Consider the following 53,030-nt stretch of genomic DNA (forward strand, 5'->3'; position numbering starts at 1 on the left):
ACCCAACACCCGCCGCCGCTTGACATAGGAGCTATGAGCCGGCACCGAGCGGAGCGAGGCGCCGAGTCGAAGCCACTCGGCGACCCGAGCACACAAGGTGACCTCGACGGACGCGGCAACCTCGCCACGCCCGATAGACGCTGCTCGGCCGGTCGACGACCCAACTGCGATCAGCGGTAGTGGATGTCGACCGTGGCTCGGCTCAGCAGGACGTCGTCGTAGGAGGTCATCGTCGCCTCGAAGGACGAGATGCGGCGGCCGAGTTTGATCGGCGTCACCTCGACCACCACTTCACTGCCGTCGACAGCAGGTGAACGGTAGAAACCGATCGCCATGTCCCCGATCGAGTGCTCCTGCCCGGCACCGGCATGCAGATGCCCGGCGAACGATGCCGCCTGGCCGGCGATGGTGGCGATGACGCCGCCGTGCATGGTGCCGAACATGTTGCCCATCCACGGTTCGGTGGCGCTGCGAAAGCGGATGCCGGACTCACGGTCGGTGGTGCCGTCGATCACCTCGACGCGGCCGTTGAGCATGTCGGTGAGCGGGCCGGGTTCCCGCATCTTCGACGCGATCTCCTCGACCACGGCCCGCCCGGACAGCGCGGCGGGTATGGGCTCGGGCAGGACGGACCCGTCATCGTCGCTGCATCGCGGTGTCGCGACACCGATCTCGGCGGACGGGGTGGCGCCGGTCGGGGCACGGCCGACCCGGACGTTGCGCGCGGTCCCGACGCAGCACAGGTCCCCGGTACCGGTGCGGATCTCGACCGACGTCGAACCCCAGGCGTCGTCGTGCATGACCACCTCGGCCCGTGCGGCGACCAGGTCGCCCACTTCTGCGCGACCGTGCGTGGACATCGTCAGGCGTGCCTGGAGGGTCGCCGCGGCGGGGTCGTCGTGGATGCGATGGAACGGGATACCGCCGCTGTGATCGAACAGCACGGCGAGCGCCGGCAACTCGATCACGCCGCGATGGTCGGCGAACCGCGCGCACAGCCGCTGCGAGGACCGCACCCCCGACTCCGACACCGAGATGTCGCCGAGGTGGAACGCGGACAGGGGATCGTGCGGCTGGCTCATGAAATCCCTTCTATCAGCGATGTACCGCCGATCTAGCATTGGAGAGTCCAATCTCACTCCCGTAGTCTGGCTGCGTACGTGTCCAAAGTGACGGGAGAGACAGATGCGACGCACAACTGTGGCGACGATCGGGGCGATTGCGGCAGTGGGAGCGTTCGGCGCAGGAGCAGGCACCGCCTCCGCCGCACCCGCGGAACGACCCCTCAGCGTGGAGCAGGTCCCCAACGCCGGAGTCACCGTCGGCGCCAACGGCATCACGGGCGGTTTCGTGGCGAGCATCCTCGCCTCGGCCACCGAACCCGGGGTCACGCTGATCACGCTCAACACGACGCCCACCGAGTCCTGCGCCACCAATCTGAAGGATGCGCGCGTCGGGATCACCTGGAAGAACACCTCGACCGGCGCATCCGGCGACGAGGTCTTCGCCGCATGTGCGGACGGACGTCCGTCCGACGGGGTCGCCGTTGCGACCGGAGCGGGATCGGTCGAGTTCACCACGACGATCCTCGGCCAGGGCGACCAGACCTTCACGGTCGTCCCGGGCAGCGGATCGTTCACGCGCTGACGCCGAGCCGACCACAATACACTCCGCTGAGCGGGAGGGCGCGAGCCACCCACCCTGCTCCCTGATCTGAAAGAAGCCCGTAACCCGTGCTCCCTGAGGTGTGAGGAGCGCAAGCGACGAGCCTCGAAGGGCCGGCGAGACACGTTGTTACACCCTTCGTGGCTCGCTTCGCTCGCACCTCAGGGAGCATGGAGATCAGACGCTCACGAGTGTTCTTTCAAAGGTCACGGCGACCCCCTCCGGTACCGCAGTAGACAATCTCGCAAATCTGTATACACGTCCGGTGAACACGTTCTAGATTTGCCGCATGGCCGAGACAGTCACCCAGCTCCTGCAGGCACGCGCCGACGACGACAACCTCGCGATCACCTACGAGGGTCGGCAATGGACGTGGCGCGAGTACATTCGCGACGCCGAACGCGCCGCGTCGGCGATTCTCGGCATCGCCGACACCGAGCGTCCGCTACATGTGGGCGTGCTGCTCGGAAACACGCCGGACATGCTGATCGCCCTGGCCGCCGGCGCGCTGGGCGGTTACGTGACGGCGGGGATCAACAACACTCGCCGCGGTGAGGGTCTGGCGGCCGACATCGTGCGCGCGGACTGTCAGATCCTGCTCACCGACGCCGAGCACCGCCCTCTCCTCGATGGCTTGGAGCTACCCGGCGTGACGGTGCTGGACACCTCTACTCCGCAGTGGGCCGAGATGCTCTCCGGCGCCGCGGAGTTGACCCCGCATTCGGTACCCGGGGCGATGGACACGTTCATGCTGATCTTCACCTCGGGGACCAGTGGAAACCCCAAGCCGGTCCAGTTCGCGCACATGATGATGCCGTTCGCGGGTCCGGTGCTCGCCGACAAATACGACATCGGCCCCGGCGACGTCTGCTACCTGTCGATGCCCCTGTTCCACAGTGCCGCGCTCATGGGGGGTTACTGCGTCGCACTGTGCGGCGGTGCCGCGATCGCGCCCGCCAAGTTCTCCGCCTCGACCTTCCTGGCCGACATCCGCCGCTACAACGCGACGTACATGAACTACGTGGGCAAACCGCTCGCCTACATCCTGGCCACCGAGGAGAGGCCCGACGACGCCGACAATCCGCTCCGGGTGGCGTTCGGCAACGAGGCCACCGACCGCGACATCGACGATTTCTCGCGCCGGTTCGGTTGCACCGTCTGGGACGGCTTCGGTTCCACCGAGCTGGCGATCATCATCACCCGTGAGCCCGGCACGCCGCACGGTTCGATCGGCAAGGGTTTCCCGAACGTCGCCGTGTACAACTCGTCGACGCTGACCGAATGCCCGCGTGCCGAATTCGACTCCAGCGGAGCGCTTATCAATGCCGACGACGCGATCGGCGAGCTGGTGAACATCGAGGGCGGCGGGATGTTCATGGGCTACTACAACGATTCCGACGCCACCAGCGAGCGTCTCCGCCACGGGATGTACTGGTCGGGCGACCTCGCGTACAAGGACGCCGACGACTGGATCTACCTCGCCGGCCGGACCGGCGACTGGATGCGCGTCGACGGCGAGAACCTCGCCGCCGGACCGATCGAACGGGTGCTGTTGCGCGTTCCCGAGATCAATCGCGTTGCCGTGTATGCCGTTCCGGACGACCACGTCGGCGATGCGGTGATGGCCGCCGTTGTCCTGCAGGACGGCGTCGAGCTGACCCCGGAGTCCTTCGCCGAACAGCTTGCCGCACAGGCCGACCTGTCGCCGAAAGCGTGGCCGACGTATGTCCGGATCGAGGACGACCTGCCCACGACCGCAACGAACAAGATCCTCAAGCGCACCCTGAAATCCGAGGGAGCCGTCCCCGGCACGGGCACACTCTGGGTGCGCGAGCCGCGGTCCCGCGTGTACCGACAAGCCGTCGCCGCACAGGCATGACCTCGACCGCGGCCACCATACCGACACCGGAATCCGTCCCTCAGCAAACGCTTCCGGAGATCGGCTACTACGCACTCTCGCGCCATCCGGTCGATCCCGCCGAACTCGCCGACGAAGCGGGGCTCGCCGACCGCGCGGGCTTCGGTGCCGCCTTCGTCTCCGAGCGGTTCAACGTGAAGGACGCGGCCGTACTCGCGGGCGGTCTCGCGGCGGCGAGTCGCCGGATGGGCGTCGCCACGGCCGCGACCAACCACAACACCCGTCACCCCATCATCACCGCGTCCATGGCCGCCACGTTGTCGACCATGACGGGTGGTCGCTTCGCGCTCGGCCTCGGTCGTGGATTCGCCGCACAGTGGCAGGTTCTCGGAGTTCCCGATGTCACGAGCGCCCAGCTCACCGACGCCGCCTCGGTGTTGCGCACCCTTTGGCGCGGCGAGATGATCCTGGGCCACGACGGCCCGCTCGGCACCTACGACTACCTCAACCTCGGTGTCGCGGTTCCACCGGTCCCCATCCTGCTCGTGACGATGTCGCCCAACACCTTACGTCTTGCCGGGCGCATCGCCGACGGTGTCGTCCTGCACACGTTCTTCTCCGACGAGGCCACCATCGCCGCGGTCGAGACCGTCCGGGCGGCGGCCGCCGAGGCCGGTCGGGACCCCGCTTCGGTGCGCATCTGGTCGGTACTGGCCACCGTGCCCGACCATCTCGGTGATGACGACCGGTTGCGACGTCTGTACGGCCGGCTCGCGACCTATCTCCAGGGGTATCCGGACGTCCTGATGCGTGCCAACGGATGGCGTGGGGATGATCTCGAACGAATCAGAGACAGTCCGGCTTTCGCCGGCGCCCGCGGGCCGATCGACGCCACTGCCACCGCCGACGAACTCACCCGGCTCGCCGAGGTCATCCCGGCGTCGTGGGTCGCCGACAGCGCGGTCGGCAGTGCCGAACAGTGCGCGGCCGCCGTGGCGCGCCAGTTCGACCTGGGAGTCGACTCGGTCATCATGCACGGCGCCGCGCCGTCGGAACTGTTGTCGGTGCTGACGGCGTACCGGTCGATACGACCCGCCTTGCCGGCTCTGCCAGTGAACCCGGGTTCGGTTGCGGGACCACCGGTTCAGTGACCGTCAGTCGGGCACGCCGGGTGGCACCGAGTTCAGCAACGCGCCCGCCTCGACCCGGAGCTGTTGACCGGTCACGTACCGGGCAGCATCGGACACCAGGTAGAGGACCGCCTCGGTGACATCCTCCGGCGCGAGCAGGTCCACCGGCATCGCGTGCAACGACGCGAAGACGTCCTTGACGTCGTCGTAGACCGGCTTCTCGAGATCGGGTCTGAACAGCCGGTAGATCTCGTCGTGATGCACCATCGCGGTGTCGACGTTGCCGGGATGAATCGCGTTGACGCGAATACCTTTCGGCGCCAGGTGCCGGGCGAGGTCGTTGACGAGTCGCGCCACCGCTCGTTTCGAGTGGCCGTAACCGCCTGCACCCGGCCCGGCCTGCGCGGACTCGAACGACGGCATGAACGCGGCCATCGAACCGATGCAGACGATCGATGCACCCGCTTCGAGGTGCGGCAGAGACAACTCGAGGGTGTTGATCACCCCACCGAGATTCACCGACACCGTGTTCAGCCAGGTGACCGAGGGACTCTCGGGCCCGAGCGGGCTGATACCGGCGTTGGCCACGACGATGTCGAGTCTGCCGAACTGCGCCACCGCGTCGTCGATCGCGGCCTGCAGGGCGTCCCGGCTGCGGACGTCGGCGATCTTCGCGATCACCCGACTGTCCGTCGCGTCGACCATCTTCGCGGTCTGCTGCAGGTCGTCCGGCGTGCTCATGGCGTAATTGACCGTCGTGATCTGATCGCAGATGTCGATGGCGATGATGTCGGCGCCCTGCTCGGCCATCCGCACGGCGTGGCTGCGCCCCTGACCCCGTGCCGCGCCCGTCACGAGTGCGACCTTCCCGTCGAGTCTGGTACTCACTCGCGCTCTCCTCGTCCCGGCGGCCACGAGTCCGGCCGCCGCGTCTCCGCGCAGCCTAGCCGACGGCCATCCTTCGTGTGGCGGAATGGATTTGCTGTTCGCAAGGTCGCCCGGCGTGGCCGGCCTGCACAGCTGCACACCGCCGCGCCGGTTCCCTGGACACCAGTCCAATTCCTCGGTAGTGTCCGATCAGCGGCCTGGGTGAGCCCGGTCACATCGGCCCGGCCCGCGCAGCTCGATCGAAAGGGCGTGCCCGTGCCGGACACCGTCGGAATCCCGACTTGCATAGACGAACTCACCCCGACGTGGTTGACCTCATTCCTCCGCTCTCACGGTCACGACGTCAGCGTAGAGTCGGTCGGTGCCGAACCGGTGGGAACCGGGCAGATGGCGGGTTCCTATCGCCTCCACCTCGGGCACGACAGCCCAGCGACATTGCCCGACACCATGATCGCGAAGCTCGCGACCGGGTCACCGGACCAGCGCGAGTTCGGATCGGGGGTGTTCCGCAACGAGGTGCGCTTCTACCGCGACCTCGCCGGGTCGTTCACGGTGCCGATGCCAGACTGCTTCGCCGCGACCATCTCCGACCGCGGCACCGAGTTCGTACTTCTGCTGGAGGACATGGGCGCGGCCGTGCAGGGCGATCAGATCGCCGGCTGCACACCCGCGCAGGCCGAGGCGGTAGCCGTGGCGACTGCCGGTCTGCACGCTCCCCGGTGGAACGATCCGACCCTGCTGGCCGAGATGCCGTTGCCCACCGACGCCGACCGGGAAGTGATGGAGTCGATCCTCGCGCCGATGGCTGAGGTCTATCGCGAACGTTTCGCCCCTGCCGGTCCGTCGTCGGCGGCGGTCGACTGGCTCGTCCGTGAGGCCGGCCAGTGGCTGGTCGCCCCGCTGGACAATGCCACCCTGATCCACGGCGACCTCCGGGTCGACAACGTCCTGTTCGGCCCGTCCGGTGAGGTCACGGTGATCGACTGGCAGACCATCACCACCGGTAACCCGCTGCGCGACATCGCGTTCCTGCTGAGTACCAGCCTGACCACCGATGATCGGCGCCGGCACGAGCGTGGCATCGTCGCCTCGTATCATCGGGCGCTGGTCACCGCGGGCGTCGGCGACTACACGCTCGACAACTGCTGGGACGACTACGTCGGCAACCTGATCCAGGCGCCGCTGATCATCGTGTTCGGCTCCGCCGCTGCACAACCCACCGAGCGCGGCAACGCGATGTTCGATGCGATGCTGTCCCGCAGCGCAGCCGCGATCGACGATCTCGCACCCGGAGGGCTGTGAACCGTGCCGTCACTGGTCATCGGGGGCAACGGGTTTCTCGGTTCTCATCTCGTTCGGCAGCTCGTGGACGCGGGCGACGAGGTGCGGGTGTTCACCCGGCCCACCAGTGACCTCCGGACCCTGGCCGGTCTCGGCGTCGATTACGTGACCGGCGATCTCTTCGACGCCGACGCCGTCGCGCGGGCGATGACCGGTTGCGACGTGGTGTTCCACTGCGCGGTCGACACGCGCGCGTGGCTGCGCGATCCGGCACCGCTGTACCGGACGAACGTCGAGGCCATGCGTTCAGTACTCGACGTCGCAGCCCGGATGTCACTGCGGAAGTTCGTGTTCACGAGCACCGCGGCGACCATCGGGCGGGTGGACGGCCGTCGGGCGACGGAGGACGATGTGTTCAACTGGGCCGCGCGGGCTCCCGAGTATGTGCGCAGTCGCGTGGCCGCCGAGGACCTGGTGCGGCGTCGAGCGCAGGACGACGCGGTACCCGCCCTCGCGATGTGCGTCGCCAACACCTACGGACCCGGCGACTGGCAACCAACTCCCCACGGCGCATTCGTTGCCGGTGCGGCGCTGGGCAAGTTACCGTTCACCGTCCGCGGCTGTCGCGCCGAGTCGGTCGGCATCGACGACGCCGCGCAGGCGCTGCTCCTCGCGGCGGACCGCGGCGAGGTCGGCGAACGCTACATCGTCTCCGAGCGGTCCATCGACACCGGTGAGATCGTGGCCATCGCCGCCGCGACCGCCGGTCGTCAGCCCCCGCGCGTCGTTCTCAACCGCGCTGCGCTGTACACCTTCGGGGCGGTGGGTTCCGCCCGAGCGACGCTGACGCGCAAGCCGGTGCAGTTGACGATCCCCTCGGTCCGGTTGATGCACTTCATGTCCGAGATGGACCACGGCAAGGCCGAACGCGACCTCGGATGGCATCCACGCCCGGTGACCGAGGCCATCGCCGACGGTGCCCGCTTCTGGCTCGAACGACGCGCCGTCCGCCGCGTTGGTTGATCCGGCACCGAACCACTCCCGCCCCCGCCAATTGAGCCGGTACCGAACCACCCCCGCTGGTCGAGCCGCCACCGAACCACTCCCGCTCGTTGAGCCCGCTCCGAGCGCAGCAAGACCGACGATCAACCCCACCCCCGCTGGTTGAGCCGGCACCGAGCGCAGCGAGGCGCCGAGTCGAAGCCACCTGGTGACCTCGACAGGCTCGGCCGGCGCGGGGAGACGCACCCCGGTATGCGCGGCATGGCGGGCGATGCGAGTGGCTGAATTCTCTGAACTCAGGGAGCCGCCGGCCCGGCCAGGATGTCGGCGAGTTCGTCAAGGCTGTAGGGCGAGGTGCCCTTGTGGTCGCGGTAAGCGACGAAACTCGCCTGCTGCGACTCGAACCGGCCGATGAATCCACCGGCAGCGCTGAAGATCTCGCCGGTGATGTGCTCGGCCGCGTCACTGGCCAGGAACACGTACAGCGGGGCGACGTACTCGGGCGGGGCGGGATCGAGCGCCGCGTCGCGCGTGGGGTCGTCGAGGATTCCGCGACGATGGAGTCCTTCGATGTGGGCGACGTAGTCGTCGCCGGAGGACAACCTCGACTTCGCTCCCGGCATCACCACGTTGACGCGTACGTGATGATCCCGGAGGTCCGCGGCCGCGGCGAGGGCGAGTGCGTTGACGCCGCCCTTCGCCGCGGGATAGCCGCTGCCACCGAACATTCCGAGCGAGGCCGCCGAACCCGTGAGCACGACCGACCCCGATCCTTGTTCGACGAACACCCTCCCCGCGGCCTGTAGGAGATGGAAGGCGCTCATCAGGTGGGCGTCGATCTGCTCGCGGAACTCGTCGGAAGCGATCGTCAGCACCGTCGAACCGGGAGGTTCGGCGATGCCGGCGCAGTTGATGGCGATGTCGAGGGCACCGAACTCCGCCAGCGCCGCCTCGACCATCGCCTGCGCCACTCCGTCGTCACCCGCGGACCCGCGAACGCCCACGGCATATCCGCCGCCGCCGCGGATCTCGGCGACGGTGTCGTCGACGGCCTGTCCGTCGCGACCGTTGACGACGACCGAGACTCCCTGTCCGGCCAGCGCATACGAGACGGCCAGTCCGATACCGCGGGTCGCGCCTGCGACAACGGCGACCCGGCCCCCCAGTCCCGCGCCGCCAGGTGACCAACCGCCGCCCGACGTCACGCCGAGCTGCCCACCGGCGTGATCGGGATCGACCGCCCGCGGTCGACGAATTCGAAACTCGCGCCCCCGCTGAAGCGTGCGACGGCCACCTCACCGTACTCCTTCTGCGGCGTGTCCGCCTTGGTGATCCGGACGACGAGATCGCCGTCGGCCTCGGTCGCGTCCGCGACGACGAGATACGGATCGACGGCGGTCGCCGCCGCCTGCAACGGTTCGACGTGGTCGACATCGAGGATCGACGTCCAACCGCCGTCGGTCATCGCATCGGACTCCCGGGGGATTCGGACGGTGACCGTGTCCCCGTCGGCCTCTGCGGTGAGTCCCGTGTACTGGGTCGGACCGAAACACGGATGCAGTGCCAGTACCTGGGCGAGACCTGCGGCGTCGGCGGACAGATCGAGCGCGACGCGAATCCGGTCGGCAGCGAGTCCGGCGATGCCGATCAGCTGCTTGCGGAAGATCTCGGTGGTCTGCGCCTCGCTCTCGGCATACCTGCGCAGGCTGACGAGGAAGCCCAGCGACAGCAACTGGTGTTGCAGCGCAACCTCCTCGGCGACCCGCACCAGAGCCGACGTCGACCACTCCGCGAACTGCAGATCCTCGACGAGCGGGCCGCGGTAGTCGACCCAGCCGTCGGTCTCCGTGGTGTCGATGGCCGACAGGACGAGTTGACCGGCCCTCGTCTCGAACATGTCGACCGAATCCGGTGGGAGCGGCAGCTCGTCTCGATCCGGTTCGATCGTGACCGTCCACTCACAGTGCGGCGTGCGATCGACCGGTCGACGCGGGGGGCGATGAACCGGACGGATTCGTGCGCGCCGGTTGGTCGCGATTGCCGTCGCATCGAAGGTGGGGTCCTCGATGTCGTGGCACATGGTGGTCACGTAGTCGTCGCCGAGGGGTTCGACGTCGAGCAGCGCGCCGCAGTGATCGAGCACGAACGACCCGTGGTACTCGTCGTCGATGCGGTATCGGAAGTCCATGAACTGGGGTGGCGCACCGATGTCGAGTTGCAGACACTTGAACATGTCCTCGACACCGTCGCCGTCGATACCCAGGGCCGTGCGCATGCGATGCGTGTAGACCGGACTCGCGGCCATCCACTCCTCGATGGCGACCTTGCCCATCACGTCCCTGCCGAAGGCGCTGATGAGATGCGCCATGCCGCTGCGGTCGATCATCTGACCCGACAGCAGCAGTTCCGGTACGAGCACGGCGAGCTGATCCTGACTCAGACCTTGGTAGGTCGGGGCTGTGGAAGTCATGTCAGTTCACCAGAACGCGACCGGGGCCTTGCCGAAGTCGTACCAACCCGGCAGATCACCCGGCGCCGACTTCTCCACACGCTTGAGCATCGGCTCACTCATCGCGTTGTTCTTCATCATCTCGATGAAGAGAGCCGAGACGTTGCCGTAGTCGAAGAAGTCACGCTGCCAACGGAACTGGAAGTTTCCTCCGTACTTGAACCAGCTACCCTGGATGCCCTCGAGGGCGTAGTGGCTGCCGTCGTCGCGTGTGCCCTCGTAGATCTGCTTCCACAGTCCGATCATGTCGCCGGTCTGGTCATCGATGACCCAGGCCTGGTACGGGTACTCCCACCCCTGCAGACCCTCCATCTCCTGTCCGAGGGCGAGCTCGCGGATCTCCTCGCGGCCGACGGCCATGAAATCCTTGTTGGGGCCGTAGTTCCACCCGTAGGTGGCATCCTCGGTGTAGAAGTCGGCCAGGGGCTTCCAGTCCCCCGCCTTTTCGGCCTCGATGTTGGCGGCGAGCCACCGCTCCTTCATCTCGTCGAGTTCGGCACGGTCAAAAGACATGTGTTCCACCTTTATTCGATCGTTCGGGTCTTGCGTGGGCGACGTGGTCGGAGCTCAGTCCTCGATGATCCGAAGGGCCTGAGTCGGGCAGTAGTGCACGCCGGCCTCGACCTCGGCGCGCTGGGATTCGTCGGGGGTCGCGTCGAGGATCTCCACATGATCGGTGTGCGCGGCGAAGACCTCGGGCGCCTCGAGCTCACACATCCCATGTCCCTGGCAGAGGTCCAGGTCCACCTCGACGCGCATCACGCGTCCTGACGCTTGCGGTAGGCGACGCGGCAGGGTTGCTGCAGCTGGACCACCATCTTCGAGTGGTCGTTGCGGTAACTCTCCGGCGGCTGCAACATCTCGAACTCGTAGTTCTGGAACAGCACCGAGAAGATGGCCTTCAGTTGCATGATCGCGAATTGCGCACCGACGCAACGGTGACGACCGGCGCCGAAGGGGATCCAGGTCCAGCGATTGACCAGATCCTCCTGCCGCGGTTTGTCGTAACGGTCGGGGTCGAAGGTGTCCGCCTCGGGGAAGTCCTCGGGCAGCCGGTTGGAGATCGCCGGCGAGACGGCGATCGACTGCCCGGCCTTCACCTCGAAGTCCTCGACGTGGAAGTCGTTCTGCACCACTCGCATGAGGATGATCAGCGGGGGGTGCAGCCGCAGCGCTTCTTTGAGGGCGTTCTCGAGCTGCGGCATCTGACGGGTGTGGGCGAAGGTGTACTCCGGACGTTCGCCGGGCGGGGTCTCGCCGTAGATGTCGTCGAGTTCCTCGTACACGCGCCGCATGTAGTCGGGATTGCGCAGCAGTTCGATGAGGGTCCACGCGGCGGTACCCGACGTCGTGTGGTGGCCTGCGAACATCATCGAGATGAACATGCCGGTGATGGTGTTGGCGTCGAATCCGACCTGGACGAGGACGTCCATCAGGTCGCGATCTTCCTTGTCCTCGGTCGGATTCGCGATCCGTTCGTCCATCACGCCCTGGATGAACTCGACCAGTTCGGCCCGGGCCTCGTCGCGCTTGCGGAAGCTCTCGATGTCGGCGTTGTAGTCAACGTAGGCGATCGGGTCCGTGCCCTTCTCGAGATCGTGGAACAGGTGGGCGATGTGCCCGTTGAGCCGCTCCCGGAACTTCCGCCCGATGAGGCACGACGACGACGTGTAGAGGGTCAGCTCGGCGAAGAAGTCCAGCAGATCGATCTCGCCCTCGTCGCCCCACTCGGCGATGATCCGTTCGACCTCGTTGGGAATGGTCACCGCGTGCTGCTTCATGTGTGCGCCCTTGAGCGCCGAGTTGCGGATCGCCTTGGATCGTTCCTCGGGACTGGTGTCGAACACGACGCCCTCGCCGAAGACCGGTGTCATGAACGGGTAGGCGGCGGCCTGGTCGAGGTCCTCCTCCGGGGCGCGGAAGAACTCCTCGTTCGCGGCCGATCCGGAGACGAGAACAACCTCACGGTCGGCGAGTTGGAACATGCCGACGTCCCCGCATTCCTCCCGCACGCGCCAGAACAGTGCGAGCGGATCGGTGGCGAGTTCGTCGAGATGTCCGTGTTCGCCCTCGCCACCCGAGACGCGATTCGGTTGTTTCAGGCCTGATTCGGTGATGGCGGTCATCCATCCGTCCCCTTCTCCTGTGCTGCCTGTCGTTTCTTGTCGCTGACTGCGCCTTCGGCCTCCACCTCGACCGACCGCATGTGCGCACCGCGAGGCATGGTCACCATGGCGGCGACGGCCTGCGCGATGTGTTCGGGCGAGAGGAAGTTGCCATGACGGGCCAGACCGTGTGTGATCCAGTCGTTCAGCATGTTCTCGGTCGTCTTCGGGTCGAGGTTCATCCCCATGCCGGTGAGGGTCTGCCCGGGCCGCACGACTCCCGCACGGACACCGGTTCCCTCGAGCTCGAGCTGAATGGTCGCCACCAGCCCATCGATGCCGGACTTGGCTGCGACATACGCCGACGACCAGGGCCGCGGATGAATCGCCACATCGGAACCGATGAACACGAAATCACCGCGGGCTCGGTCGATCATGCCGCCGATCACCGCGCGGTAGATCCGGTAGGCGCCGGTGAGATGGATGTTGATCTGATCCGCGAAATGGCCGGTATCGGTCTTATAAGATAGTCCGACTGCGAGATCGCCCGCACCGGCGACGACGATCTCCAACGGTCCGAGAGCAGCTTCGGCCTTCGCCACGCAGTCGAGCACGGATTGCTCGTCGGTGACGTCCAACGGTACCGCGACGGCTTCGCCGCCGGCGGCCGCGATCTTGTCGGCGAGTTCCTGTAGCTTCTCCACCCGGCGGGCGGCCAGGGCGACGGGATGGCCCGCAGCGGAGAGGAATTCGGCCGTGGCGGCGCCGATTCCCGACGACGCACCCGCGACGAGGACCGGTCGGCGCTCGGGATGAGGACGGAAAGCCATCAGCGCACCGTCACCTTCACCGGGAGCTCGGCGAAGCCGCGCACATTCACCGAGTGGACCCGTACCGCCTTGTCGGCATCGATCTCCACTGCCCGGATCGACTTGATCACCTCGGTCAGGCCGATGTTGGCCTCGAGGCGCGCGAGGTGCGCCCCGAGGCAGAAGTGGGCGCCCAGGCCGAAACTCATCAGGGACTGGGCGCAGTCGCGGCCGATCTCGTACCGGTCGGCGTCGGCGCCGAACACCTCGACGTCGCGGTTCGCCGAACCGACGAGCAGGAGTACGCGCTCGCCCGCCGGGATCACGAAGTCGCCATAAGGGGCATCCTCGATCACCCGCCGCACGACGATCTGCGTCGAGTTGTCGTAGCGCAGCGTCTCCTCGGTCCAGTCCGGGACGACGACTTCCGGGTCGGCGAAGACCTTGGCGAGCTCGTCCGGATTGCGCCAGCCCCAATACAGGGCGTTGGCAAGCAGTTTGGTGGTGGTCTCGTTGCCCGCCACCACCATCAGGACCATGAACCCGACGATCTCGTCCTCGGTGAGCTTCGTCTTCTCACCGGTCTCGTCGTCGTCGATCTCGGCCGCGATGAGGGCCGAGACCAGATCCTCGCCGGGGTTCTTGCGCCGGTCGGCGATGAGCTCCGAATAGTACTTGTGCAGTTCGATGTACGCGTACACCGCCGCCTCGGGAAGGTCGAGGTCGCCGTCCTCGCGATGCAACAGCAGGTCGGACTGGTGGCGCAGCCGGGTGCGATCGGCTTCGGGCACTCCCAGCAGTTCGGACACGACGTCCATCGGGAGCAGGGCGGCGAAGTCGTGCACGAAGTCGAACTCGCCCTTGTCGAGACATCTGCTCCAATGCTGATGGGTGAGGGCGGTGATCCGGCCGGTGAGTTCGTTGACGCGGCGAGGCGTGAAGCCCTTGGAGACGAGTTTGCGGATACGCATGTGCTTGGGGTCGTCCATGGCGAGGAACGACATCGACTTGTGCGCGTCGGGACCGTACGCCGAGGGGTCCATCGACACGCCCCAGCTGTTCGAGAGTCGTTGTGTGTCACGGAATGCGGCACGGACGTCGGCGTGTCCGGCGAGCGCCCAGAAGTTCATCCCGCCGTGGTAGTAGACCGGCGCCTCCGCGCGGAGACGGGAATAGGTCGGGTAGGGATCCTCGTGGAAACCATAGGCATACGGGTCGAAGGGGAGCTCGTGCTCCATCCCCGACACCGCCGTCGTTTCGGTCATCACTTCTCCATCAGTAGATGTGCGGCTGCGACAAGACGTTCGGAGGTCTGCTCGTAGGTCATGTGCCCCATACCGGCGTAGACCAGGCCGCCGGAGTAGATCATCTCCAGGGCGTCGAGCAGCGGGCCCGGGTTCTCCGGGTCCTCTTCGAGGGCGGCGGCGAGACGACGCCGGATGAATGCGCCGATCCGCACGCGCAGGTGTTCGACGTCGGGGTCACTGCCCAGCAGGGCCACCGTCACCGCACCACCCAGCTGCCCCTCGCCGGCCACGACCAGCGCGACCTCGCGGAGCACCTGCGCGACGCGCTCACTCCGCGGTGCACCGGGATCTGGTTCGAGCACCCCGGCCGAGAGGCGACGCCAGAACACCTCGGCGACGAGGTGACTCTTCGACGAGAAGTAGGTGTAGGCGGTAGCCGGCGCGACCCCGGCGATCTTGGCCACCGACCGCACGGTCAGACCGTCGAAACCCTCGGCGTTCAGCACGTCGACCGCGGCATCGGTGAGGCGTGTGACCGTCTCCGCCTGCTGCTGGGTCAGCCTGCGACGAGTGGATTCCTGGGACACGGGGCTGGACATGTGAGCCACGCTACACTAGGTTTGAACGCGAGTCCAGACACCTGTCCAGATGGAGTTCCAGCTCATGTCTCTTCGCCCCGAATCCGCGTCGGATCTGTTGATCGACGGCAAGCTCACCCCCGGGAGCGGTGGCGTCTTCGACGTCGTCAATCCCGCGACCGAGGAGGTCATCGGGCAGGCGGCCGACGCCACCGCGGCCGACATGGATGCCGCCATCGCGGCCGCGCGCACCGCCTTCGACACCACCGACTGGTCGCGCGATCACGCCTTGCGCGCACGCTGTCTGCGTCAACTGCGCGACGCACTGCTCGCCCACGGCGATGAGCTCCGCGAGCTCACCATCGCCGAGGTCGGGTGCCCGTCGTTCCTCACCCACGGCCCGCAGTTCGAGGGACCGGTCACCGATCTGGGCTACTTCGCCGACCTCGCCGAGAGCTATGAGTGGACTCGCGACCTCGGCACCGCGAAACCCATGGGACTGAAGAACCACCGTGAGCTGCGCTCGGAGGCGGTCGGCGTCGTCGGCGCGATCACCCCGTGGAACTTCCCGCACCAGATCAACTTCGCCAAGATCGGACCCGCCCTCGCCGCCGGGTGCACGGTGGTGCTCAAGCCCGCGCCCGACACCCCGTGGTGTGCGGCGCTCGTCGGCAAGGTGGTCGCCGAGGAGACGGACTTCCCGCCGGGCGTCCTCAACATCGTCACCTCGACCGACCATCAGCTCGGCGCCCAGCTCAGCACCGACCCTCGCGTCGACCTGGTCTCGTTCACCGGCTCCACCGCGACGGGCAAGAAGGTGATGGCGGCCGCCTCCGAGTCGCTGAAGAAGGTGTTCCTGGAGCTGGGCGGCAAGTCGGCCTTCATCGTCCTCGACGACGCCGACATCGGATCCGCCTGCGCCATGGCCGCGTTCAACGTCGTCACCCATGCCGGCCAGGGGTGCGCGATCACGACGCGTCTCGTGGTGCCGCGCGGCAGCCTCGATGAGGCGATCACGGCCACCCGCGACGCGATGGCCGGCCTGCCCGCCGGGGACCCGACCGACGGCGGCACCATCTGCGGACCGGTCATCTCGGCCCGGCAGCGCCAGCGCATCGAGTCCTACATCGAACTCGCCACCAGTGAGGGCGGCACGATCGAGATCGGCGGCGGCCGTCCCGCCGACAGGCCCGCCGGATTCTTCGTCGAACCGACCCTGATCTCGGGTCTGGACAACTCGGCGCGAGTGGCGCAGGAAGAGATCTTCGGCCCGGTGCTCGTGATCATCCCCCACGACGGCGACGACGACGCGATCCGCATCGCCAACGACTCGCCGTACGGGTTGTCCGGCATGGTCTACGGGACCGATGAGGACCGGATCAACAAGGTCGTCAACGGAGTTCGTACCGGGACGATGGGCGTCAACGGCGGCATCTGGTATTCCGCCGACGTCCCGTTCGGCGGTTTCAAACAGTCGGGCATCGGCCGCGAGATGGGTGTCGCCGGTTTCGAGGAGTACCTGGAGACCAAGGCCGTCGCCCGCCCGGCGTGACCCTTCGAGGCTCGTCGCTATCGCTCCTCGCACCTCAGGGAGCAAAAGCCTCGCGTTATCGCTCCTCGCACCTCAGGGAGCAAAAGCCTCGCGCTATCGCTCCTCGCACCTCAGGGAGCAAAAGCCTCGCGCTATCGCTCCTCGCACCTCAGGGAGCAGATTCGACCGCCCCCTGAGGTGCGACAAACCGAGCCGTTGCCCCCGCCCCCTGAGGTGCGAGCGAAGCGAGCCACGAAGGGCCAGCACATCATCCACACAGAAAGCAGGACAATGAGTTCTAAGCGTTTCGAGAACAAGACCATCATCGTCACCGGCGCCGCCGGCGGGATCGGCGAGGCCTATGCGCGTGCCCTCGCCGCGGAGGGCGCGAACGTCGTGGTCGCCGACCTCGCCGACGAGAAGGGCAAGCAGGTCGCGGCCGACATCGGCGGACTGTACGTCAGCACCGATGTCGCAGACGAGGATTCGGCGAAGGCGCTCGCCGCCGCCACCGTCGACGCCTACGGTTCGATCGACGGTCTGGTGAACAACGCCGCGATCTACGGCGGGATGAAACTCGACTTCCTCATCACGGTGCCCTGGGACTATTACAAGAAGTTCATGAGCGTGAACCTCGATGGTGCACTCAACGTGACCCGGGCGGTCTACCCGCACATGACCAACGGCGGCGGCGCCATCGTCAACCAGTCCTCGACCGCCGCATGGCTGTACAGCGGCTTCTACGGGCTGGCCAAGGTCGGCGTCAACGGCCTGACCCAGCAGCTCGCCACCGAACTCGGCGGGCAGAACATCCGCGTCAATGCGATCGCCCCGGGACCCATCGACACGGAGGCGACCCGGAGCACGACGCCCAAGGAGATGGTCGCCGACATCGTGAACCGGTTGCCGCTGAAGCGTTTCGGCACTCCCGAGGATCTCGTCGGAATGTGCCTGTTCCTGCTGTCCGACGAGGCCGGGTGGATCACCGGTCAGATCTTCAACGTCGACGGCGGCCAGGTCATCCGCTCATGAGCGAGTCGTCCCCCATCCGTCTGGGGTATGTCGGACTCGGCAACATCGGTGGGCCGATGGCCGGGAGCCTGGCCGCCTGGGCGGGTGGGCTGACGGTGTTCGACCTGTCGTCCGACGCCGTCGCGAAGGTCGTGGAGAAGGGCGCCACCGCTGCGGAATCGCTCGCCGATCTCGCCGCGTCGGCCGACATCATCGGCATCTGCGTGCTCGACGACGCGCAGGTCCGAACCGTGGTCGCGGGTCCGGACGGCCTGCTGTCGGCAGCTCGCCCGGGCACCGTCATCACCGTCCACTCGACCATCGCGCCGGAGACCGCCGTCGAACTGGCGGATCTGTGCGCGGCGCGCGAGGTGACACTGCTCGACGCACCGATCTCCGGTGGTGCTATGGGTGCGGCGTCGGGCCGCCTCGCGATCATGGTCGGTGGACCGCGGGACGCGTACGAGAAGCTGAAGGAGCCGTTCGCGCTCACCGCCGACATGCTGGTCCACGCGGGTCCCGAGGTCGGCGCGGGTACTCGGATGAAGCTGGCGCGAAACCTGCTCCACTTCATCTCGTTCACCGCGACCACCGAGGCCGCTCGACTGGCCGAGGCCGCCGGCATCGACATCACCAAGCTCGGCAAGGTGGTCCGGCACTCCGACGCCGTGACCGGTGGGGCCGGGGCGATCATGTTGCGCGACACCACCGCTCCCGTCGAGCGCGACGATCCCTGGTACGGAATCCTTGCCGGCGTCCGTACCCTGGGCGAGAAGGACCTGACGCTCGCACTCGCACTCGGTGAGGAACTCGGCGTCGACCTGCCCCTCGGGCAGCTCGCGTTGCGGAACCTGGCCACCGGGCTCGGTGTCCCCCACCTCGAAGGAGAACCAGCATGACCCGTTCCCACATCTCCGACGACGCACCCGACGAGGCGCGCAGGCGCGGCCTCGCCAAGATGTCGGAGGTCTACGGCTGGGAGGTGAGCGACGGTCCGGGCGACTACTTCGCGCACACCGCCGACCAGGTGTTCGGCAACGTCTGGGCCCGGGAGGGTCTGTCCAACCGTGACCGCCGGCTGCTCCTGCTCGGCGCGCTCGCCGCGAGCAACAACATCGACGTCGCCGAGATCCAGGCCGGTGCCGCACTCGGGAACGGAGAGCTCACCCCAGAGCAGCTCGAGGAGATCAGCCTCTTCCTCTGCTACTACGTAGGCTGGCCGCAGGGCACCAAGATGCACTTCATGTTCGGTGAGGTGATCAAGCAGCACCGGAAGAAGAAGTGAGTCGACTTATGCGGTTTCGAGTCCTACAGGGCGGCGACGGGTGTTCGTTGCTCAGCGCCTCTCCCCTCCCCGACCTCGCCGCGGCCGGATACACCGACATCGAGTACGCGGCGTCGGGGGTGGCCGAGAAGATCGTCGGGGACCCGCCCGCACCCGCCGCCGAGTTCACGACCCGGGTCGTCGTCCGACGCCCAGCGGAGCCCGCGACGTTCAGCGGCTGCGTTGTCGTCGAGTGGCTGAACGTCAGCAGTGGCGCCGACGCCGCCCCCGAATACTCCTATGTGGCTGCTGAACTGGTCCGTTCCGGGCACGCCTGGATCGGGGTCTCGGCCCAGTTCGTCGGAGTGGAGGGCGGCACGGGCTCGGTCGGCGTCGCGACCGGTGCGCCGCAGAGTCTCGCCGCCAAGGACCCGGAACGGTATGCCGGACTCCACCATCCGGGCGACGCCTACTGCTACGACATCTTCAGCTCGATCGGACGCGCCGCCCGGGACACCGCTGGGGCCGACCATCCCCTCGCGGGCCTGACGGTCGCCACCGTGCTCGCGATCGGCGAATCACAGTCGGCGATGGCCCTGACGACCTACGTGAACGCCATCGGCCCGGATGCGGCGCCGTTCGACGGATACCTCATCCACAGCCGCGCGGCCGCCGGGTTGCCCGCAGCCGAGGTCGGTTCGGGCATCGACGTGGCGACCGTCTTCGGGCGCGAGCCCACCACGATCCGCACCGACCTCGACGCACCGGTGTTCGTGGTGCAGACCGAGACCGACGTCCTGACCAACTTCCGTTATCACACTGCGCGGCAACCGGATTCCGACCGGTTACGCGTGTGGGAAATGGCGGGCACGTCCCACGCCGACCTGCACCAGGTCGGCGACTTCGAGGAGTTCCTCGGCTGCCCCGACCCCGTCAACCGGGGTCAGCAGCGTTTCGTCCTGCGGGCTGCGTTGCGGCACCTGCGATCCTGGGCCGACGGTGGCGATCCGCCGCCGGCAGCCGACCCGCTGACCCTCCGGGACATCGACGGCGCCGACCCCGTGTTCGAGCTGGACGACATCGGCAACGTCCGGGGCGGGGTCCGGACGCCGTGCGTCGACGCACCGACCCAGGTCCTCAGCGGAATCGTCGCCGACCCCGTCTCCCGCATCTGCCTGCTGTTCGGCACGACATTCCCGGTCCCCGCCGACGCGTTGGCGGCCCGGTACGGAACGCGCGACGAATACGAGAAGCACTACCGGAACGCTGCTGACGCCGCCATCGCCGGCGGATTCGTCCTCGCCGAGGACCGTGACGAGCTGCTCGCCGACGCCAATCCGGACCTGATCCCGAACTGACCGTCCGCCGATTCGTCTCGGCGCGCGGCGGTTTGAAAATCACCATGACTCCAACGGTGCCGGTGGAGTCGAGTTCTCAGTAGCGTCCCAGAAGTCCTGCCAGCCCTCTCCCAGGCGGATTTCGATGACTCTAGAACTCACGACACCGGTCGGTGTCACCCCCGCCCCGTCCGCGGCCGGGCCCGTCGACGTGCCGTCCGACGGCCCGGCGGCCCGAGTACGTCGGCGACGGTTCTCCCGTCACGCCGCGACACGCACGCTCCGTCAGTCCATCGGCCTGATCCTGGTCGTCGTCATCTGGCAGCTCGGCGCTCGGGGATGGCTCGGCGCGACCACCCCCGCACCCACCGAGGTGGTCGAGGCGGGCTGGGAACTGATCAGCACCGGTGAACTCTGGACGCATCTGGCCGCGTCGGGGCGGCGCGTCGCGATCGGACTGGCGATCGGGATCGCCATCGGCGCGGTGCTCGGCGCGGCCGCCGGCCTCTTCAAGGTCGCCGAAGACCTGGTCAACGCACCGGTCCAGGTGCTGCGCATGATGCCCGCCGTGGCCCTCGTCCCGGTCTTCATCATCTGGTTCGGGATCGGCGACTCGTTCAAGATCGCCCTGATCATCGTCGCCCCGATCTTCCCCATCTATCTCAACTTCCTCGCCGGCATCCGGGGCGTGGACCAGAAGCTCATCGAAGCCGCCGAATCGCTGGAGCTGACGCGTTTCGAACTCGTGCGATATGTGGTCCTGCCGGGCGCACTACCGCAGATCTTCGTCGGGCTACGACAGGCGCTGGGCATCGGTTGGCTCGTCCTGGTCGTCGCGGAGATGCAGACCACCCCGGTCGGTCTGGGCTTCCTGATGAACGACGCCAAGGAGTACCTACGCACCGATCAGATCTTCCTGGTCCTGGTGATCTACGCGGTACTCGGACTGCTCACCGACATCGGCGTGCGAATATTCGAGCGTCGGTTCCTGTCGTGGCGCAACGGATTCGAAGGTAGGTGAGTGGAATGTCCGCAGATCGAATCGACGGTGTCCGCGTCCTCGGGGCCGGGCGCGAATTCGACGGCCGGCGGGTTCTCGACCGGGTGGATCTGACCATCGCCCGGGGCGAGTTCGTCGCTTTGCTCGGGGCGAGCGGTTCCGGGAAGAGCACCCTCCTCCGGGGGATCGGCGGGCTCGACCGCGGTTTCACCGGCACGATCGAGGCACCCTCGGTCAAGGCGATCGTGTTCCAGGAGCACCGGCTCATGCCCTGGATGTCGGTGTGGCGCAACGTCGCGCTCGGGCTGCGCGGCGGTGACACCGAGGCCCGCGCGCTCCGCGCACTCGACGAGGTGGGGCTGGCGGCCAAGTCCGGCGCCTGGCCGTCCACGCTCTCGGGTGGCGAGGCCCAGCGCACCGCGCTGGCACGCGCACTCGTCCGGGAGCCCGACCTGCTGTTGCTCGACGAACCGTTCGGCGCGCTCGACGCCCTGACCCGGATCAATGCCCAACGCCTGGTGGCCCGGTTGTGGGAAGCGCACCGTCCGGCAACACTGCTGGTGACGCACGACGTCGAGGAAGCCCTTCTCCTCGCGGATCGCGCGCTGATCCTGCGGGCCGGCCGGATCGCACAGGAGATCGTCGTCGATCTACCTCGCCCACGCCAGGTCACCGATCCCGAATTCGTCGCCCTCCGTTCACAACTGCTCGCCGGGCTCGGCGTCGGCGGAACCGACGCCGAATCCACCGGCCCCACAACGACACCGACAACGACACCCCGGGAGTTCACCCATGCCTGACGTACTGACCCTGTCCACGGACGTGCTGGTGATCGGCGGTGGTCCCGCCGCGACCTGGGCCGCCGTCCACGCTCGCGACGCCGGAGCCGAGGTGATCATCGTGGACAAGGGTTACTGCGGCTCGTCGGGTACGACGGCCCCGGCCGGGACCGGGGTCTGGTACGTCGTCCCGGACCCGGACAAGCGCTCGGCGGCGAAGGCGAGTCGCGAAGCGCTCGGTGGGTATCTCGCGGACCACGCCTGGATGGACCGGGTTCTCGACAGGACCTACACGAACATGCACCGGCTGGGCACCGAGGGTCGCTACCCGTTCCCGATCGACGAGCACACCGGGGAGCCCATCCGCACCGGTGTCCAGGGCCCGGAGTACATGCGTCGCATGCGCGCGTGGGTCCGACGCCGCGGTGTGCAGATCCTCGATCACTCCCCCGTCCTAGAACTCCTCACCGACAGCGAGGGCGCTGTGCGGGGCGCCGCCGGATACCAGCGGCAGACCGGCCGGGACTTCCGGATCTCGGCCGGCGCGGTCGTCGTGGCGACGGGCGGATGTGCGTTCCTGTCCAAGGCACTGGGCAGCAACGTCGACACCGGCGACGGCGCACTGATGGCGGCGGAGGTGGGTGCCTCGTTCTCCGGGATGGAGTTCGCCAACGCGTACGCGATCGTGCCGAAAGGCTCCACGGTGACCAAGACCGCGTACTACGGCTACGCCACCTTCTTCCACGCCGACGGACGCATCGTCGAGGGTGCGGGATCGACGAAGGGGCGGTCGGTGATCGCGCGGACTCTGCTGCAGGAGAAGGTCTACGCACAGCTGGACCGGGCCGATGAGCGGGTGGCGGCACAGATGCGCCAGGGTCAACCCAACTTCTTCCTCCAGTTCGACCGCCGGGGCATCAACCCGTTCACCGACCGGTTCGAGGTCGATCTCCTCGCCGAGGGCACCGTTCGCGGAACCGGCGGCATCGACATCGTCGACGCGGACTGCTGGACCGGCGTCCCGGGTCTCTACGCGGCCGGCGACGCCGCCACCCGCGAGCGGATCTGCGGTGGCTTCACCGGCGGCGGCAGCCACAACTCCGCCTGGGCGATGTCGTCGGGCAGTTTCGCAGGCGCTGCAGCGGCACGAGCGGCCCGCGACGCGGGCGGGGCATCCCCTCTCGATCGGCTCTCGGGCGCCGGCACCGTCGGATTGGGCTCCGCCCGGAGCGGGATCACACCCGACGACGTGGTGACCGCCGCACAGGGCGAACTGATCCCCTTCGAGAAGAACTACCTGCGTCACGGCGACCGTATGGCACCGGCGCTGAACGCCCTGGACTCGCTGTGGGACGAGGTCTCCGGCCCGGCCTACGGCGCCCGCACACCGGCGGGGCGCGTCCGCGCGCGGGAGGCGGCTGCGATCACCGCGGTCGGACGGTGGATCTACCGATCCGCACTCGCCCGCACCGAATCCCGCGGGATGAGCAAGCGCGCCGACCACCCCGAGCTCGACCCGGCACTGGGCGATCACGTCCGCACCGGCGGACTCGGCGATGTCTGGGTCGCCGCACCCGGATCGGCTGTCCGCCGGCCAGACCCGGCCCCTCGGCTCGCCGTCAGGATTCCCGCGTGATCGAGCTCGTCGTCGCGTCGGCGTGTATCGCCTGCGACAAATGCGTGAATGCCTGTCCCACCAACGTCTTCGACACCGGACCCGACGGCGTACCGGTCATCGCACGGCAGTCCGACTGCCAGACCTGCTTCATGTGCGAGGCGTACTGCCCCACCGACGCTCTCTACGTCAGCCCGGAGTCGTCCCCACTCGGCACCCGAGAATCGTTACCGCTAGAGCTGATCGGCAGCTACCGGGAACGGCTCGGCTGGGGCAAGGGGCGCGCACCAGGAAGCCTAACCGCGGTCGGGCCCCCGATCCCGCATGGAGACCCGCCACCACGGCTCGTCGAGCAGCGAACCGACGAAACACAATCCGCCTGAACACCGACTGACCCACCCACCCCAGAGATCTCCAGAACAGAGAAACAATGTCCACCAGAACACCTCTCGGATCACCGCTGCGCCGCATCAGACGCGCCGTGGCACTGCTGTCGGCGGGCGTCGCACTGGCGGCGGTTGCCGCGTGCGGGTCCGACGACGCGTCGTCGGCGCAGCGCGAAGTCATCGACACACTCCGGATCGGCGTCATCGGCTCGAGCAACGTGATCGCCGGTCCGGTCGGCTTCGCCCACAGTCGCGGGGAACTGCTCGAGGCCTTCGCCCCGCTCGGTGTCAACAACGTCGAGGTCTTCAACTTCCCGAACGGGCCCGATCTCAACCAGGCTCTCATCGGCGGACGCCTCGACGTCGCGAGCTACGGTGACACCCCCGCCCTCGTCGCCCGCGGCTCGGGACTACAGACCCGCCTGCTGTCGATCAACCAGTTCGACAACGATGCCGGCGTGGTGGCCAAAGACCCGTCGATCCGCTCGCTGGCCGACCTGGCGGGCAAGAACATCGGCGTGCCGAAGGGGTCCTACATCGACCGCTATCTGCAAGGCGCGCTGGCCGAACAGGGCATCACCGCCAACCTGATCCACCTGTATCCGGCCGATCAGGAGGCACCGTTGAACTCCGGTGAGATCGACGGAGCGGCGCTGCCCGGCGTCATCCCGTCGGTGGCGCTGCAGACCTTCGAAGGCAAGGGATTTCACCTGGTCGACTCGGTCTACCGGGACCATCCCGATCTGGCCGGCACCAGCGTGACGGTCAGCAGTGACCAGTTCCTGGAGAAGAACCCGGACTTCGCCACGACGTGGCAGCAACTGCACGCGTCGTCGGTCCGCTATGCGAAGGCGAACTGGGAGGAGTACCTCCAGTTCGAGCTCGGCAACTCCAAGGCACCCGAAGCCGCCGTCCGTGCCGCCGCCAACCCCGAGGGTTACTCCGAGGAGCCGTTCCCGGCCCGGGCCGTCGAATTGCTCACCGGCACCAAGGCATTCCTGGTCGAGCAGGGCAGCATCGAAGACGACTTCGAACTCGACTCCTGGCTGCAGCGTCCCGCGACGGGAGCCAACTCATGACCGGGCCCCGGTTCGGGGTGTGGGCCAATGTCTACGGCACGTGGGCCTCGGCACACCATCCCGACGACCCGGTCGACGCATCCTGGGAACGCAATCTCGCACTGGTTCGACGCGCGGAGGAACTGGGGTATCACAGCACCCAGTGAGGTGCGAGCGAAACGAACCCACCCCGGCCCTGAGGTGCGAGCCCTAACTACTGCTCCCTGAGGAGGCCGGAGCTTGCGGAGGCCGTCACGAAGGGTCCTGGTGAGATGCGGGTCGCACTCACGCAACCTGATTCGTGACCGACAGACTTCAACTCGACTCCCAGACTTCGATCGAAGTCTGGGAGTCGAGATGAGGTCTGTCGGTCGGGCGGGCCAATGGGTCTGTCCTCTTTCTGCTCCGGGAACAGCGCTGCCCTCACATCAGCGAACGGAGGCCCGGTTCGCTGTCTGACCGCGGGGGCGGGGCGGCGCGGAGAAATTCGTCGGTGGCCTGTCGGATGCTGCCCGAGATGGCATGTCCGACATGGCTACCGGAGTACCAGTGGACTTTCCCACCCCAGTGATTGTGTAGCTGCTGGGCGGCGGTCACGGAGGTCACGCGGTCGTTGAGCGCCGCGACCACCATGCGGCGTTCTGGTGTCGGAACCGGCTCCACGGACAGTGGATTGATGACCGACGAGACCGCGCGAACCGGTTCGCTGCGCATCAACGACGCTAGATGGCGTCCCTTGGACCCGCCGCGCTCCATGTGATGAGCCAGGGTGGCATGCATCTCCAGCATCGGCACGACGGCTAGCACCGAGCTGATACGGGGGTCCATCGAGGCGACCATCGCGGCGATCGGTCCGCCGAGCGACGTCCCCGCGATCGCGATGTCGGCGGGTTCCTGACTCTCGATCCACGTGATGAGCGAGCGGATCTCGGCAATCGCCCGGATGGTGATGACAGTGTTGACCAATGGGTCGAACCCCGGATAGGCCACCTTCTCGACTCGCCGGGAACCGTGGGCGGGCAGGACGGGGAAGACCACGTCGTAACCGAGCTTGTTGTACAGGTTGGCCGCGCGGAACGCGTAGAGATCGTCGGCCCGACCCTGAGCCGCCCCATGGACCCAGATCAACCAGCGGCGACCGGCGCGTCGTCGTGACAGCACCCGCACCGAGGCGATCCCGTCGGCGTAGGGGTCGGCCGCGGCGATCGATTCCGGGAGCGGCACCGCCACCGAGTAGTCGATGTGATCGAACGAGGTGGTCCCGAAGGTCTTCCGGTTGCGGGAGACGATGCCGGGTGGGCCGGGGTCGAGGTGGACTCGCGACGGACCGAGGGCAGCCAGTTCATCTGCGACACCGACACATCGGTCGACGCAGTCTTCCACGAAGTCGATCGGCGGGATGTCCCGGATCACCGAGTTGACCGCGATGAACAGCTCGTCGACGGCGGTCTCCCCGACCATCCGCGGACCGCAGTCCGCCGGCGGGACGCCCGTCGCGGGATCCCCGCGGCCGGCCGCACGCGAACTGCCGATCGCACGGGGCAGCACTTTCGCGAACAACCCCAGTCGTGCTGCTCCCGACTCCCAGTCGATCAACTCGCCTCCTGCGCCATCGCGGTACTGTTCTCGTCCTCGTCGGCGGTCGTCCGTCCGAGCGCATCGGCGGCCTCTGCGACCGCGTCGGCCACCCGCCGCAAGAAGCCGGCCGGGTCGGGCATCGACTCCGGTGTCGCGATGAGGCCCATGCTGAGCCTGCCGGCGTAGCTGTAGGTGGTGAGGTTGACGTCGGCGGGTGCGATGGCCAGCGCGAACGAGATCCAGTCGACGACCTCGATGTCCCCGACCCACCGCGTGGTGCGCGGACCCGGCATGTTGGCGGTGGTGATGTTGTTCATCACCAGCGGTGCGCGATTCGCGGCCAGACCGCGGAAGGTCGGGCCGAGCCGTCCGGTGTAGGTGGCCAGCGCGTCGGTGAGATCGAAGCCGACCTCGCGCCGGCATCGAACAGTCGCCGCGCAGCTCTCACCGGTGGCCGCGATCCGCTCGATCGGGTCGGCCAGATCCGACCTGAGATAGGCCATCGCGGTGGCGATCTCGTTGCCGTGCACACGGGTGGAGGCCAGGTCTTTGCATACCCCGAAGATCGAGACCGACACTCCCGGCTCCTCGCCGCGGGCGATGAGTTCCGCCCGGATCGCACCGGCGATGACACCGTGCAGAGCCCCGTTCACGGTGGTTCCGGTGGCCAGCGCGAGTCGCTGGACGGCGGCGAGCGGGATGTCGCCGGACGCACACACGCGTTCGGCGCCGCTGCGGGCGTTGAAACTCGTCCGACGGACCGTCAGGGGTTTCGGGATGAGTTCGGCATCGCCGGCCCGGCGTTTCGCGACAACCGCACGCGCCAGTGCCGACGCTGCCGACGGCAGGCGACGAACCATACGCCAGGATTCCGAACGCGCTGCGCGCGTGAGCTCGTCGTCGTCGTGCTCGATGCGGGTCGCGCCGATCGGCGCCTGCTCGACCCGCTCATCCGGACCGGCGGTCGCGGCCATGAACGTGTTGAGTGCGGCGAGACCGTCGGCGACGGCGTGATGGACGCGGACGACGACCGCCTGCCGCCCACCGGCGAGACCGTGCACGAGGGTCAGTCCCCAGAGCGGCCGACTCCGATCGAGTTGCCGGACGGCGAGCTCGGACAGGATCGCGTCCAGCTCGGCACGTCCCCCCGGTGCGGCGGCGGAACGCTCGTCCAGGTGCCGGCGCACGTCGAAGTCGTTGTCGTGCACCCAGAAGGGGCGGGCGCCGTGTCCGCGAGCCCACGCAAGCCGCTGGGTCGCGCGCGGGAACATGCCGAGGTAGTCGGGCAGGACGTCGGCGATCTCGGTGAGATCGAGGGGCCGGCCACGACGGGAGGTGTCGAGCACCGCGACCTTCAGTGTGTGCATCGGGGTCGACGCCGATTCCATGTTCAGCATCAGCGCGTCGGGACCGGACATCCGTTCGGCGTCCAGAACTTCGGCGGAGCGGTCGATCTGCTTGACAGCGTGCATGATTCAGCTCACCTTTCGTTCGGTCGACGGGGCGGACGGGAGTTCGCGTTTGAGGATCTTGCCGGTGGCATTGCGCGGCAGTTCGTCGAGAAAGTGGACGTCGCGGGGGACCTTGAACCCGGCGAGCTGTTCTCGCACGTGCCGCTGGATGTCCTCTTCGCCGATCTGGGCCTCCGGTGCTCGCACCACATGGGCGACGAGACGCTGGCCGAACCTGTCGTCGTCGACCCCGGTCACCGCGACCTCGACCACCTCGTCGAGAGCCCCGATGACCAACTCGACCTCGAGGGGATACACGTTCTCCCCGCCGGAGACGATCATCTCGTCGTCGCGGCCGACGACGAACAGCAGCCCGTTCTCGTCGAAGCGGCCGACATCGCCCGACACCATGTGTCCGTCGCTGAATGCCTTGGTGTCCGAGCTGGTGTAACCGTCGAACCCGGAGTTGTTCGCGACCACGATGCGCCCGACCTCGCCGACGGGGACCTCGCGGTCGTCGTCGTCGAGGATGCGAACACTCGTACCGGCGAGCGGCCGCCCGGCGGTCTCCGGCGCGGTGCGCAGATCGGTTGGGGTGGCGGTGGTGATGAGACCCGCCTCGGTGGCGTTGTAGCTGTTGTAGACCACGTCGCCGTACCGGTCCAGGAATGCGACGAGAGCATCGGAGCGCATCCGCGATCCGCTCGCGGTGGCGAAGCGCAGCGTCGGCATCGGGCGGTCGTCGAGGACGTCGTCGGGGAGGTCCGTGATGCGTTCGAGCATCACCGGAACCACGGCGAGGCCGGTGGCCCCGTGGTCGCGGACCATGTCGAGCGTCGCCACGGGATCGAAGCGACGGCGCATGATCATCGTGCACGTCATCGTCGCCGCGATGGCCACCTGCCCGAAACCCCATGCGTGGAAGACCGGGGCCGCGATGACGATGGACTCGCCTGCGCGCCAGGGAATCCGGTCGAGCATCGCGGCGAGGGACGCCACGTCGGTGCTTCCGCCTCGGCGCGCACCCTTGGGCGTTCCGGTGGTTCCCGAGGTCAGCAACACGATCCGGCCGGCACGATCGGGCCGCGCGGGTCGCGCGCCGCGATTCGCGCCGATCAGTCCGTTGACGGTGACACCTTGCGACGACTCGTACTCCGTCCATGCACGGATGCGCCGCAGTTCCGGAAGTCGTTGCGCCGCGGCCTCGACGACGGTGTCGAACTCGTCGTCGGCGATGAGCACGTCTGCCTGTTCACGTTCGAGGACGTCGGCGAGCTGGGGTCCGGCGAACCCGGTGTTGAGGAGTACCGCGTCGGCACCGAGCCGGGACGTCGCGGCGAGCGCCTCGATGAGACCGCGGTGGTTGCGGCATAGGATGGCGACGGTGCCGACCGCCGTGCCGGGAAGATCGCGCAGACCGACGGCGAGCGCGTCACAGCGGGCATCGAGCTCGCGCCAGGTGAGTTGTCCCGCCTCGTCGATGAGGGCGAGTCCGTCGGGATCGCGCGCCGCGGCGAGGCCGATCCCGCTCACCGGCGAGGCGCCACCGTGCCGACGGAGGTTGAGCCCCATGCGGACATAGCGATCGACCCGAAGCGAACCGAGAAAGCCGCTGCGGACGAGGGTGCGAACGAGCCACATCTGCGTGGTGACGCGATCGCGGAGTTGCGAGATCATCGTCGTCTCCTGGTGATCAGCCGATGACCGGGAATCGGCGCTTGCGGGCGAGGTCGTCCAGTGCGTGCTGCATGCGTTTGCGGACCATCTGGTCCACCTCGTCGTGTTCGGGGTTGTTGCCGAACTCGGCGGTGATGTCGATCGGGTCGAGGACCTCGGTGACCAGCTTCGACGGCAACGGGATGTTCGGCGGGAGGTGCGCGGTCAGACCGAACGGGAAGCCGAGCGCGAACGGAGCGGTGTCGGTGCGGATCAGCTTGTCGAGCCGCAGTATCCGGGCCAGCGTGTCACCGCGGTTGAGGAACAGCTGCGTCTCCTGGCCCCCGATGGTGACGATCGGGACGATCGGCACGCCCGCCTCGAGTGCGGTGCGGATGTACCCGGTCCGACCGTGGAAGTCGATCGTCGCGCTCTGGCTGCTCGGCCGCAACGCCTCCCACTCTCCGCCGGGGAACACGATGGTGGCCGCGCCGGACCGCAGGGCGGCGACCGCGTTCTTCGGGTGAGCCGGCAGGAACCCGACCTTTCCGAAGATCTGTTTGCCCGATCCGGTGAAGATGAGGTCGTGGGCCAGGGTGTACAACGGCCGGTCCGCCCCGAACTCGTCGGCGAAGGCCACGCTGATCACCGGGACGTCGAAGGCCATCAGACCGCCCGAGTGGTTGGACACGAGGAGGGCACCGCCGTCGGGCACCTTGTCCATGCCCCGGACCTCGGAGCGGAAGTAGGTCTTGGCCACGAGCTTGAGCACGGGCAGCACCCGCTTCACCCAGGTCTCGTCGCGTGCGGTGAGGTCGAAGGTCTCGGCACTCATCGGTCCATCTCCTGTGGGATCGATTTCGCGGTTCGCGCGGATCACCGCTGGATCGGTCGGAGCCAGATGTCCGACCGGGGTCGATGTCCTCCGAACCGCAAAATGAGAACACGTTCTAGTGGTTAAATTAGAACACGTTCTACTTTGCGTCGCCACACTTCGTTACCTATGCCACAACTGACTGATCGGTAGCCTTATGGACTTCATCCTGGAGGACATCTCCGAAGCGGAGGTCGCGCGTCGCCGCGCGGTCTACACCCCTCTCACCGACACCGTCCGGGACCTTGTCGACGCGGTGATCCGCACCGAGGTCGCCGAGGAGGACCTCGACGAAGCGCGCCGACGGATCGCCGACGGATCGCCGACGTGGTGGCCGATTTGCGGAGAAGCCAGATGGACGGGGCCTTCGGGGTGCGACACACCCGCGAGAACACCGGGATGGCCTGGGGAAATGCGGTCATCGGCGTGCGCAATGCGCTCGCGCCACCGCTCGACGTGGTGCATGTCGCCGACGGGGTTCGCAGTGAGTTCACGCTGGGAGCGGCCTACGAGGGCCCTCCCGGTCAGGTGCACGGCGGGGTGTGCGCGATGGTCCTCGATCACGTCCTCGGCAATGCGGCCAGTGTCGAGGGGCCGTGCTACACCGGCACCCTCACCGTCCGGTACGGGCGACCGACGCCCCTGGGCGCACTGGTCGCGCAGGCGTCGGTGACCGAGCACAGCGGACGCAAACGCATCGTCCGCGGCACGATCTCCGACGCCGACGGGGTGACCTGCGAGGCCGAAGGGGTGTTCATCGTGCCCCGCTCCGCGGTCGACGTCCCGTCGGTGCGCTGGTCGGCGGGCTGATGCGAGCCGCGGTGACCGCCCCAGGAGAGTTCGGCCCAGGCGGATTCGTCGTCGAGCATCGTCCGGATCCGACGCCTGGACCCGGCGAACTCGTTCTGCGGGTCGCGGCGAACGGGATCTGCGGTTCAGACCTGTCGATCGCGCCGCTGCTCCCGGCCGGCACGATCATGGGCCACGAGTTCGCCGGCGAGGTCGTCGGCATCGGGCCCGCGGACCCGGACGTCCCCCACGCCTTCCGGGTCGGCGACGCCGTGGCCGCCATGCCGGTCATCGGGTGCCATCGGTGCCGCGCCTGTCTTACCGGTGACGTCGCCCGCTGCCCGTCTGCGCGCACCCTCGGACTCGGCGTCCTACCCGGCGGACTCGCCGAGTTCGCGGTGGTCGGTGCCGCCGAGAGTGTCCTGCTCGACGACATCGACCCGGTCGACGGCGCGCTGGTCGAGCCGCTGGCGGTGGGTCTGCACGCCGTCACCCGCGCGTCCGTCCGGCCCGGCGACCGGGTGCTGGTCCTCGGCGCCGGTCCCGTCGGCCTCGCGGCGTTGCACTGGCTCTCCCGCGGCGTGGCCACCGAACTCGTGTGTTCGGACCCGTCGCCGGGCAGGCGCGCGGCCGCACTCGATCTCGGCGCGTCCGCGGTGTGCGCTCCGGACGAACTCCCCGCCCAGGTCGAATCGGGCTTCGACGTGGTCGTCGAGTGCGTGGGCAAGCCGGGGATGATCGCGTCCGCCCTCGACGCGGTCGCGACCCACGGCACAGTGGTCATCGCGGGCGTCTGCTTGAGCCCGGACACGTTCATGCCGGTGGCCGGAGTCGTCAAGGAGATCACCATGCACTTCGTCTCCTACTACACCAAGCGCGAGTTCGACACCGCCGCAGCGGAGTTGAACAAGGGCGCGATCGGGTCGTCGACGCTGGTCAGCGGGATCGTGGGGCTCGACGAGACCGATCGCGTCGTCCGCGAGCTCTCGGCGCCCAACGACCACCGCAAGGTGCTGATCGCGCCCGGGGTGTCCACGGTCGGCTGATCGGCACTCGCGGCCGCCCGCGCAACCGGCGTACGGTCACTCGGGTGAACAGTGCCGTCCCCGAAGCCCCCGAGCCGTTCAGCACCGACGAGGCGCGGCAGGTGCGCGCGATCTCTGCCGAGCTGGGCCTGCCGGGCATCGTCGACGTCCACACCCACTTCATGCCGCGACCGGTGATGGACAAGGTGTGGGCCTATTTCGATTCCGTCGGGCCGTTGGTCGGACGGGAGTGGCCGATCACCTACCGCGCCGACGAGGACGTCCGCGTCGCCACCCTGCGCGACTTCGGGGTGCGGGCCTACTCGTCCCTGGTCTATCCACACAAACCGAACATGGCCGAGTGGCTGAACGGCTGGGCGCACGACTTCGCCGCCAACCACGACGACTGCCTGCACACGGCGACGTTCTATCCCGAGGAGTCCGCCCACACCTACGTCTCCCGCGCCATCCAAGCCGGCACGCAGGTCTTCAAATGCCACATCCAGGTCGGCGACTTCGCCCCGACGGATTCGCTGCTCGACGGGGTGTGGTCGCAGATCGCCGACTCCCAGGTTCCGGTCATCATCCACTGCGGTTCCGGGCCCGCCCCGGGGACGTACACCGGACCCGACCCCATCCGCGAACTGCTGCACCGGTTTCCGTCGTTGCCACTGATCGTCGCGCACATGGGGATGCCCGAGTACACCGCGTTCCTCGACCTCGCGTTGGAGTACCCCAACGTGCGCCTGGACACCACGATGGCGTTCACCGACTTCGCCGAAGAGGACGCCCCGTTCCCGTCGGACTACCTGCCGCGACTGGCCGACGCCGGCGACAAGATCCTGTTCGGCAGCGACTTCCCGAACATCCCCTACGGCTACACCCACGCCCTCGAGGCGATCATCCGCCTCGACCTCGGGGACGAGTGGCTCCGAGACGTGTTCTACCGCAACGGCTCCAGACTCATAGGGATCGGCTGACCGGGGCGAGCGCCTACAGCACCTGGGACAGGAAGGCCCGCAGCCGATCCGACGTCGCGTCGTCGAAGACCTGTTCCGGACGCCCGGTCTCCACGACGGCACCGTGATCCATGAACAGCACGTTGTCGGAGACGTTGCGCGCGAAGCCCATCTCGTGGGTGACGACCACCATGGTCATCCCCTCGGTGGCGAGGTCGGCCATGAGCGCGAGGATGCCCTTGACCAGTTCCGGGTCGAGGGCGGAGGTCGCCTCGTCGAAGAACATGACCTCGGGGGTCATGGCGAGCGCACGGGCGATGGCCACCCGCTGCTGCTGGCCGCCGGAGAGGCGTGCCGGGCGCACATCGGCCTTGTTGGTCAGCCCGACGATCTCGAGCTGACGGAGCGCGACCTCGCGGGCCTCGTCCTTGCTCAGCCCCTTCAGCTTGCGCGGTCCGAGCGCGACGTTGTCGACGACGCTCTTGTGCGGGAACAGGTTGAAGTGCTGGAACACCATGCCGATCCGGCGTCGGAGTTCGTCCGGGTTGTCCTTCAGGACCGACCGGCCGTCGAGCAGGATGTCACCCTGGTCGGGTTCGTGCAGCCGGTTCAGCACGCGCAGGAGAGTCGACTTGCCCGATCCCGACGGTCCGATGACCGTCGTCGTGGTGCCGGCGTCGACCTGGATGTCGACGCCCCGCAACACGTGGTGCTTGCCGAATGACAGGTGCAGGTCGGTGCCGGTGAGCGAGACGGCCGTCCGGGTGGCGGTCGTACTCGGCGTCCGGGAGCCCGGCGTCTGGGAGCCCTCGGTGTCGGTCTCGGACTTGTTGAGATCAGGCATGGGCCTATCCCTTCTCGACAACGGTCGGGGGCAGCGGGTCGTCCTGGACGTCGGTGGGACGTCCGGTGCGCAGGCGCCGGTCGATGTAGTTGACCAGGTGCGTCAGCGGGATCGTGAGGATCAGGTACATGATTCCCGCGGCGACGAGGGGCGAGAGGTTGCCCGTCTGCGCGTTCAGGTCGCGGCCGACCGCGAACAGCTCCCGCTGGCTGGCCAACAACCCGAGGAAGTACACCAGCGAGCTGTCCTTGATCAGGCTGATGAACTGGTTCATCAGCGCCGGGAGCACCCGCCGCACGCCCTGCGGCACCACCACCAGACGCATCGACTGCCGATAGCTGAACCCGATGGCCCGCGAGGCCTCGAGCTGCCCGTCGTCGACGCTCTGGATTCCGGACCGGAAGATCTCGCCGATGTAGGCCGCGGCGAGCAGGGCCAGGGCGACCGCCCCGAGCCAGTACGGGTTGTTGCCGGTGATGCCCTTGACCACCGGGCCCACACCGAGTCCGACGATCAGGATGACGACGACGGCGGGCAGTCCGCGGAAGATGTCGGTGTACACACGCGCCGGCCAGCGCAACCACCGCGACCGGGAGATGCCGCAGAGCGCCAGGATCATGCCCAGGATGGTGCCGAGCACCCCGGACACCACGGACAGGATCAAGGTGTTCACGAGCCCGGTCTTGATCAGCTCCGGGAACGACTCCTTGTAGAGATCCCAGTTGAAGAAGGTGTCGCCGAGCTGTTCCAGGGTGCTCTTGGGCGCGGTCTCCTCGGCCGGGCCCGCCTTCTCCGCGTTCTCGGCGGCGATGGCGGCGATGTCGGGGAGTTCGGGCGCGGGCGCCGCCTTGCTGCCCGGCTTCCACCCCTCGGGTAGCTCGCGCGGCACCCAGTCGACGTAGAGGTCGGCATACGTGCCGTCGGCGATGATGGCGTCGAGTCCGGAGTTCAGGGCCTCGGTGAGCCGCGGCTTGTTCTTGCCGACGGCCCACGCGACGAAGTTGTTGACGCTGAAGGTGTTCTCGACGATCGCGGTGCCGTCGCCCTCTCGGACCGCACCCTCCGCCTGCTGCGACGGTGCGACCCAGGCGTCGACCTGACCGCTCCGGAGGTTGGCGTAGGCGGTGGCGTAGTCCGGAAACTTCACCGGGTCGAGGCCCAGGGTGTTGACGACGTAGTCGTCCTGGACGGTGCCCTGGACCACGGCGATGCGCGTCGAGTCGGAGAGGTCGCCGAAGCCCTTGATCGCGCCGTCGGTCGGCGCCACGAGTGAGAAGTAGCCGAAGTCGTAGCCGTTGGTGAAGTCGACGGTCTTGCGCCGGTCGTCGGTGGTGGTGATCGACGACGACCCGACGTCGAAGCGGTTGTTGGCGACCTGGGACAGCAGGCCGGCGAACTCGGTGCCGTTGAACTCGATCTGCAGACCCAGCTTCGCGGCGACGGCCTTGAGGAGTTCGTTGTCGAAGCCGGTGAAGTCGCCCGCGCCGTTGACGCAGATGCTCGGTCCGGCGTCCGACAGCGTGCCGACGGAGATCTTGCCGGGCGACAGCAACTCGAGACGACTCACGTCGATCTGGTCGAGCGGCGTGGTGGACTTGGTGGTGTAGCGGTCCTCACCGCCCTGATCGGCTGCGGCGAGGTTGACCGGCGCGGCCGAGGCCGACGCGAGTCCAGCGGGCGCACAGCTGTCGGCGGGAGCCGCCTGGGCTCGTGGCGCAGGTCCGCCGAGGATGGTCAGCAGGCCGACGATGGCGACCGTCAGTGCCAGCGCGACGACGCGCACGGCGCGCGGCGCGGCCCGTCGGGCGCGATGGGATCGGTGGTTGGACACCATGTCGACACTATCCCCACGCGCAGGAGGTGTTCCAAATTTTTGCTCGCCGGTGGGTTTAACCCGGTTGAGCTGGGGATCGTCGTCGTCACGGGGCGCCTGCGAGGCGCGCTGCGGAGGCCACCGTCGGCCTGGCCATCTCACGCCGATCATCGGGGACACTTGCGTGGGGTCGACGCCGATACTTCTCTATCGGAATTTGCCAATTGCTTGTCGGAAAACGATTCGCGTGCTACCAATGATACAGGGATTCGGGATTTGTAACATCATTTCTTCACCGCGCCAGAAATCAACCCCCTCTTGATCATCTGGCACCCATCCCGCTATCCCACGGGCCGCCGACGTGCGCCTTTGCTGCGGCCTGCGTCCACTGTCGAATTCGAAGTGAAAGCGGGAAATATCATGCTGTCTGCAATCTTCTACGCAATCGAGGCTTTCGACAATCTGTTGTGGGACTTCGCGGAAATGATCGTCACCGGCAGTGACGAAGCCGCCGGCTCGTAGGCTCCACCACCTCAGGACGAGTTCAGCAGTAGGTATCGCCTCGCGATACCTACTGCTGAACCTGTGTGGGACTCCTCAGCCCCGAGCGGCAATCCGCGCCTGCACCTCGGGGCGCCGGAGCGGGGGCACCGTCTTCGGCGGCTGACGACGCTCGGGCAAGACGTCGAGCAGCGTGCGGGTAGCCGCGGTCACGGCGACCACCGCGGCCTCGAAGGCCTCCGCATTCGCCGGCGATGGGTTGCGAACTCCACTCACCTTGCGCACGTACTGCCGCGCGGCCGCCTCGATCTCGTCCTCGGTGGCCGGCGGTTCGAGTCCGCGGAGTTCGGTGATGTTGCGGCACATAGCAGATCCCTTCGATGACGGATGCGCTGGGCGGAAGGCGATGCGACGTCGCAACCGGGCCGACCCGCCGAGGGCCTACTCGCCGATCTTGACGACCGCTTTCCCCAGAATCCGCCCTTCGGCGAGATCGGTCAACGCTTCCGGCAGCTGATCGAGCGTGTAGGTGACGTTGACCTGAGGTTCCATCCCGTCGGCGATCATCTGCGTCAGCTCTTCATGCAGCTTCGCGGGCAGGTTCAGTTCCGGATGGGTGCGCACGTACTCGCCCCACGCGGCCCCGACGACGGCGATGTTGCGGAACAGGACTCGATTGAGTTTGACGGTCGGGATGCCACCGGCCGCGAAGCCCACCACGACGTAGCGGCCATCGGGGGCGACCTGACGGAGCGCCTCGTCGAACACCTCGCCGCCCGACGGGTCGATCATCACGTCGACGCCCTTGGGGACGATCTCCTTGAGCTTGGTACCCCAGCCCTCCTCGAGCTGGACGATCTCGTCGGCCCCGGCGCTGCGCAGCAGGTCCTCGGCACCCTTCCGGTGGACGATGGCGATGACCTTCGCGCCCATCGCCTTGGCGACCATGATCGACGCGGTCCCGACGCCGCCGGCGGCGCCGAGCACGCCGACCACCTCACCGGGCTGGGTGTGCGCGCGGGTCTTCAGCGCGAACAAGGCGGTCTGGTAGTTGATGCCCATGGCCGAGCCCTGCTCGAAGGTCAGGCCTTCGGGAAGCGGCAGGAGCTGTTCGGGCGCGGCCGCGACCTGTTCGGCGAATCCGCCGACGATCGACGCCACGAGCACCTTGTCCCCGACCTTCACCGACGCCCCGTCGGGAGCCGAGCGCACCACGCCGGCGACCTCGGTGCCCGGCGTGAACGGCGTCGGCACGCGCAGCTGGTACTTGCCCTGACTCATCAGCACGTCGGGGAAGCACACGCCGCACGACTTCACGTCGACGACGACCTGGCCGTCGGCCGGGGTGGGATCGGGAACGTCCTGCAACTCGAGTCCGGACGGGCCTGTCTCTGCGGTGAGTACCTGAGCTTTCATACGGCTCACCCTACGCGGCGACCGTCACACACCCGATAGGATCTGATGCCATGTCACAACCTGCGGCACAGTCGCCGAACGCACCCTCCCCCGACCGCCTCCGCGTCGCGGACGAGGCACCCGGATTCATGCCGCTCGACGAGGCCCAGACGCTCTTCGAGATCGCCGGAGAATATCTGTCCCAACCTGATTCGACGAAGGTCGGCGTGGAGATCGGTACCTACTGCGGGAAATCTACCGTCTTCCTGGGATCGGCCGGCGAAGCGAACGACGCCGTCATCGTGACCGTCGACCATCACCGCGGTTCCGAGGAACACCAGCCCGGTTGGGAGTACCACGACGAATCCCTCGTCGACGCACACACCGGGACGCTCGACACCTCGGCACGCTTCCGCCGCACCATGTTCGACGCCAGGCTCGACAACACCGTCGTCGGGTTGCTCGCCCCGTCGGCCGTCGCCGCTAAGGTCTGGGGCCGACCGGCGGATTTCGTCTTCATCGACGGCGGCCACAGCATGGAGGCGGCGCAGACCGACCTCGACGGCTGGGCGCCGTGGGTGCGCATCGGCGGGGCCCTGCTCATCCACGACGTCTTCCCCGACCCCGCCGACGGCGGCCGCCCGCCGTACGAGATCTACTGCCAGGCACTGGAAACCGGACAGTTCACCGAGGTGCGGGCGGAGGGATCGCTGCGTGTCCTCCGCCGCGACTCGGGCGAGGTGGGCGCGCCGCTACCGCGGAAGGCCTGACCGCGTCGGAGGCCGTCAGCGTCAGGCCTCGCCGGCCAGCGCCCGCACCTTGCCGAGCACGTCCGGATAGCGCTTCAGGTGCGCGCCGCCGTTGACGTCGAAGGCGGCACCGGTGATCCAGCGCGCCTTGTCGGAGGCGAGAAAGGCTACGGTGTCGGCGATCTCGGCGGGTTCTCCGCTCCGGCCCAGTGGGGTGTTGTCGAGGTAGTCCTCGGTGAGGCCCGGTACGAAGCCGATGCCCTCGGTCAGCGGGGTCATCACAAGCCCCGGCGACACCGCGTTGACCCGCACCCGACGGTCGGCGAGTTCGAGTGCGGCCACCTCGACGAGCATCAGCACACCGGCTTTCGACGCGCAGTACGCCCCCATCCCGGCGCCCGGCTGGCGGCCGTTGAGTGAGGCGATGCAGGTGATCGATCCGCCGTCGGCGATCCGGCGACCGGCGTGTTTGATCACGAGGAACGTTCCGGTCAGACAGATGTCGACGGTGTTGCGCCAGGCGTCGAGTTCGAGTTCGGTGAGCGCACCCGGATTCGACAACCCGGCACAGTTCACCACCGTGTCGAAGTCGCCGATGCCGGCGAAAGTCGCTGCGACCGAGTCCTCGTCGGTCACGTCCATGTGCACCGCCCGCGCCCCGTCGCGCGTCGCCGCCACCTGCTCGGCACGTTCCACGTCGCGGTCGGCCACCACCACCTGCATCCCCTCGCCGACGAACGCGTCGACGGTGGCCAGTCCGATCCCCGAGGCACCCCCGATCACGACCGCCCGGTTCATCGCGTAGCCGCTTCCACAACGTCGGCGTTCGATGCCAGATGACGGCGCAGGAAACCGATCTCGTGCGTGACGCAGGGCTCGAAGAAGTCGTTGCCCGCGAAGATGTCGAAATGGTCGCACGGGTAGTGGCGCACTTCGGCGTGAGCTTTGAACGCGGTCTTCGACGCCGCGTACGGCGGTGCGGCGGAATCGAAGTCGGCGATCTGGAACAGCACCGGGGCATCGACGCGCGCGGCGTGCTTGTCGACTCGGAACGAGCCGATCTCGAGACCGACCGAGGCGTCGACCTCGTTGCGCCACGACGGCCCCGCGATCGCGCGGTAGCTCTCCAGAAACCCTGGTGCGGTCAGCGCGGCGCCCACGTCGCCGGGTTCGCCGACGACCCGCAACATCTTCGGACCCCGGCCCAGCCGTCGACCCACCGAACTGGCCACTGCCGTGGCGGTCGAGCGGGCGATCGCCGCCCCGCCGACCTGGGCGTAGGCGACGCGACCGGCGGCGAGCCCATTGACCAGTGGCACCACCGCGATCACCGCGGCCACGTCGGTCCGGTCGGCCGCCACGGTCAGCGCATGCCCGCCGGATTGCGACACTCCCCAGAGGATGATCCGTTCCGGGTCCACTCCCGGCTGTTTCTTGGCGGCGCCGATCGCGGCGCGGTAGTCGTCGGCCTGCCGTTCCAGCGAAATCGACTGTCGCGGTTCGCCACCGGACAGCCCGAAGCCGCGGTAGTCGAACGCGAACACGGCCAACCCCGCGTCGGCGAACCGTTGCGCATAGGGCGCCAGACCCGAGTCCTTGGTCCCCGCGAAACCGTGCGCCATCACGACGACGGGGCGCTTGCCGTCGATCTCGAACGGCGAAGACTCCGCGCCCGGAAAGAACCAGGCGTCGCAGTCGGCGTCGGACGATCGGAAGCGTACGGTGGTCGCACCATTTGAAATGGTCATGCGGATGCTCCCTTCGAGACCAGATCGTCGGCCACCCCGGCCCACGTCGGCGGCCCCTGCTGGTGGGCCCGCCGGATCCCCGCCGGAATCTCCTTGGTCCGCATGTTGTGTTCGTAGAGATAGTGATCGAGTTGCTGCGTGTGCCGCGGGCGGTCGAGCATGTGTCCGGTGTAGTACTGCATGTCCGCCTCGATCGTCTGCCGCATCTCCGGTACCGACGGGAGCCGGTAGTGACCCGTGGCGTAGGCCCCGATCAGCCGCGCCTGGCATTCCACGAAGGGAAACAGCGTCGGAACCGCCTGCGCGAAACCGGCGAAGACGAGGTCGTCGATTCCCGGGTAGAACATGCGCTTGTAGAGGTCGATCCGATTGTCGGGCGCACTGATGAAGTTCGGGTCGAAGAACGGGAACGTGATGTTGTAACCCGTTGCGTAGATGATGATGTCGAAGTCGTCGGCGGTCCCGTCGTCGAAGTGGACCGTGGACCCGTCGAACCGGCTGATGTTGGGCTTGGGGGTCACGTCGCCCGAGCCCAGTCGCAGTGGCAGTTCCACCGACTGCGTCGGATGTGCCTCAAAGAACTTGTGATTCGGTGTCGGCAGACCGTAATCCTCCGGCCGGCCGGCGGTCACGGGTTGCATGACCTGGACGAACTTGCGCTGCCACGACGTCGGCAGATACGGCGTCGACCGGTAGTACTTGTCGGCGGGCTTGCCCCCGAAGTATTTCGGCACGATCCACGCTCCCGACCGCGTGGAGAGGGTCAGCTTGTTGTCCAGCGCCTTCGACGACAGTTCGACGGCGATGTCGGCGGCACTGTTACCCAGGCCGACGACGAGGATGCGCTTACCCGTGAAATCGTGCGGGGTACGCGGATCGATGTAGTGGTGGGCGTGCATCTCGATTCCGTCGAACTCGCCCGGGAAATCGGGCCAGCGCGGATCCCAGTGATGGCCGTTCGCCACCACCAGCAGGTCGAACCGCCTGCGCTCACCGCCCTGGGTCTCCAGTTCCCAGCCGCCCCCGTCCAGTCGGGTCGCATGCTCGATTCCGTTGGTGAACTCGATCGAGGAGTAGAGGTCGAAGGCCTCGGCGTAGGAGTCCAGGTAGGCCTTGACCTGGGTGTGGTGCGGGAAGTCGGGATACTCGTCGGGCATCGGGAAGTCGCGGAACGACAACTGGTGTTTCGAGGTGTCGATGTGCAGCGACCGGTAGGCACTGCTGTGACCGTTCGGGTTGCCGAAGGCCCAGTTGCCCCCGACCCGGTCCGAACTCTCGAAGCAGGTGTACGGCACGCCGTAGTCGGTGAGCATCTTGCCGGCGGTCAGCCCGCTGATACCGGCGCCGATGATCGCGGTGGTTGGTAAAGGCACACTGCCCCCTCGGTGGACCCGTTGGATGTAGACACAATCTGATTTGTGTCTACACGATGAGACGTATCGTGTACACAGAATCCGCGAACTGTCTACGCAGCGCCCTCCTGAGCAGACATGTGGATGTGGGGACGCGGCGCGCACCGACCACGACCACAGGAGGAGTCAGTGACCGAGGCCTCGACCACGACGGTCCACGAACGACTGCTCGACGCCACGCAGAAGCTGCTCGCCGACAAGGGAATCCGGGCGACCACCATGCAGCAGGTCGCGGAGTCGGCAGGCGTGTCCCGCGCGTGGCTGTATCGGCACTATCCGGACAAACCGTCCATGATCGGCGCGACCATCGTCCGTCTCACCGAGTCGTTCTGGCGCGACGCCCGGGCCGAACTCGACGCCATCCCCGACCTGGTCGGGCAACTCACCGCCGGCGTCCGGATCGGCCGGGGTGCCTACGACGACCCGGGCACGCTGCTGCTCCGACTCCGCACGGAGGAACCCACGGAGTTCGCCGAATGCGCCGGTGTCGGTGTCGTCAAGCTGGTTCCCGATCTGGCGGCGTTCTGGTTCCCGTTCGTCGAACAGGCCGCTGCCCGCGGGGAGATACACCCCGCACACGATCCGTACGAGGTGTCCGAATGGGTTGCGCGCGTCCTGATCAGCCTCGGCACCTCCCCGGGTGAGGCCCTCGACATCGACGACGCGCGGCAGGTCCGACGCCATCTCGAGCGGTTCGTCATGCCGGGTCTGGCCACCGACCCGCAGGGATGAGTCGGTGAGGGCCCCCGATGCCCTCTGGCCTGGGTGACGCCGATCACCTAGACTAGTGTCCAGTCAACCGTCCGGAAACCGCGGACGACCGAACGACGCCGTCGGAGGGCCCCATGGATTTCGGGATCGTGCAGTTCACCAGCGACCGCGGGCTCAAGCCCCACGTCCTGGCCCCGCTCATCGAGGACGCAGGTTTCGCGTCGTACTACGTTCCCGAGCACGGCCACATCCCGACTCGACGCGACGCCGCGCATCCCCGCACCGGTGACGAGACGCTGCCCGACGAGCGCTACATGCGCACACTCGACCCCTGGACATCCCTCGCGGCCGCCGCAGCAGTCACCGAACGCATCCGCCTCGCCACCGCGGTGGCATTGCCGGTGCAGTCCGACCCCATCACCCTCGCCAAGACGATCGCGACGCTCGACCACATCTCGAACGGCAGGGTCACCCTCGGCGTCGGATTCGGTTGGAACCTGGACGAACTCGCCGACCACGACGTCCCACCGAAGCGTCGGCGCACCATGCTCCGCGAATACCTCGAGGCCATGTCCGCGCTGTGGACGCAGGAGGAGGCCGAATACGCCGGCGAGTTCGTGAACTTCGGCCCGAGCTGGGCGTGGCCGAAGTCCACGCAGTCGCACATCCCGGTCCAGGTCGGCGCCGCGGGCAACGAGAAGAACTTCAAGTGGATCGCGCGCAGCGCCGACGGCTGGATCACCACCCCCGGCGAGGAGGACATCGAGGGATCGGTGTCGTTGCTCAAGCAGATCTGGTCCGACGCCGGTCGTGCGGGCGACCCCGAGATCGTCGTCCTCGACTTCCGGCCGGTACCCGAGAAGCTCGAGAAGTGGCGCGAGATCGGGGTCACGACAGTGCTGTACGGCCTCCCCGACGACTCGGTCGAGCGCGCGAGCGGCTACCTCGCCAAGCTGGCCGGCAAGCTCGGCATCGCCCCGGCGGTCGTGTAGACCCGTTGGGAGAGGTGTGAGCGAAGCGAGCCACCCCCGCTCCCTGAGTCGAAAGAACCACCTGGCTCCTGTTCCCTGAGGAGGCCGGAGCTTGCGGAGGGCGCGGTCAACCCCTGCCCCCTGAGGAGCGCCCGGAGCTTGCGGAGGGCGCGTCAACCCCTGCTCCCTGAGGAGCGCCCGGAGCTTGCGGAGGGCGCGTCACGAAGGGTCCTGGTGAGATGACGTCGCCACCCTTCGTGGCTCGTCGCCATCGCTCCTCACACCTCAGGGAGCAGAGGGAGGGCGTCGCTTGCACCCCACAAACCAGCGGTTATGCGGTTCTTTCGGATTAGGGGGCGGTGGCTGGCCGCGCCCTCCGCAGACGGCTCAGGGAGTCGGTGCGACGAGCCGCTGGCGGACGTCCCGGAAGATCCCGTTGGCCACGCTGGTGCGGCTCACCGCATCGGCCGCCAGGATCACAGCCGCTGAGGTCCAGCAGCTCTTCTCCACGGGCCAGCGTTTGCCGTCGGCGAAAACCAGTCCGGTCCAATACGATCCGTCCGGGTCGCGCAGATGCTGAATCGACGCGATGAGCTCGATGGCATCGGCGGTGTCACCGAGGGCATCGAGTGCCAGTGCCAGCTCACAGGTCTCGGCGCCGGTGACCCAGGGACGATGGTCGACGCAACGAACGCCCTTGCCGGGGACCACGAACTGTTCCCACCGCCGCGCGATGAGTTCCTGCCCGTCGCGTCCGCGGACGGCGCCGCCGAGGATCGGGTAGTACCAGTCCATGGAGTGTTCGGACGGCGGGGTGAAGGTCTGCCACTCGTCACGCGTGACGTCGGCACGGATCGCGTCGCCGAGCACGCTGTGCGCCGCGATCCAGTCGGCGTCGGGCTGATCCATCTCACCGGCGATCCGGATCGCGCAGTCCAGCGCTTGGAAGATGCTGGCGTTCCCGGTGATCAGCGCTTCACCGAACATCGCTCCGGTCCGGTGGTCGCCGCCCCAGCGGAACGCACCGTCCTCACGCTGGAAGCGCAGCACGCAGTCGATCGCCGACCAGACCACCGGCCACATCTTCTGCAAGAAGGCGTCGTCACCGGTGATCAGATAGTGATGCCAGACCCCGACCGCGATGTAGGCGCAGAAGTTGCTGTCGGTGCCGGCGTCCTCCACCTTTCCTACGACGGTACGGATCGGCCACGACCCGTCGTCGCGCTGTTTACGCCGCGACCACTCGTAAGCCGCCTCTGCCTCGGAGTGAAACCCGGTCACGGACAACGCCATCGCCGATTCGATGTGGTCCCACGGGTCGGTCTGCCCGCCCGGGAACCACGGCAAGGCACCGTCGGCCTCCTGCATGCCGACGATCGCGGCACCGGTGGCCCGCATCTGCTCGGCCGTGACCACACCGGGGATCGCCGGGACGGCCGTCATGGGGCTCCCGTCCTGGAGGACCCCGTCATGAAGACGCGGTGGCGGTCTCGGGCTTGCGCAGGTAGATGGCCACCGACTTGCCGATGAGCGGGTTGAGCACCTGCTCGCCGACCCGGGTCAGCCACGGCTTGCTCATCATGTCCCAGACCAACAGCTGGTGGTAGCCCTTCACCAGGACATTGTCGTTGTTCTCGACTCCCACAGCGCATTTCAGCCACCAGTACGGGGCATGCAGGGCATGGGCGTGGTCGGTGCCGGTGACCTCGAGTCCGGCTCGCTGCAACTTGCCCGCGAGCTCGGATGCCTTGTAGATGCGGACGTGTCCGCCCTCGACCTCGTGGTACTCGTCCGACAGGGCCCAGCACACCTTCTCCGGCCAGTACCGGGGCACGGTGACCGCGGCGACGCCACCCGGCTTCAGCACGCGCACCATCTCACTGATCGCGCCCTCGTCGGTCGGGATGTGCTCGAGGATCTCGCTCATCAGGACGACGTCGAAACTGTTGTCCGCGTACGGGAGTCGAAGCGCATCCCCGACCTCGGCGCGCGCCTTGGCCGACGCGGGCACGTGACCCTCGGCCATCATGGCGTCGAACATCTCACCGACGTCGGACATGTCGCTCTCGGACATGTCGAAGGCGATGACCTCCGCGCCACGACGGAACATCTCGAACGAGTGCCTACCCTGCCCCGCCCCGATGTCGATCGCCTTGGTGCCCGGTCCAACGCCAAGCCGGTCGAAATCAACTGTGAGCACTCGATGTCCCTTCTGTTGCCCGCCGATGTCCGGCGAGCACGGTTTCGTAGTGAGCCGCAGTCTTCGCGGCCACCGCTGCCCAGCTGTAGTTCTCCTCGGCGCGTCGACGACCTCCGTCGCCGAGACGCGTCCGCAGATCGGCATCGTCCAGGAGCCGGCCGATCGCCTGCGCCAGGCGTCCGGAATCCCGCGGCGGCACCAGCAACGCTGCCTCCTCGGCGGTGCCGACGACCTCGGGGATCGCACCGGCCCGGGTTGCCACCAGCGGCGTTCCGCAACTCATGGCCTCGACCGCCGGCAGCGAGAACCCCTCGTACAACGAGGGCACACACGCCACCTCGGCGGAGGCGAGCAGGCCGGCGATCTCGGAGTCCTCGAGGCCGGACACCACCGAGACGCGATCGCCGATCGCCAGATCCTCGATCATCTTGGCCGACGGACCGTTCGGGTCCAACTTGGACACCAGTACCAATTCGACATCCCGCTCGGAGGACAGCTTCGCGACCGCCTCGAGCAGGTATGAGACACCCTTCAGCGGCGCGTCGGCACTGGCGACACACACGATACGTCCGGGAACGCGCGTGGCGGCCGGCGTGAAGATCTCGGTGTCCACCCCCAGCGGGATGGTGGTGATCCGACCCGACGGGATGTCGAAGGCCTTGCGGATGTCGACCTCGCTGCTGCGGGAAACGGTGAGCAGCTCGGGGATACGGCGTGAGACGCGCCCCTGCATGCGCAGGAACGAATGCCACCGCCAGGCACTGATCTTGCGCCATCCCTTGGCCGCCTTCACCGCCAGTGTGCGGTCGCGGGTGATGGGGTGGTGGATCGTCGCGATCAGCGGGAACCCGGCCTTCTGGATGTCGAGCAGTCCGTAACCGAGGCACTGGTTGTCGTGCACGATGTCGAAGTCGTCGCGGCGCTCTCTGAGAAGGCGCGCCACCCGGAGGCTGAACGTGAGCGGTTCGCCGAAGCTCGCCGTCCACATCGAGCCGACCTCGAGCACGTCGATCCAATCGCGGTACTCGCCCGGACGAGGCGTCCGGAACGGGTCCGGCTCGTCGTAGAGACCGAGGCTCGGCACTTTGGTGACGGTGACCCCGGCGTCGATGGCCACCTGGTCCAGTTCGGGGTAGGGCTGCCCCGAGAAGATCTCGACGCTGTGCCCCAGCAGTGCCAGTTCGCGGGAGAGGTGGCGGACGTAGACGCCCTGGCCACCGCAGTGCGGCTTGCTTCGGTACGAGAGCAGTGCGATGCGCACGGTCACTGCGCCCCGGCGGTGGCAGCCGCCTCGAACTCGGAGATGCTGACGAACTTCGTGCGGACCCGGCCGGTGGCCCTGCCCGCGGACTTCTCGGCGGCGTCGATCGCCTTCCAGCCCGTGAGGTCGATGCGGTTGGCGCCGCGGTCGGCCACGAGTGCGGCGACGTCGTCCCGCGAGGTCGAGGGGTCGTCGAACGCGGCGGCGACGAAGTCCGCGATGACCGCCTGCGCGGTCTCCTGACCGCAGATGCGGTTCATGCCGATACCCCCTGTCGCTCCTCGCTTGATCCAACCCGTGACGTACAGGCCGGGCATCACATCGCCGTCGGCCGCGGTCTGGACCCGCCCCTCGGTGTTGGGGACGACGCCGTGCCCCTCGTCGAACGGTAGGTCGGTGACCGGCACGCCCCGGTAACCGATGGCCCGCAGGACCAGTCCGGTCTCGAGGTCGAACCGATCCTCGGTGGGTGTCACCGCGACTGTCCCGGTCGCGTCGGCGTAGGCGTTGCGCACGCACGTAAGCGTAGCCACTTCCCCGTCACCGGCAATTTCGACGGGAGACGTGAGGAACCGGAACACGATGCGCTTGTTCCCCGGCGTCTGCGGACGCTCGGCGAATTCTCGGGCGAGACGCACCTTGGTGGCGATCGTCGAGTCGAGCGTGTCATCGGACTGCGCCGCCTCCGAGGCCGGGTCGAGGACCAGCTCGTCGGGGTCGATGACGACGTCGACACCGTCGACGTCACCGAGTGCCAGGAACTCGCTGTTGGTGTATGCCGCCTGCGCCACGCCGCGGCGGCCCAGGAGCACCACCTCGGAGATGTTGGATTCACGCAGCTTCGCGAGGGCGTGGTCGGCGATGTCGGTCTTGGCGAGCTCGTCGGGGTCGGTGACGAGGATGCGCGCGACGTCGAGTGCCACGTTGCCGTTGCCGACCACGACGGCCCGCTCGCCCGACAGATCGACGTCGAGGTCGGCGAAGTCCGGGTGACCGTTGTACCAGGCGACGAACTGGGTCGCGGCGACCGAATTGCGCAGATCCTCGCCTTCGATGCCCAGCCGCTTGTCGGTCGCGGCGCCGACCGCGTAGATCACCGCGTGGTAGCGGGCGACCAGCTCGTCGTGGCTGATGTGCTTGCCGACCTCGACATTGAGGTAGTAGGTGAAGTTCTTCTTCGCCGCGACCGAGGCGAAGGTCTTCTCCACGCCCTTGGTGGCGCTGTGGTCCGGTGCGACTCCGGCGCGCACGAGTCCGTAGGGCGTCGGCAACCGATCGAACATGTCGACCTTGATGGCCGGTTTGCGGACGAGCTCCTCCGCGGCGTAGAAGGCCGCCGGCCCGGCACCCACGACGGCCACGTGCAGTTCCTTCTCGGGCAGCTTGGGTGCCTTGCGCGGTGGCACGAGGCCGCCCTCGACGTCGTGGTCTTTGTAGTAGTCCGCGTTGATCTGGAGATACGGCTCGTCACGCTCGTCCAGCTGATCGTCGGGGATGATCGCCTCCACCGGGCACTCGTCGATGCAGGCGCCGCAATCGATGCAGGTCTCCGGATCGATGTAGAGGGCCTCCGCCGTCAGGAACTCCGGCTCGTCGGGCGTGGGGTGGATGCAGTTCACCGGACACACGCTCACGCAACTGGCATCGTTGCAACATGGGCGGGTAATCACATGCGCCATCTGCTGTTTCCTCGTGATCCGACACGTAGAACGTGTTCTATTTTTCCGATTGAATGTATCTTAGCCGCAAAGATACCGGCGACCTATCGGAGGGACTCGAGTGAGCCAGGTTACGCCAGCAGTGTCGGTTGCATCACTTCCGGATCGCAAGCCTGGTGCCCAGTTCTACGAGGTGGGTTATCGCGTCCGCACCGGCGACGTCGATCAGGACATGCGTGTGCGCCTCGATGCCGTGGCCCGCTACCTGCAGGACGTCGCCAACGACAACCTCGAGGCAACCGAGTTCAGCGCGACCGACCCGTTCTGGATCGTCCGGCGCACCATCATCGATGTCATCGAGCCCATCACCTGGCCGGGTACGGTGACCGCGCAGCGGTGGTGCGGTGCCCTGTCGACGCGCTGGACCAACATGCGCGTGCGCCTGACCGCCGAGCACGAGACCAACCGGTTCAACCCCCGAGCGCGTCCCGCGGGCCTGATCGAGACCGAGGCGTTCTGGATCAACGTCAACGAGCAGGGCGTGCCGTCACGCCTGTCCGACGACGCCTTCGCGATGCTGTCGGCGATGACCGACGAGCACCGCCTTCGCTGGCGGTCGATGAACCCCGAGAAGGCCCCGGACGCCGCCGACATCGACTTCCCCGACCGTGAACACGTTCTCCGGATCACCGACTTCGACCCGTTCAAGCACCTCAACAATGCCGCCTACCTCGAGGCGATCGAGGACGAACTGGTCGAGCATCCCGACCTGGTCGACGCTCCGCACCGGGTGGTCATCGAGTACCTGCGGCCCATCGTGCCGGGCACGCGGCTGGTCCTGCGCCGGGTGCGCGAGGGCGACCGGCTCACCGTGTGGTTGATGATGCCGGGCGCCGGCGACGAACTCGTGGTCGCGGCCAGCGTCGTCGTCGGGCCGCTCCCGGTGTGAGCAACTTCTACTGACCGCCCTGGAGCAGCAATTCCATCAGCTTGATCGGCGCCGCGCACGGATCGCCCTGGGGCGCGCTGCGGGGTTCGACGAACCAGGTGAAGATGCCGCGGCTCGGCGCGCGGGCGGTCACACCGCAGACGCCCGGCCGGTCGGGACTGCGCTGGGTGAACGCCGACTGGCTGGCGACCTTGATGTTCTCGGTCTGGAACCCGAGCTTCTTGGCCGTCTCCTTCTCCACGTTGACGTTGCCCCACTCGAACCAGTTGAACGTCACACTCACCACGTCGGTGGTGCCGGAGACCAGCCATCGGCAGATGGCCCCGCTGAACGACCGTTCGGCGAACCCGCCGCCGGCGACGACATCGGCGATCATCGCGTCGGGTAGCACATCGCATTCGAGCAAGAGCCGGTCGAACTGGTCGGTGTCGATGTCGCTGCTGCCGGACTGGTCCGCGGCCCCCAAGGGCACCGCCTCACCGTCGACGGTGCGCGCACACCCGGCCAGGGCGGTCAGTCCCAGCAGCAGCGCGGCGATCACGATGAGGGCGCGCTTCACGACGCACGCTCTATCGACAGCGTCGCCAGCTCGCGTGCGGCGTCACAGATCTCTTCGATCGGCCGTGGTGTCGCCGCGTCGCCGCGGATCGACCATTCGAAGAAGTCCGCGCCGAAACCGATGCCGACCTCACAGATCTGACCAGATTGCGTGTAACCGATGAATCCCTCGTGGCCGTCGATCTCGAGTCTGTTGGTGACGTCGCGCGACAACTTGACGTTCGCCTCCTCACGACCGATCGGCGATCCGCGATACCAGTTGAACGAGGCGACGGCACCCGTCCGCGAACCGGTCGTGTCCCATTCGCACACCGAGGTGTTGTTCACGGTCTCGGTGAGTCCACCGAACCCGGTGATGCGGACCACCTCCTCGAGGGACACGCCGCCGCATTCGCCGAAGAACGGTCCGGAACCGGCTTGGGCGGGCGCCTCTGGCGTGTTCGGCTTGTTCGGGTCGACTGTGGGCTCGTCACCTGAACAGGCGCCGACGAGAAGCGCGATCGCCGTCAGCGCCGCGACGAGGAACGTGCTGTCGCGCAGCCGATCCAACTGACGCCGTTCACGTTTCGTAGGACGACCGGCTCCGCGGTCGCGGCGCGGCTGACTCGCCAGGATCTCCTTCGGCGGGGGTGGTGGAGACCGGTCGACGAAGCACTCGGCGGCCATCGGCGCCGACACCCGCTTACTGATCGTCCTGGTGACCTCGACGATGCGCTCCCGCCCGGCGAGCCGAACCCGGACCTCGTCACCCGGCACCACCGGCTGGGCCGGTTTGGCGGTCACCCCGTTCACGCGGACGTGCCCGCCCCGACACGCGGCGCCCGCCGCCGATCTGGTCTTGGTCAGACGAATGGCCCAGATGTAGGCATCGACACGGGTGGACATGGTCAGCCGCCCAACCGACTCGTCCGCAACCCGGGAGTCCGTCCGGGGCAGGTGCCCCGACCCGGTTCAGTGCCCACGACGCCGACTCCCTTCACCGCGCTCTCGACCCTGCCGGGTGCTCGTTGGGCACCACTGTAGCGGCGTCGCCCACCCCGCCGCGGGTGCTGAACAGGCGACACCGTCAGCGCTTGCGCGTCAGCAGGTATGCGCCCCCGCCGACGGCCAGGACGAGGAACAGGATCGCCAGGAAGGTCTGGTCGAGCAGCAGCAACGTCACGAACACCGCGATGCCCGGTGACACCGCGACCAGGCTCATCGCCGGGTGCTGACGCACGACCTCCGACACCGCTCTGCTCTTGTCCCGATCGATGGCCATGATGCCCTCCCTGGTCGGTTGCACCCGGACCGGTCCGTGAACGGCCCGGGGTCGTGTGCCCAGGGTAGTCGCGTATCGCGACAGACCCGGAAAATCGCCCCCGTTCCGGTCAGGGACTCTGCGGCCTGACCCCTGCTCTCAGCTCATCGAACTGCCCGCGAAGCGAATAGCCATATCGTCAGCCACACGCTCCGATGTCGACAGATGTTTCTGCCCGATGAGTCGGCCGGGACGTCCAACGCGAACGTGTGCGGGTCGGCGAGGATGTCGGTGACCGCGGCGGAGCCGGCACCGATGTCGGGCCCACCCGATCATGTCTACTCCGTCTGACATGTCTATGCCGTTCAGCGGCTTCCATTCTGGTGGAATGTGGAGGGCCGCGGTTTCTACTTCTTGCTTCGCTCCGAAGTCTGGTCTGACCTGGTTCACCCGGGAAGTAATCGACTGCATATTGCATCAGATGAGACGCCCCGGCGTTCTCACAAAGGATGGCCGCGGCAACCCCGTCCGGCGCATAGTCGTGGCATGCTGCGTTTCTGTGCTGACGTCTCAGCCGCGGACTGGATCACACGAAGTCGTGACGCGACCGACGACGTCGCGTCGGGCCAGGCTTGGAAAGCTCTAGCGCTGTTCGGCCCTCCTGAGTTCGAGGCCTACGCACGGGTCCGTTTCATACCGGATCCAGACCGTCCTCACCAGAGCGTTCCGAGCGAGGACTTCACAGAGCCCGCCTATGAGGGCTACGAGCACGCCATCGTCGCCAGGACGTGTAGAGCCCTGGCTGCGGTGACGCGCAGCTCCGACGAGTGCTACTTCGCGATCTGGGCCGGCTATTCAGGTGTCGTGTCTCCTCTACCGGGTGGCCCTCGGATGTACATCCCCAACCGCGGCTACCACCTCTACGTCGGCACACTGTCCGACCTCAAGGCGTGGGAGGAGCCCTTGACGCACGAAACGCCTGCGCTGTTTCACGACCCGCCGGCCTTTGTATGGCCCGCTGACCATGCCTGGTGCCTGGCAAGCGACACCGATCCTCACTGGGCCGGGATCGGGGCGAACACAGCCACCATCCGCGACCTCACATTGCGAAACGACATCGATGTCGTGACCGCAGACCGCTACGGTCGCCAGCCGTTCTACGACTGACCCACGGAACCGAGGATGGATGAAACGTCGCGGATTCCGATTACTGACCGTAGGTGTATGGCAGGTTGGCGTTGATCAGGTTGCCGATCCGATGGCACAGATGACGGAGCCGGCGGTCTTCCGGGTCGCGACCCGCTTTCGTCTGCCGATGCGGTGCGACTCGGCTGGGCTCAGGGAACATGCGCGGGCAGTCGGCTGTTTCGTTGCACATCCTCGGCGTTGTACCCGCTCCTGTTGTCGGCTGCGTAGTGGTGATGACAACCCTGTTCGATCAACAGCCTGTGACTGTTGGGGTTTCTGTTCACCACGGTTCACTGCGGTTCACCACTGACGTTCTTGTGACATAGGTTGCCGCACAGCTCGATTCGACGGCAGATAGGTTGTGGACAAACCTCGTCGTCGAACGTTTTGGGATCTCCTGACCTGAAAGTGGGCGGTTTTCGGTCAGTTTCGATGTGGGAGTTCCGG

The 53,030-nt window shown here is 67.4% G+C and carries 51 protein-coding genes and 1 pseudogene; 24 read left to right on the top strand and 28 right to left on the bottom strand.

Translation table 11 applies throughout. The annotated features are described in order from the left end of the window. Window positions 1–170 precede the first annotated feature (170 nt). Entirely contained in the window at window positions 171–1,082 is a 912-nt protein-coding gene (locus tag M4D77_RS09190) for a PaaI family thioesterase (RefSeq protein ID WP_259936066.1), read from the bottom strand. Window positions 1,083–1,185: 103 nt separating this feature from the next. Here M4D77_RS09190 and M4D77_RS09195 point away from each other — a divergent pair, with 103 nt between their 5' ends. The 3 genes from M4D77_RS09195 to M4D77_RS09205 all read left to right on the top strand — a co-directional run bounded on the left by M4D77_RS09195 (window position 1,186) and on the right by M4D77_RS09205 (window position 4,674). After that, window positions 1,186–1,647, top strand: coding sequence for a hypothetical protein (locus tag M4D77_RS09195; protein WP_259936068.1), 462 nt, complete (start codon window positions 1,186–1,188; stop codon window positions 1,645–1,647). A 307-nt stretch (window positions 1,648–1,954) separates the two neighbouring features. Then, window positions 1,955–3,544, top strand: coding sequence for a fatty-acid--CoA ligase FadD1 (fadD1, locus tag M4D77_RS09200; RefSeq protein ID WP_058252389.1), 1,590 nt, complete (start codon window positions 1,955–1,957; stop codon window positions 3,542–3,544). Continuing rightward, window positions 3,541–4,674, top strand: coding sequence for a TIGR03857 family LLM class F420-dependent oxidoreductase (locus tag M4D77_RS09205; protein WP_259936069.1), 1,134 nt, complete (start codon window positions 3,541–3,543; stop codon window positions 4,672–4,674). Before fadD1 ends, M4D77_RS09205 begins: the two co-directional genes overlap by 4 nt. A 3-nt stretch (window positions 4,675–4,677) precedes the next feature. Here the strand turns inward: M4D77_RS09205 and M4D77_RS09210 are convergent, their stop codons facing one another. Further along, window positions 4,678–5,541 carry a mycofactocin-coupled SDR family oxidoreductase gene (locus M4D77_RS09210; protein WP_068971220.1) on the bottom strand — a complete coding sequence of 288 codons (864 nt, stop codon included), beginning with the start codon at window positions 5,539–5,541 and terminating at the stop codon, window positions 4,678–4,680. Window positions 5,542–5,790: 249 nt separating this feature from the next. On the opposite strand from M4D77_RS09210, the gene M4D77_RS09215 reads away from it, so the two are divergent. Continuing rightward, window positions 5,791–6,843, top strand: a complete 1,053-nt coding sequence (locus tag M4D77_RS09215) for a phosphotransferase family protein (protein WP_396266564.1) — start codon at window positions 5,791–5,793, stop codon at window positions 6,841–6,843. Window positions 6,844–6,846: 3 nt separating this feature from the next. Then, window positions 6,847–7,845 (top strand): NAD-dependent epimerase/dehydratase family protein, encoded by a 999-nt coding sequence (locus tag M4D77_RS09220; RefSeq protein ID WP_259936071.1) that lies wholly within the window; start codon window positions 6,847–6,849, stop codon window positions 7,843–7,845. Window positions 7,846–8,120: 275 nt separating this feature from the next. Here M4D77_RS09220 and M4D77_RS09225 read toward each other — a convergent pair whose 3' ends face one another. From M4D77_RS09225 to M4D77_RS09260, 8 genes are read right to left on the bottom strand one after another with little or no spacing between them, the layout of a single operon-like run. Next, window positions 8,121–9,029, bottom strand: coding sequence for an SDR family NAD(P)-dependent oxidoreductase (locus M4D77_RS09225; protein WP_259936072.1), 909 nt, complete (start codon window positions 9,027–9,029; stop codon window positions 8,121–8,123). Next, entirely contained in the window at window positions 9,026–10,294 is a 1,269-nt protein-coding gene (locus tag M4D77_RS09230; RefSeq protein WP_065629684.1) for a hypothetical protein, read from the bottom strand. The genes M4D77_RS09225 and M4D77_RS09230 overlap by 4 nt, the downstream gene beginning before the upstream one ends. 6 nt (window positions 10,295–10,300) lie before the next feature. Continuing rightward, a complete protein-coding gene (locus M4D77_RS09235; protein WP_058252396.1) occupies window positions 10,301–10,846 on the bottom strand; it encodes a hypothetical protein in 546 nt (181 codons plus the stop codon). 54 nt (window positions 10,847–10,900) lie between these two features. After that, window positions 10,901–11,092 carry a ferredoxin gene (locus M4D77_RS09240; RefSeq protein ID WP_058252397.1) on the bottom strand — a complete coding sequence of 64 codons (192 nt, stop codon included), beginning with the start codon at window positions 11,090–11,092 and terminating at the stop codon, window positions 10,901–10,903. Continuing rightward, window positions 11,092–12,459, bottom strand: coding sequence for a cytochrome P450 (locus M4D77_RS09245; RefSeq protein WP_259936073.1), 1,368 nt, complete (start codon window positions 12,457–12,459; stop codon window positions 11,092–11,094). Before M4D77_RS09245 ends, M4D77_RS09240 begins: the two co-directional genes overlap by 1 nt. Next, window positions 12,456–13,268, bottom strand: coding sequence for an SDR family oxidoreductase (locus M4D77_RS09250; RefSeq protein ID WP_259936074.1), 813 nt, complete (start codon window positions 13,266–13,268; stop codon window positions 12,456–12,458). Before M4D77_RS09250 ends, M4D77_RS09245 begins: the two co-directional genes overlap by 4 nt. Next, window positions 13,268–14,512: a cytochrome P450 gene (locus tag M4D77_RS09255; protein WP_259936075.1), complete on the bottom strand. Its 1,245-nt coding sequence runs from the start codon at window positions 14,510–14,512 to the stop codon at window positions 13,268–13,270. The genes M4D77_RS09250 and M4D77_RS09255 overlap by 1 nt, the downstream gene beginning before the upstream one ends. Then, entirely contained in the window at window positions 14,512–15,093 is a 582-nt protein-coding gene (locus M4D77_RS09260) for a TetR/AcrR family transcriptional regulator (RefSeq protein WP_033206302.1), read from the bottom strand. Before M4D77_RS09260 ends, M4D77_RS09255 begins: the two co-directional genes overlap by 1 nt. A 64-nt stretch (window positions 15,094–15,157) precedes the next feature. Between M4D77_RS09260 and M4D77_RS09265 the strand changes: the two genes are divergently transcribed. From M4D77_RS09265 to M4D77_RS09315, 11 genes are all read left to right on the top strand, one after another. After that, window positions 15,158–16,624, top strand: coding sequence for an aldehyde dehydrogenase (locus tag M4D77_RS09265; protein WP_259936076.1), 1,467 nt, complete (start codon window positions 15,158–15,160; stop codon window positions 16,622–16,624). Window positions 16,625–16,894: 270 nt separating this feature from the next. Continuing rightward, entirely contained in the window at window positions 16,895–17,635 is a 741-nt protein-coding gene (locus M4D77_RS09270; RefSeq protein WP_065629688.1) for an SDR family oxidoreductase, read from the top strand. Further along, complete coding sequence (locus tag M4D77_RS09275) at window positions 17,632–18,513, top strand: NAD(P)-dependent oxidoreductase (RefSeq protein ID WP_058252402.1); 882 nt, start codon at window positions 17,632–17,634, stop codon at window positions 18,511–18,513. The genes M4D77_RS09270 and M4D77_RS09275 overlap by 4 nt, the downstream gene beginning before the upstream one ends. Beyond that, the gene (locus tag M4D77_RS09280) at window positions 18,510–18,899 is read left to right on the top strand and encodes a carboxymuconolactone decarboxylase family protein (RefSeq protein ID WP_068972526.1); all 390 of its coding nucleotides are present in this window, start codon (window positions 18,510–18,512) and stop codon (window positions 18,897–18,899) included. The genes M4D77_RS09275 and M4D77_RS09280 overlap by 4 nt, the downstream gene beginning before the upstream one ends. 8 nt (window positions 18,900–18,907) lie before the next feature. After that, the gene (locus M4D77_RS09285; protein ID WP_259936077.1) at window positions 18,908–20,236 is read left to right on the top strand and encodes an alpha/beta hydrolase domain-containing protein; all 1,329 of its coding nucleotides are present in this window, start codon (window positions 18,908–18,910) and stop codon (window positions 20,234–20,236) included. A 124-nt stretch (window positions 20,237–20,360) separates the two neighbouring features. Then, window positions 20,361–21,236: an ABC transporter permease gene (locus tag M4D77_RS09290; protein ID WP_259936078.1), complete on the top strand. Its 876-nt coding sequence runs from the start codon at window positions 20,361–20,363 to the stop codon at window positions 21,234–21,236. A 5-nt stretch (window positions 21,237–21,241) separates the two neighbouring features. Continuing rightward, window positions 21,242–22,015, top strand: a complete 774-nt coding sequence (locus M4D77_RS09295) for an ABC transporter ATP-binding protein (protein WP_259936079.1) — start codon at window positions 21,242–21,244, stop codon at window positions 22,013–22,015. Then, complete coding sequence (locus tag M4D77_RS09300) at window positions 22,008–23,630, top strand: FAD-binding protein (protein WP_259936080.1); 1,623 nt, start codon at window positions 22,008–22,010, stop codon at window positions 23,628–23,630. Before M4D77_RS09295 ends, M4D77_RS09300 begins: the two co-directional genes overlap by 8 nt. Beyond that, window positions 23,627–23,992 carry a ferredoxin family protein gene (locus M4D77_RS09305; protein WP_259936081.1) on the top strand — a complete coding sequence of 122 codons (366 nt, stop codon included), beginning with the start codon at window positions 23,627–23,629 and terminating at the stop codon, window positions 23,990–23,992. Before M4D77_RS09300 ends, M4D77_RS09305 begins: the two co-directional genes overlap by 4 nt. Before the next feature lie 47 nt (window positions 23,993–24,039). Next, window positions 24,040–25,074: an ABC transporter substrate-binding protein gene (locus M4D77_RS09310; protein ID WP_259936082.1), complete on the top strand. Its 1,035-nt coding sequence runs from the start codon at window positions 24,040–24,042 to the stop codon at window positions 25,072–25,074. Then, window positions 25,071–25,220, top strand: a complete 150-nt coding sequence (locus M4D77_RS09315) for a hypothetical protein (RefSeq protein ID WP_336276200.1) — start codon at window positions 25,071–25,073, stop codon at window positions 25,218–25,220. Before M4D77_RS09310 ends, M4D77_RS09315 begins: the two co-directional genes overlap by 4 nt. Window positions 25,221–25,476: 256 nt before the next feature. Here the strand turns inward: M4D77_RS09315 and M4D77_RS09320 are convergent, their stop codons facing one another. Genes M4D77_RS09320 through M4D77_RS09335 form a run of 4 tightly spaced genes read right to left on the bottom strand, consistent with a single transcriptional unit; the run spans window position 25,477 to window position 30,573 of the window. After that, on the bottom strand, window positions 25,477–26,649 hold the full coding sequence (locus tag M4D77_RS09320; protein ID WP_259936083.1) for an alpha/beta hydrolase family protein: 1,173 nt from the start codon (window positions 26,647–26,649) through the stop codon (window positions 25,477–25,479). Continuing rightward, window positions 26,646–28,103 carry a wax ester/triacylglycerol synthase domain-containing protein gene (locus M4D77_RS09325; protein ID WP_137810511.1) on the bottom strand — a complete coding sequence of 486 codons (1,458 nt, stop codon included), beginning with the start codon at window positions 28,101–28,103 and terminating at the stop codon, window positions 26,646–26,648. The genes M4D77_RS09320 and M4D77_RS09325 overlap by 4 nt, the downstream gene beginning before the upstream one ends. 3 nt (window positions 28,104–28,106) lie before the next feature. Further along, complete coding sequence (locus M4D77_RS09330) at window positions 28,107–29,759, bottom strand: AMP-binding protein (protein WP_259936084.1); 1,653 nt, start codon at window positions 29,757–29,759, stop codon at window positions 28,107–28,109. A gap of 16 nt (window positions 29,760–29,775) precedes the next feature. Then, window positions 29,776–30,573, bottom strand: a complete 798-nt coding sequence (locus tag M4D77_RS09335; protein ID WP_058252413.1) for a lysophospholipid acyltransferase family protein — start codon at window positions 30,571–30,573, stop codon at window positions 29,776–29,778. Between the two features lie 196 nt (window positions 30,574–30,769). Here M4D77_RS09335 and M4D77_RS09340 point away from each other — a divergent pair. The 3 genes and pseudogenes from M4D77_RS09340 to M4D77_RS09350 all read left to right on the top strand — a co-directional run bounded on the left by M4D77_RS09340 (window position 30,770) and on the right by M4D77_RS09350 (window position 33,406). Then, window positions 30,770–31,422, top strand: a pseudogene (locus tag M4D77_RS09340) (PaaI family thioesterase). Further along, a complete protein-coding gene (locus tag M4D77_RS09345) occupies window positions 31,422–32,447 on the top strand; it encodes an alcohol dehydrogenase catalytic domain-containing protein (RefSeq protein WP_259936085.1) in 1,026 nt (341 codons plus the stop codon). The pseudogene M4D77_RS09340 and the gene M4D77_RS09345 overlap by 1 nt, the downstream one beginning before the upstream one ends. 44 nt (window positions 32,448–32,491) lie before the next feature. Continuing rightward, window positions 32,492–33,406 carry an amidohydrolase family protein gene (locus M4D77_RS09350; RefSeq protein WP_259936086.1) on the top strand — a complete coding sequence of 305 codons (915 nt, stop codon included), beginning with the start codon at window positions 32,492–32,494 and terminating at the stop codon, window positions 33,404–33,406. Window positions 33,407–33,419: 13 nt separating this feature from the next. On the opposite strand, the gene M4D77_RS09355 is transcribed toward M4D77_RS09350, so the two are convergent. The 4 genes from M4D77_RS09355 to M4D77_RS09370 form a co-directional block, all read right to left on the bottom strand. Continuing rightward, window positions 33,420–34,229, bottom strand: a complete 810-nt coding sequence (locus M4D77_RS09355) for an amino acid ABC transporter ATP-binding protein (protein WP_259936087.1) — start codon at window positions 34,227–34,229, stop codon at window positions 33,420–33,422. A 4-nt stretch (window positions 34,230–34,233) separates the two neighbouring features. Next, window positions 34,234–36,063, bottom strand: coding sequence for an ABC transporter substrate-binding protein/permease (locus M4D77_RS09360; RefSeq protein ID WP_259936088.1), 1,830 nt, complete (start codon window positions 36,061–36,063; stop codon window positions 34,234–34,236). Window positions 36,064–36,639: 576 nt separating this feature from the next. Next, window positions 36,640–36,909, bottom strand: a complete 270-nt coding sequence (locus M4D77_RS09365) for a DUF2277 domain-containing protein (RefSeq protein ID WP_211538273.1) — start codon at window positions 36,907–36,909, stop codon at window positions 36,640–36,642. Window positions 36,910–36,984: 75 nt separating this feature from the next. Further along, on the bottom strand, window positions 36,985–37,959 hold the full coding sequence (locus M4D77_RS09370) for an NADPH:quinone oxidoreductase family protein (protein ID WP_259936089.1): 975 nt from the start codon (window positions 37,957–37,959) through the stop codon (window positions 36,985–36,987). 50 nt (window positions 37,960–38,009) lie between these two features. On the opposite strand from M4D77_RS09370, the gene M4D77_RS09375 reads away from it, so the two are divergent. Then, window positions 38,010–38,708, top strand: coding sequence for a class I SAM-dependent methyltransferase (locus M4D77_RS09375; protein WP_211538271.1), 699 nt, complete (start codon window positions 38,010–38,012; stop codon window positions 38,706–38,708). Between the two features lie 21 nt (window positions 38,709–38,729). Here the strand turns inward: M4D77_RS09375 and M4D77_RS09380 are convergent, their stop codons facing one another. Genes M4D77_RS09380 through M4D77_RS09390 form a run of 3 tightly spaced genes read right to left on the bottom strand, consistent with a single transcriptional unit; the run spans window position 38,730 to window position 41,808 of the window. Continuing rightward, window positions 38,730–39,485, bottom strand: coding sequence for an SDR family NAD(P)-dependent oxidoreductase (locus M4D77_RS09380; RefSeq protein ID WP_137810521.1), 756 nt, complete (start codon window positions 39,483–39,485; stop codon window positions 38,730–38,732). Next, a complete protein-coding gene (locus tag M4D77_RS09385) occupies window positions 39,482–40,435 on the bottom strand; it encodes an alpha/beta hydrolase (protein WP_058252422.1) in 954 nt (317 codons plus the stop codon). The genes M4D77_RS09380 and M4D77_RS09385 overlap by 4 nt, the downstream gene beginning before the upstream one ends. Beyond that, the gene (locus M4D77_RS09390) at window positions 40,432–41,808 is read right to left on the bottom strand and encodes an NAD(P)/FAD-dependent oxidoreductase (RefSeq protein WP_058252423.1); all 1,377 of its coding nucleotides are present in this window, start codon (window positions 41,806–41,808) and stop codon (window positions 40,432–40,434) included. The genes M4D77_RS09385 and M4D77_RS09390 overlap by 4 nt, the downstream gene beginning before the upstream one ends. 168 nt (window positions 41,809–41,976) lie before the next feature. On the opposite strand from M4D77_RS09390, the gene M4D77_RS09395 reads away from it, so the two are divergent. After that, window positions 41,977–42,579: a TetR/AcrR family transcriptional regulator gene (locus M4D77_RS09395; RefSeq protein WP_171011674.1), complete on the top strand. Its 603-nt coding sequence runs from the start codon at window positions 41,977–41,979 to the stop codon at window positions 42,577–42,579. Between the two features lie 113 nt (window positions 42,580–42,692). Next, window positions 42,693–43,550 carry an LLM class F420-dependent oxidoreductase gene (locus M4D77_RS09400; protein ID WP_259936091.1) on the top strand — a complete coding sequence of 286 codons (858 nt, stop codon included), beginning with the start codon at window positions 42,693–42,695 and terminating at the stop codon, window positions 43,548–43,550. 366 nt (window positions 43,551–43,916) lie between these two features. On the opposite strand, the gene M4D77_RS09405 is transcribed toward M4D77_RS09400, so the two are convergent. From M4D77_RS09405 to M4D77_RS09420, 4 genes are read right to left on the bottom strand one after another with little or no spacing between them, the layout of a single operon-like run. After that, window positions 43,917–44,972 carry a prenyltransferase gene (locus M4D77_RS09405; protein WP_068971116.1) on the bottom strand — a complete coding sequence of 352 codons (1,056 nt, stop codon included), beginning with the start codon at window positions 44,970–44,972 and terminating at the stop codon, window positions 43,917–43,919. A 25-nt stretch (window positions 44,973–44,997) separates the two neighbouring features. Continuing rightward, window positions 44,998–45,729: a class I SAM-dependent methyltransferase gene (locus M4D77_RS09410; RefSeq protein WP_259936092.1), complete on the bottom strand. Its 732-nt coding sequence runs from the start codon at window positions 45,727–45,729 to the stop codon at window positions 44,998–45,000. Further along, entirely contained in the window at window positions 45,716–46,990 is a 1,275-nt protein-coding gene (locus tag M4D77_RS09415; protein ID WP_259936096.1) for a glycosyltransferase family 4 protein, read from the bottom strand. The genes M4D77_RS09410 and M4D77_RS09415 overlap by 14 nt, the downstream gene beginning before the upstream one ends. A gap of 2 nt (window positions 46,991–46,992) precedes the next feature. After that, window positions 46,993–48,669, bottom strand: a complete 1,677-nt coding sequence (locus M4D77_RS09420; RefSeq protein WP_226513936.1) for an FAD-dependent oxidoreductase — start codon at window positions 48,667–48,669, stop codon at window positions 46,993–46,995. Window positions 48,670–48,769: 100 nt separating this feature from the next. On the opposite strand from M4D77_RS09420, the gene M4D77_RS09425 reads away from it, so the two are divergent. Beyond that, window positions 48,770–49,597: an acyl-[acyl-carrier-protein] thioesterase gene (locus M4D77_RS09425; protein WP_259936093.1), complete on the top strand. Its 828-nt coding sequence runs from the start codon at window positions 48,770–48,772 to the stop codon at window positions 49,595–49,597. A gap of 7 nt (window positions 49,598–49,604) precedes the next feature. On the opposite strand, the gene M4D77_RS09430 is transcribed toward M4D77_RS09425, so the two are convergent. The 3 genes from M4D77_RS09430 to M4D77_RS09440 all read right to left on the bottom strand — a co-directional run bounded on the left by M4D77_RS09430 (window position 49,605) and on the right by M4D77_RS09440 (window position 51,416). After that, window positions 49,605–50,156: a DUF3558 domain-containing protein gene (locus tag M4D77_RS09430; RefSeq protein ID WP_078114129.1), complete on the bottom strand. Its 552-nt coding sequence runs from the start codon at window positions 50,154–50,156 to the stop codon at window positions 49,605–49,607. Beyond that, window positions 50,153–51,040, bottom strand: coding sequence for a DUF3558 family protein (locus M4D77_RS09435; RefSeq protein WP_259936094.1), 888 nt, complete (start codon window positions 51,038–51,040; stop codon window positions 50,153–50,155). Before M4D77_RS09435 ends, M4D77_RS09430 begins: the two co-directional genes overlap by 4 nt. Window positions 51,041–51,221: 181 nt before the next feature. After that, on the bottom strand, window positions 51,222–51,416 hold the full coding sequence (locus M4D77_RS09440; protein ID WP_058252431.1) for a hypothetical protein: 195 nt from the start codon (window positions 51,414–51,416) through the stop codon (window positions 51,222–51,224). 525 nt (window positions 51,417–51,941) lie between these two features. On the opposite strand from M4D77_RS09440, the gene M4D77_RS09445 reads away from it, so the two are divergent. Continuing rightward, entirely contained in the window at window positions 51,942–52,562 is a 621-nt protein-coding gene (locus tag M4D77_RS09445) for a hypothetical protein (protein WP_259936095.1), read from the top strand. Window positions 52,563–53,030 lie beyond the last annotated feature (468 nt).

The organism is Gordonia sp. p3-SID1431, assembly GCF_025143765.1.
Taxonomy (GTDB): domain Bacteria; phylum Actinomycetota; class Actinomycetes; order Mycobacteriales; family Mycobacteriaceae; genus Gordonia; species Gordonia hongkongensis.

Bases quoted from the DNA above. Each gene is read 5' to 3' on its own strand.
- M4D77_RS09190 (WP_259936066.1), bottom strand. From the start codon at position 1,082: ATGAGCCAGCCGCACGATCCCCTGTCCGCGTTCCACCTCGGCGACATC.
- M4D77_RS09195 (WP_259936068.1), top strand. From the start codon at position 1,186: ATGCGACGCACAACTGTGGCGACGATCGGGGCGATTGCGGCAGTGGGA.
- fadD1 (WP_058252389.1), top strand. From the start codon at position 1,955: ATGGCCGAGACAGTCACCCAGCTCCTGCAGGCACGCGCCGACGACGAC.
- M4D77_RS09205 (WP_259936069.1), top strand. From the start codon at position 3,541: ATGACCTCGACCGCGGCCACCATACCGACACCGGAATCCGTCCCTCAG.
- M4D77_RS09230 (WP_065629684.1), bottom strand. From the start codon at position 10,294: ATGACTTCCACAGCCCCGACCTACCAAGGTCTGAGTCAGGATCAGCTC.
- M4D77_RS09235 (WP_058252396.1), bottom strand. From the start codon at position 10,846: ATGTCTTTTGACCGTGCCGAACTCGACGAGATGAAGGAGCGGTGGCTC.
- M4D77_RS09240 (WP_058252397.1), bottom strand. From the start codon at position 11,092: ATGCGCGTCGAGGTGGACCTGGACCTCTGCCAGGGACATGGGATGTGT.
- M4D77_RS09245 (WP_259936073.1), bottom strand. From the start codon at position 12,459: ATGACCGCCATCACCGAATCAGGCCTGAAACAACCGAATCGCGTCTCG.
- M4D77_RS09250 (WP_259936074.1), bottom strand. From the start codon at position 13,268: ATGGCTTTCCGTCCTCATCCCGAGCGCCGACCGGTCCTCGTCGCGGGT.
- M4D77_RS09255 (WP_259936075.1), bottom strand. From the start codon at position 14,512: ATGACCGAAACGACGGCGGTGTCGGGGATGGAGCACGAGCTCCCCTTC.
- M4D77_RS09260 (WP_033206302.1), bottom strand. From the start codon at position 15,093: ATGTCCAGCCCCGTGTCCCAGGAATCCACTCGTCGCAGGCTGACCCAG.
- M4D77_RS09265 (WP_259936076.1), top strand. From the start codon at position 15,158: ATGTCTCTTCGCCCCGAATCCGCGTCGGATCTGTTGATCGACGGCAAG.
- M4D77_RS09270 (WP_065629688.1), top strand. From the start codon at position 16,895: ATGAGTTCTAAGCGTTTCGAGAACAAGACCATCATCGTCACCGGCGCC.
- M4D77_RS09275 (WP_058252402.1), top strand. From the start codon at position 17,632: ATGAGCGAGTCGTCCCCCATCCGTCTGGGGTATGTCGGACTCGGCAAC.
- M4D77_RS09280 (WP_068972526.1), top strand. From the start codon at position 18,510: ATGACCCGTTCCCACATCTCCGACGACGCACCCGACGAGGCGCGCAGG.
- M4D77_RS09285 (WP_259936077.1), top strand. From the start codon at position 18,908: ATGCGGTTTCGAGTCCTACAGGGCGGCGACGGGTGTTCGTTGCTCAGC.
- M4D77_RS09290 (WP_259936078.1), top strand. From the start codon at position 20,361: ATGACTCTAGAACTCACGACACCGGTCGGTGTCACCCCCGCCCCGTCC.
- M4D77_RS09295 (WP_259936079.1), top strand. From the start codon at position 21,242: ATGTCCGCAGATCGAATCGACGGTGTCCGCGTCCTCGGGGCCGGGCGC.
- M4D77_RS09300 (WP_259936080.1), top strand. From the start codon at position 22,008: ATGCCTGACGTACTGACCCTGTCCACGGACGTGCTGGTGATCGGCGGT.
- M4D77_RS09310 (WP_259936082.1), top strand. From the start codon at position 24,040: ATGTCCACCAGAACACCTCTCGGATCACCGCTGCGCCGCATCAGACGC.
- M4D77_RS09315 (WP_336276200.1), top strand. From the start codon at position 25,071: ATGACCGGGCCCCGGTTCGGGGTGTGGGCCAATGTCTACGGCACGTGG.
- M4D77_RS09325 (WP_137810511.1), bottom strand. From the start codon at position 28,103: ATGCACGCTGTCAAGCAGATCGACCGCTCCGCCGAAGTTCTGGACGCC.
- M4D77_RS09330 (WP_259936084.1), bottom strand. From the start codon at position 29,759: ATGATCTCGCAACTCCGCGATCGCGTCACCACGCAGATGTGGCTCGTT.
- M4D77_RS09335 (WP_058252413.1), bottom strand. From the start codon at position 30,573: ATGAGTGCCGAGACCTTCGACCTCACCGCACGCGACGAGACCTGGGTG.
- M4D77_RS09345 (WP_259936085.1), top strand. From the start codon at position 31,422: ATGCGAGCCGCGGTGACCGCCCCAGGAGAGTTCGGCCCAGGCGGATTC.
- M4D77_RS09355 (WP_259936087.1), bottom strand. From the start codon at position 34,229: ATGCCTGATCTCAACAAGTCCGAGACCGACACCGAGGGCTCCCAGACG.
- M4D77_RS09360 (WP_259936088.1), bottom strand. From the start codon at position 36,063: ATGGTGTCCAACCACCGATCCCATCGCGCCCGACGGGCCGCGCCGCGC.
- M4D77_RS09365 (WP_211538273.1), bottom strand. From the start codon at position 36,909: ATGTGCCGCAACATCACCGAACTCCGCGGACTCGAACCGCCGGCCACC.
- M4D77_RS09370 (WP_259936089.1), bottom strand. From the start codon at position 37,959: ATGAAAGCTCAGGTACTCACCGCAGAGACAGGCCCGTCCGGACTCGAG.
- M4D77_RS09375 (WP_211538271.1), top strand. From the start codon at position 38,010: ATGTCACAACCTGCGGCACAGTCGCCGAACGCACCCTCCCCCGACCGC.
- M4D77_RS09380 (WP_137810521.1), bottom strand. From the start codon at position 39,485: ATGAACCGGGCGGTCGTGATCGGGGGTGCCTCGGGGATCGGACTGGCC.
- M4D77_RS09385 (WP_058252422.1), bottom strand. From the start codon at position 40,435: ATGACCATTTCAAATGGTGCGACCACCGTACGCTTCCGATCGTCCGAC.
- M4D77_RS09400 (WP_259936091.1), top strand. From the start codon at position 42,693: ATGGATTTCGGGATCGTGCAGTTCACCAGCGACCGCGGGCTCAAGCCC.
- M4D77_RS09405 (WP_068971116.1), bottom strand. From the start codon at position 44,972: ATGACGGCCGTCCCGGCGATCCCCGGTGTGGTCACGGCCGAGCAGATG.
- M4D77_RS09420 (WP_226513936.1), bottom strand. From the start codon at position 48,669: ATGGCGCATGTGATTACCCGCCCATGTTGCAACGATGCCAGTTGCGTG.
- M4D77_RS09435 (WP_259936094.1), bottom strand. From the start codon at position 51,040: ATGTCCACCCGTGTCGATGCCTACATCTGGGCCATTCGTCTGACCAAG.
- M4D77_RS09440 (WP_058252431.1), bottom strand. From the start codon at position 51,416: ATGGCCATCGATCGGGACAAGAGCAGAGCGGTGTCGGAGGTCGTGCGT.
- M4D77_RS09445 (WP_259936095.1), top strand. From the start codon at position 51,942: ATGCTGCGTTTCTGTGCTGACGTCTCAGCCGCGGACTGGATCACACGA.